The organism is Bradyrhizobium sp. Ghvi (assembly GCF_900115265.1).
Classification (GTDB): Bacteria; Pseudomonadota; Alphaproteobacteria; order Rhizobiales; family Xanthobacteraceae; genus Bradyrhizobium.
In genome coordinates this window covers 407,254-462,048 of sequence record NZ_FOVU01000004.1, presented here as the reverse complement: position 1 = coordinate 462,048, position 54,795 = coordinate 407,254, and the positions used below count along the sequence as shown (strand labels likewise).

The following is a 54,795-nucleotide window of genomic DNA, read 5'->3' as shown; positions in this document are numbered from 1 at the left end:
CATGCGGATGTTGTCGGCCGCATGGGTGTCGGTGAATATCTTGGTGAACGCCGCGAGGCCGGCACGGAACACTGCCGAGGTCGGAAACATCGCGCTTGGCTCGAACGCCCAGGCGGTCGAGATGTTGATGATGGCGCCGCCCCTCTGCGCGGCCATCACCGGCGTCACCAGCCGGGTCGGACGAATCACGTTGAGCAAATACGTGTCTAGGCCGGTGTGCCATTGCTCGTCGGTGATCTCGGTGATCGCCGCGCGCGGACCGTGGCCAGCGCTGTTGACGAGCACGTCGATCCGTCCCCATTTTGAAAGCGCGCCGTCGACGAGGCGCTTCAGATCGTCACTGGACTTGTTCGAGCCGGTCACGCCGAACCCGCCGAGTTCGGCCGCAAGCGCCTCGCCCTTGCCGGAAGACGACAGGATCGCGACGTGAAAGCCATCGGCCGCAAGCCGCCGCGCAGCCCCCGCCCCCATGCCGCTACCGCCTGCAGTGACGAGTGCGACCTTCTCTGCTGCCATGACCAGATATCCCTGTGATAGCGTTGCGGCGAGCCGAGGCTCAGTCTGCTATGGCCCAGCTCGCCATCAGGGCTTCTACCGCCAGACTTGCCTGCAGGTCCATTGCCACGAGGCACCGCGACATGAGCGATTTGCAGATCCGCAATTTGCGTCCCGACGAGATCTCCATCGCGATCGACTGGGCCGCGGCCGAGGGCTGGAATCCCGGCCTTGCCGATGCCGCCTGCTTCGCGATTCCGGATACGCTAGGCTTCTTCGTCGGCGAGATCGACGGCGAGCCGGTCGCGACGGTCTCCTGCGTCAATTACGATGACCGTTTCGCCTTTCTCGGCTTCTACATCGTGCGCGCAGGCTTTCGCGGCAGAGGCCACGGCCTGCGCATCTGGAATGCCGCGATCGCGCATGCAGGTGCCCGAGTGATCGGGCTCGACGGCGTCGTCGCACAGCAAGACAATTACAAGAAGTCCGGCTTTCAGCTCGCCTACGCCAATGTCCGCTACGGCGGCATCGTCGAAGCGCCGCCGAGGCCGCTCGCTGAAGTTGTTGCGCTCGACACGATCCCATTGGCGCTTGTGCAAGCCTACGATGCCACCGTCTTCCCCGCGCCGCGCGCGGCCTTCCTGCGCGCCTGGATCAATACACCCGGACACGTTGGCCGCGCATTGCTGCGCGAGGGCAATCTTGCCGCGTGGGGGGTGATCCGTCCCTGCAGAACGGGCCGCAAAATCGGCCCGCTTGTAGCCGATGACCGCGCCGCGGCAGAGGCCGTGCTGCAGGCTTTGCTGGCAGTCCCCGGAAGCCACGAGATCATGCTCGACATTCCCGCGGTGAACCCCGATGCTGTTGCGGTTGCGGAATCCCTTGGCCTGAAGCCGACGTTCGAAACGGCGCGAATGTACACCGGACCGGTCCCGTCACTGCGGCTCGACCACGTGTTTGGCGTAACCAGCTTTGAACTCGGCTAGGACTATTTTGAATTAGGCCCGTGTCGGCCTGGAATATGTAACCTGCTTCATATCGCCGCTGTGGCACAGCGTGTATTCGTATTGGATCCGCCGATTTTGCCGGCGGCCTGAACATCGTTTTTTGACCGTCAATTTCATTCGAGAGGATTTCATGACCGAAGCCAGAACCAGGGCCCGCGCCTCTCAGCACACGGCCGATGATACGCAGCGTCTCGGGATCGCGGCTGCGTTGGTGCTCGCCGTTGCGACGGCGCTGGGGGTGCACGCGCTGGTGTCCGCGCCGGCGCTACGCGAGGCCGCCGAGGCGGAGCTCGCGCGCACCATCGCCAATGAGGATCGGGATGTCTGCGGCCAGTTCGGGGTGCGCCCGGGGACGAACGCATTTGTCGCTTGCAGCCGCGAGCTCGCGAATGTCAGGCGGAAACAGTCGGACCGCGACCAGGCAGCCGCGGCAGGCGTTTTGTAGCGAGCTGTGAGATACCGTGCGCTGCTCAGTAGCAGCGCATGATGTTGACGGTGTGCTCGCCACCACCACGGCCGGGCACAGTCACCTGCTCCGTCGGGCAGCTCGACACGTAGGGCCGGTCGGAAGGCACGACGTTCGGCGGGAAGCGATGCGCCCAGTCCCAGGGGACATCGTAGGTGTAGGTATAGCGAACGTCGCTGGTGACGGGCTGGCTGGCATCTACGAAGGGCTCGCTATGGTTCGCGCCGTCGTAAAAGAACCCGCCGCCACCGGGCCAGTAGACCCAGGGATTGTGGAAGCGATTGCTGCGGGCGCGGAATCGCGCGCCCGGCGCCATCGGCGGGCGTGCTGCAGCCGGCGGCGCGGTTGCGGTCACCACGCCTTGCGGCGCGACGCCGCCCGGACGTGCAAAACTGTCGCTGGAGCTAAGGAGCAGCGCGGCTGCGCTGAGCGAGGCGAGCAACGCCCCATATGATCTGGACATCATGATACGGACCAACTCGTTTGGCTTCGCAGAAAACGGCTCCCCACTGCACGCTAGGCCGCCCTGTCACCCGCCCGCAAACGTATAATTAATTATTGGTTAAGGCACGCAATTAACGGGGAACCGGGTGCGGCGGAACGCCCTGAATTTCAGGCGTTTCATGGGCTGGGACGCCGCTGCCGCCCCCCGCGTCATTGCGCGAGCGCAGCGAAACAATCCAGAGTCTCTCCGCCGCGGGATTCTGGATTGCTCCGCTGCGCTCGCAATGACGATGTGGAAACAGTTGTGGCTGGAAATTCCGCTCTCGTGCTCCGCTCGCTGCGCAGCACGAAGTGATGCGCTGCAGAGCCGGGGCCAATCTATCAACGAACGCCGCGGCCTCCTGGATCCCGGCTCTGCGCAGCAACGCTCCGCGTTGCAGCGCGTCCGGGACACGAGAGCCTCTCCACCCGCTGTAATGACGAATCCGTGGTTGGCGTCCCACCTCCCCGTCACTTCTGCATGCCGATCTCCTCTTGTAACAAAACCGTCATGCAGCAAAACTAAACGATTGCCGGGCCGCGGTCGGCGGCCGAGCCGCCTTACCGCTAGGAGATTTTGATGCGACGTTCACTGGTGTTGCTGTCAGCCGGGCTGACAATGCTGACCACCGGGCTTTTCAGCGATCTTGCCTCCGCTGAGAACAACACGCCCCGCAACTTGATCCTGTTCATTCCCGACGGGCTGCGCGCGCTGAAAATCACGCCCGAAACCGCACCGGCCATGGCCGAGGTCCGCGACAAGGGCGTCAACTTCAAGAACTCGCATTCGCTGTTCCCGACCTTCACCATGGCCAACGGCTCGGCGATGTCGACCGGTCACTACCTCGGCGACACCGGCGTGTTCTCCAACACGATCTGGACCAACTACACCTCGGTGCCCGCCGGCGACACCGTGGTCCCCTTCATCGAGAACGATGCCGTGCTCGGCGACATCGACGAGCATTTCAAGGGCAACTATCTCAACGAAGACACCGTCTTGAAGATGGCCCGCGACAAGGGCCTGAGCACGGCGACGATCGGCAAGGTCGGCCCGGTCTACCAGTTCGACCATACTGATCATCCCGACAAGCCCGGTCAGCACTCGATCGTGATCGACGACTCCACCGGGGGCAAGAACGGCGTCGCGCTCTCGGACGAGATGAAGGACGCGCTGACCAAGGCGGGCCTCCCCCTCGCCACGCCATCGCGCGGCGACAATGCCAAGGCCGGCGACGCCAAGACGCCCGGCACGACGGTCGCCAACGTGGCGCAGCAGGCCTATTTCGCCGACGTCGCCACCAAGGTGGTGCTGCCGATGTTCAAGGCGCGCAACAAGCCGTTCGTGCTGGTGTTCTGGTCGCGCGATCCCGACGGCACCCAGCATAACCAGGGCGACAGCCTCAACCAGATCCTGCCGGGCATCAACGGCCCGAGCACCATGGCGAGCATCAAGAACGTCGACAACAACCTCGCCCAGATCCGCAAGGCGCTGGACGAGCTCGGACTCGCCGCCAACACCAACATCATGATTCAGGCCGACCACGGCTTCTCGACCATCTCCAAGGAAAGCAAGACAAGCCCGTCGGCCAAGGTCAGCTATGACGACACGCCGAAGGACTTCCTGCCGATGGGCTTCGTCGCCCTCGATCTGGCCAAGGCGCTCGACCTGCCGCTGTTCGACCCCAACGACAAGAACGCGAAGGTCGAGGGTAACAAGCATCCGAAGGCCGGCAACGGCGTGCTCGGCAAGGATCCGCAGAAGCCCGACCTCGTCGTGGCCACCAACGGCGGCTCGGACCTGATCTACCTGCCGAACAAGGACAAGAAGCTGGCGGCGAAGACCGTCAAGGCGCTGCTCGAGCAGGACTACGTCTCCGGCCTGTTCGTCGACGACTCCCTCGGCCGTATTCCCGGCACCCTGCCGCTGTCGAGCGTCAACCTGCGCGGCAAGGCGGCGACGCCGACCCCGGCGATCGTCGTCAATTTCCGCTCCTATGCCAGCGAATGCGGCGAGGCGCCGACCAACTGCTCGGTGCAGGTGGCCGACACCGTGCTGCGCCAGGGCCAGGGCATGCATGGCAGCTTCAGCCGCGGCGACACCTACAACTTCATGGCCGCGATCGGTCCGGACTTCAAAACCGGCTATGTCGACGAACTGCCCGTGAGCAATGCCGACGTCGGCATGACGGCGGCCCAGCTCCTGGGCCTGCGCGGCTCCCACAATGGCGGCCTGGTCGGCCGGGTGATGTCGGAGGCCCTTCCCAACGGCATCGTGCCGAAGGCGTTCAAGGCGGTCGAGAAGTCGAAGCCCTCCGAGAACGGGCTACAGACCGTGCTGAACCTCCAGCGCGTCGGCAGTCAGCGCTATTTCGACGCCGCCGGTTTTCCCGGGCGCACGCTGGGCCTGGAGCCGGACGCCGGCAAACAAAAAACGGCGGGGAAATAACCCCGCCGCTTCGTCGCGTCCTCGAAGAGGCGCGATGAATCACATGCCGATGTCGAAGACATTGGGCAATTGGCCCGCCAGAGGCAGCGCGGTGGCGCCGAGGAAAGTCGCCACCATCGCCATCAGACGACGGTTGTTCTGGCGCTTGCCGCGCATCTGGCCGGCGATCCACTCCAGCATCTCGCTGTTGACCTTGGAGGCATAGGACGGCGCCCAGCTCTCGATGTCGGTGTCCTGCGCCAGCGCGACATTGCGGGGCGGCACTTTCAAGCCCGAGGCGCTCGCGGCATAATGGGCGACGGCCTTGGTCAGCAAATCATCGAACCGGCCGCCATCGGCGCGCTCGGTCGCGGCTTCGTTGATCTCGAACAGCGCCTCGGCCTCGGCGCGGCTGACCGGCTGGTCGTTGACAGCCGTGGCGGTCAGGATGCGGGCACACCAGGCGGCATCATCGGCGTCGATGGTGCGGGAAAAGTGCACCCTGCCCTTGGTGGTCGGGCCCTCGCCCGTGATCACGCCGTCGCGCACGATGGAGAGCGCATGGGCCGCGGTATCGCGGCAGGACGGTTCGAGGGACGGCGATTGGACGGACTTCGGCACTGCGGCAGACATAGTTCACTTCCAGATTTCTTCTGATCGCCAGCATTTTCATGCCGGCGTAAAGGGGTGGTTAATGATTCGATATGGGGATCGCGACTTTTCTCAATGGTTGCCGATTAGTCGCTGCGAGGACCGTTTCGGTTCCGGAGAGCGTCGGGCGGGCGTGATGCGGGTCATAAAAGGCATAATCGGGGCAATCGATACCGTGAAGCCCCGGGGGGAGATGTTTCGCCGCCGGCGCCGCCGTAACAAAAACGTGCTCGGAAATCAGCCCTTCAGAGGAGGAATTCACATTTTACTTCAAGCAGTTCAGTTGCCGTTCACTTGAGGCGGCCAAGTGCCTATACTGGGCCTCACGGCCAGACAACAATTCCCAAGCGAATTCAATGTGATGAGGTCAAACCATGACACTTCCGATCGGCGCCACCGCCCCCGACTTCGAAGCCGAGACCACCGAAGGGAAAATCAAGTTCCATGACTGGATCGGCAACAGCTGGGCCCTCTTGTTTTCGCACCCGAAAGACTTCACGCCTGTTTGCACGACGGAGCTCGGCGCTCTCGCCAAGTTGAAACCGGAATTCGACAAGCGCGGCGTCAAGCTGATGGGCCTCTCCGTCGATCCGGTCGACCGCCATGCCAAATGGTCCGAAGACATCAAGGAGACTCAAGGCGCGGCCCCGAACTACCCAATGATCGGCGATACCGATTACAACGTCTCGAAGCTGTATGGCATGCTGCCCGCCGCGATCTCAGGTGATCCTCTCGTTCGCACGGCCGCCGACAACCAGACCGTCCGCAACGTCTTCATCATCGGGCCGGACAAGAAGATCAAGCTGGTGCTGGTCTATCCGATGACCACGGGACGGAACTTCCAGGAAATCCTGCGCGTCATCGACTCGCTCCAGCTCACTGCCAAGCATCGCGTCGCGACGCCTTCCGACTGGAAGCAGGGCGAGGACGTCATCATCGCGGGCTCGGTCTCCAACGACGAGGCCAAGACGATCTACCCGCAGGGTTGGAAGGAGCCGAAGCCCTATATCCGGATCGTGCCGCAGCCGAAATAGCCAACCGTCATTCCCGGGACGGTCCACAGGACCGAACCCGGAATCTCGAGATCCCCCGGTGCGCAATTGCGCACCTGAGGTCTGGTCCTTCGAACCATCCCGGGATGACCTCGCTTGGATCAGGCCGCCTGCACCCGATCACCAGCCCTGGCATGCGACGCCGGATCGAGTTGGCGAATGCGGGCAACGCTCTCGGCAGGACCTATCCGCACCCGATCGTCATCACGCCGGGGGACGCGAGCGCGCGCTCGCTGCTTATGCAAGGATCCGCAAAGGTTGAGCGTTGCTTTGACACAATTATGAAACCCGCTATCGTCGTCACTCCATGCAAACCGTGGGGGACACGATATGGACGACGATAAGCCGATCACCGAGCAGCCGATGGAGACGATCACCACTGCCGTCGAAGCGACCAAGGACGCCGCCGTCACGGCCGTGAAGAAGGTGAAGAAGGCCGCCAAGAAGGTCGCGAAGAAAGCTGCGCCCAAGAAGGCAAAGAAGGCTTCCAAGAAGCAGGCCAAGAAGTCGTCAAAGAAGGCTGCAAAGAAGTCGTCGAAGAAAGCCGCCAAGAAATCCGTGAAGAAGGCCGCCAACAAAACCGCGAAAAAGACAACCAAGAAGAAAAAGAAAGCCAAACGCTGATCGCAGCTCGAGAACCTGTCCGGGGCGGGCGCGCCCCGGAGATTTCTCCTACTCTCTACGCTTTGACGCACGCCGGCCCGGGTGGTGCTTTCCCTTCGGGTCGCGGAACTCGCTGCGATGGCCGCGCCGGTCTTCGGCGTTGAAGCGGCGCCGCTTCGCAGGTGAGCCGAACGCCTTGATCACCTTCCTGCCATTGACTTTCTTGATGACGTAGCCGCCCTCGGTCATCGAGAACGGGGCCTTCAGCGTTCCCTTGTGGTCGAACTTGGTGCCGCGGGGATGTTTGAAGGGTTCGAACCAGGACGGATAAACGAAATTCGACATCGGAAAACCGCCGACGACGAAGGCGTCCTCCTCCACCGCGTCGCAGACTTCATAGGCGTATTGGGTGTTGCGGTTCTTGTCGGCCCAGAGATTCGCCATGGGATCGAGCACCATCTCGAACAGTTCGTGCGAGGCCGCCATGCTGACCGGCTCGTCGCCCAGCGACTTGACGAAGATCTTCGAGATCGGCTGGCCACGATGGGTCAGCTCGTGGCGCCCGAGCATGTTCTCGTGGGAGGCGTCGTCGAAATAGACGAGCTGCCAGTCGGTCGCCTTCGGCTTGCGCGCGACATAGAGATCGACAGGATAGCCCCACACCGGCAGGAAATGCTCATCGTAGCACTTCTGCAGTGCCGCGGTGAGCTGGTCCATCACGCGGTCGTCGAGCGTCGCCATGGCGTAGTTGATGCAGGCAATCCGGACCGGCTTCATGGACCTGCCGAGCAGTGCGCGTCTCGCCTTCTTCATGGAAATCACCGTGTGAAAGGGCCGCTGAAATGCGATCAGCCTAACACGATGCACCCTGCACGTCAGGGATGTATTCCTGCAAGCCCGCCTACGCGCCGAAACGGCGGTTGACCACAAACACCGCAGCCGCGCACAGCGCCATGCCCGCGATTGCGACGGCATCGAGCTTTTCCCCAAACAGCAGATAGGCCATCAGCGCCGTCACCGCAGGCACCAGATAGAACAGGCTCGCGACCGACGTTGCCGCGGCATGGCGGATCAACCAGTACAACAGGCCGATCGAACCGATCGAGAGCGCGACCGCAAGCCAGGCCAACGCAAGCACGAACTCCCGCGTCCAATGCACGACCCGGTCCTCGAACAGGAAGGCGCCGATGGTGAAGAAGATCGTGACGGCGACATATTGCACGAGATTGCCGGCGCGCCAGTCGATGTGGTTGCAGAAGCGGCGCTGATAGAGCGTGCCGAGGGTGATGCTGATCAGCGCGACCACCGAAGCGAGCCAGCCGAGCCCGGCCTCCCCGGTCATGGGGCGATTGTGCAGGATCAACGCTACGCCCCCGAGCCCAAGCAGCAGGCCGCCCCATTGCACCGGCGTCACTTTCTCGCCGAGCCGCCGGTTGGCAATGGTCGATGTCAGGATCGGCTGAAGGCCTGGAATGAGCGCGGAGAGTCCTGCCGGGATTGAGTGCGAGATCGCGATCGCGGTGCCGCCGAGATAGAAGCCGTGGACGAGAATGCCGGCGACGGCGCTATGGGCGATACCGCTGCGATCCGGCCATTTCGGGCGGGCGACGACTGCGATGATCGCCATCAGACCGACCACCAGCGCCATGCGGATGGCGAGATAGGTCAAGGGATCGGCGCTGTTCACGACGTATTTGGTGCCGATGAAGCCGGTGCTCCAGAGCAGGACGAACAGCACCGGCGCCGCCCTCGCGGCCAGATGATCTTGATTATGATTCATTGCCGTCCTCATTGCCCGAGCGGAGGGCGGTGCGGCAATGCGAATTTCCGATGTTGCGCTGCGACGGAGGCAGCGACTCAGATCAGCCGATTACCATTCTTCCGGACAGGGATTGATGATCTTCCAGAGCTCGACCCCGTTCTTGATCTTCTTCATGTCGGTGGTGAGCCCGCCGTTGCGGCGGATCCAGTCCTTCACCGTATCAGGGTAGTAGGACATCAGGTCGGACGTCCCTTCGGCGCTGGTGACCTTGATTCCGAAGGTGAAGGCCTTGTCGTAATAGGCCTGGTGGAAGCCAAGGCTCGCGCGCGGAGTCACACAGATCTTGTTCATCGGCACAATGCCGAGCACCAGTGTGCAGGCCGAGTTGCAGATGCCATCGATGATCACGCGCTCGCCGGTGTCGCGGACGCGCTTGTACTTGGCTTTGTACTCCTCGACATAGCCGCCATGGTCGCGGGTGATGTGCAGCTCCGCCCGCGCAGGCGCGGCGGCGACGAAGAGCAACAGCAGGCTGAGGAGCGTGATGCGCATGACGGCGTAACGGCGAAACCCTTGCAGGAACGAACCGGCCTCGAAGACACCCAACGAAACCCAAAGTGGCCGACAGCAGGACTCTTTGACCGGATTCTCTTTGGCCATACTTGTGTGGGGAATTCGTTAAGCATCTCGAAAAGGCCAAAAATGGGCAGCCTTACACCTCACTTTCCGGCATTTCTGTCACACCCACCCGGGAATCTGCGGGATTAGTCCTGATTTCCGCATTCCGGACGGGTGCCCCGGCGTCCCGAAATCGCTATAGATGACTGACCAATTCGCGGGTTTCCGGAGAATCGAGATGAGCAAGTTGACGCTTTTGGCCGCGGTTGCCGCCCTGTCGGCGGCAATCCTAGCCCCCGGCTTCGCGGAGGCGCGGGTGTATCACCGCTACTACGCCAATCCGCTGCCTTACCCGATCAGCTATCTGCACAATTACGGCCCGGGCATCACCCCCGGCACCTTCGCTTTTTACGACGGCCCCTCGACCAACCACTGCTATCAGAGCGCGGCTGCCTATGTCGGCCAGGACCGACGGCGGCACCCCTGCTACTGAGGGGCGCCGCGGCGTCCTTTTGCGGGCAGGAGCCCTAGCCGGCGGCACCCGACAACAGCACCTGCTTCTCGATCTCGTAGACGGGCAGCTTGACGAGGTCCTTGCCGACCTCGCCGCGGAGCGCCCTGCGCACCGCGTCCGAATAATCGCTGCGGATCATGCCCAGCGCGCGCGGTGAGGCCACCATGGTCAGCGCCGAGGTCTCTCCGGCGCTGAGCGCGGTATCGAGACGTTCGGCGAGACTTCGCAGGAAGGTGCGTTCGGCCTCATCGTGCCAGTCGGTCTGCTCCGCCGAGCTGCGGGCGCCGCCCACCGCCGCATGCAGCCTGCCGGGCGCGTCGGTCCCTTGCGCTGACGTCGACGGGTTGGCCTGCTCGCGAACCTCCCTGGTATGAAGGTTCGGAAACATCTCATCGCCGAGATTTTCCAGGATGAGCGCCTTGCGTCCGTCGCACACGACCAGCCAGTCGCCCTTGTCGATCCTCATCTTGTTCATTGCACAGCTCCCAAACAACCGCCGTCTTGCTTCCAACCGGCGCGGACGCGCCGATCCGAATGCGCTTCGAATTCCTCGAAAGACGAGCCACCCGACCAGACTAGGGAGGAAGCCGGGCGTGCGAATTGCGCAGGATCAAGTCCAAGGGCGATGCCAACACCCTTGGCGATCGGCGCCAACCAGGGACAGGCTGACCATGCTTTCGGGACCACGGCGGACTGGCTGAAGGTTTGTTCATCAGCCTTACATTTCGATCCCGCCACAATTTGATCCGAACAACTTCGATATTCTGTAATGCGTAAGCGGAGGAAGACATCATGAAGCTTAAGATCGACCTTGTCGCCGCGTCTGTATTCGGTGCTTTTGTGGCATCGTCGACGAGCGCATCGGCCATGCCCGTCGCGCCCGCCCCTGCAGCACCGCAGGTTTCCAAGGTCGAGCAGGTCCGTATGGTCTGCAACGCCTGGGGACGTTGCTGGTGGCGGCCGAACTATTACGGTTACGGTTACGGTTATGGTCCGGGCTACTACGGACCGCCCCGCTATTACGGCCCACGTTATTATGGCCCGCGCTACTATGGCTATTACGGCTATCGCCGCTGGTAAGATTTGAAGGGCCCTCGGGCCCCTTCGCTCTTGCGAGATGATACAGGCGTCGAAGTCCACGGATTTGGAGCAATTCCCAAACTGATCTAGGTCAAGAGGCTCATTTCATTGATCTCAGGACCGTCAGCCGATGAGCCGCGACCGTTGAACGGTGGCATCGGTTCGGCAGCTTCGTGACGTGAGAGGTCCGCAATCCTACGGCCCAGAATCCGGGTTTACTGAATCGTCGTGTTTCGCCATTGATAGCCACGTATCGACGTTCATTTCATTGTCACATTGCAACATCCGGCCAGGCGCATGTTCTTCGACGCTCTCGCCCCTTCATCCGCCCTCCAACTGATCAGGTTTACCGATGTCGACGCGTTTCGACCGGCTGAGTCGTTGGAAGACGCCCGGAGTATTCCCCTAGACGTCGCCAATTTCGCCGCTGCGCGAGCGATCGTGAACCTGCCGGCATGCCGGATCATCGTCGCGAGGTCGTTTGCGCGCATCCTGGAGACCAGCTATCGCGCACCAGGCGGCATGGTGATCCTGCCGATGAGCGACGATCTGCGCGCCAGTTCGAGCGGGATGGAGATCGACTCGCGCTTCTTCATCGCCCTGCGCGGCAATCATCATTGCCATTTCGTCGAACCGCAGATCAATCATCATGCCCTGATCATGTTCGCGCCGACACTCAGGGATCGCGGCTGGTTCGATCGCGCTGACTCATTGTGGGTCCGCATCGCGGACTCCGCCGCTCATCTCTACGCGCGGCAGCTCGTGCAAGACATTCTCAGGACCGCATCGGTCGAACCGCACATGTTCGAGACCAGCGAAGCCGCAGCGCATCTCCAGGAAGGCCTGCTGCTTGCCCTCGACGATCTGTTTCAGATTGACCCATTGTCGGAGCCCAGCGCGCCGAGCGCAGGCGCGCGATCTGCGCGACTTGTGCAGCAGGTCGACGACTACGTCACGGCCTATCCGACCGCGCCGATCTATACCGCCGATCTCGCCGGTGAATTCGGCGTCTCGGTCCGTACGCTCAGTGGCGCGGTGAGCAAAGTGCGCGGCATGAGCCTGCACCAATACATCCGCCTAAAGCGGCTGTGGGCCACCCGCATGCAGCTCCTCAGGAGTGGTGGCGCCTCGGTCGCCACGTGTGCGCGCGCCCATGGTTTCCACCATCTCGGCGAGTTTGCCGCGGCCTACCGTGCAACCTTCCACGAAACGCCTTCGGAAACACTCGCGCGTGCGCGAAGACCTGGTCTTTCGGCGAACTGACAACAGTAACCGCACTGCGAATCGCCTGCCCTGGCCTCGTGAGGCCGTACGGATTGCGGCCGCCAGCCCGCAACGGCTTTGCCTTAAATGGCGCGCTCGGAAGGATTCGAACCTCCGACCCTCGGAATCGAAATCCGCTCAGTCCCTAAGCAAAATCAAAGGGCATTCTGAACTTTCCCGATCCGTTCGCCCATTGACGGCATTGGAGAATTTTGTGGGTTCAGAACGCTGATAGGCCACCCCAGCAAAGTCGCCGGAGAAGACGACGCGCGTTCCAGGAGGCCGAAAGTGGTAGCCGAGCGACCAAAGTACTTCAGCGACATGGAAGACCCGCCCGAGTTCTTGAAGTCCCTCGAACAGGCGCGACGGCTATCCACCAGCGGAAGAACGACCTTTGCGTTGCGCCCTCCGCCCCCGAAAGCAACAAATAAAATGCGGACGCGACCAGCGCTGCCGCGGCAGACCATTTCTTGATGAGAAATGTCAAGCAGACCGCAGTAGGATGCCGCCTTGACAGCCCATAAGGCTGAGGAAAAGTCTCTCCCAAAGAGTAACCGTTGTTATGCCCTCCTATGCGAGAGCTTGTAGTCAGGCGCCGGCAATCCCATTGGTGTGTATAGATAGCTGACCACCAGCGACGGCACTCCTCGGCTTGCAATCTCGATTAGGCGCCCATGCTCGGGATTGTCCAGCAAGTCTTCTGTCACATGGGCTATTCCCTTGTTCGTTACTTGGAAGACGGTCAGGAGCGCTCGCTCGGCTTCCTCTTTGCCTCCCTCGTAACGGGCAAGTGCAGCTTCAGGACTGACCATTGAGAGTCCACCACTCGTATTTGAGAAACTTTCTATTCCAACATCGGTAGGCCGGCGCCCGCTGACGTTGACTATGCGGCCTTGTCGACTCGCGTTCAGGCCCAAAAATTCCAGCAATGCGCGGCAATGAACTAACCCCGCTTCAATCGCTGGATTGGTAAAGGCAAAAAGATTGCCTTCAATGCGCAATTTGCCATCGATATAGATCTGAATTGCTTTCGGCTTGTCCGCATCCGCTGCAAGGCGAGTTGCCAAATTGAGTGCGCTGACTGCGGACATTCGATAGGGGATGATCTCTTTCAATAATCTGTCGAGATTCATCGCTGTTTCTCCTGAGATGTCGCGGAATGGCTTGCCGCACTATAAGCTGGGGAAAAGCGGAGATGGTTCCAAGGCCACCCCGAAGTATTTTTCGATGAGCTTTGCGTTTGCCTCCCGCGATTGCGTGTAGACGTATCGCCGGGCCTGAGCGGCGATCCGTTTATTCACCTCAGAGACGACCCTCGTTGGATTGACGTCCAGTAAGTCACTCAGGATTCGAGGACTGTTGGCGGCAACAAACAATTTTCGTGGGGCAATCGGGAGCGAGATGAACCCACGCTCCTCTTTCAGGCGGTGGTAGTGAGCAGGTCGGTCGGAGGTTATCAAGTCGTGCTTTGAGCCCTTAACCTCAAAAACGCGCCAATGCATTCCGTTGATGTGTGTTCCAATCTCGACGTTTTCGATCGCCCGCATGATCATGTTAACGCTTACCTTGTCCAAGACGTTAGGATCCCGACGGACAATAAATTCTTCGAAGGTCTCGGGATCATCGGGTTTGCGCAGCTGCTCGTATTTGGTCTGAGAAGCTGCGCTCCCCCGGTTCCACGCGACGGGGATGGCCGCTCTCAGCTCATCCACTGCGTCTGGATGGCGAAGCCTGACGCTTAATAGAAACCGTGACCAGGCGCTGCGATGCTCGGGCGTCCAGGGCTTCGGATCGCGTAGCAAGAGGCGATGCAGAGCCTTCGCGCCCTCGTCGTCAACAAGTTTGAAAAAACGATTTTCAAGATACTGGTCGTAGCCAACCGGACCCAGTGCGGGGAATGCGTACAGATCGCGCTGAAAACCTGTCGAAGTCGCGCCCACTTCTTTTTGTGCGATCCGGCCCCCATGGACACGCTTGTGCTCAAATAGCTTCTGATTACCGTTATGCCATTGGCGCAGATAAAAGACGGGTACAAAATGGTGATCCCGCGGCTTTCCATCTGACATAACCACCTAGCCTCGCTCGGCGTGAGGCTTCTCGTCGTCAGGAGCCATCAATCTGTTGGTTCCAATCAATTTGCAGGCCAGCGTCTCGCACAGACCCAAAGAGATCCCACACCTCTCGTTCGATGACGTCGTGTACGATAGGAAAGTTAGATCGAGAAGTGAGTGAGTAGGGTCCGATCACGGCTGAGTCCCATGGAATGCTCACCCAGGTATCAAAAAGGCCGTTGTTTTGTGGTATGGCTGGATTGCCCGACTTCTCAAATTTACCTTGAACCACGAACTCGACATCTGGTCGACCGAGCCAACGGCGCACCCATTCCGTCAAGAAGAAACCTTGAGCCATGATGGCCGAGTACCAGGATGGGTGGAATTTATTGTCGGCACGCACAAGTAAAAGTGTAATGAGCCCATCAGCCCGGATCGTGACCTTCGACAGGTTCGATGTATATCCGAACGAGTACAACGCGGAACGGTAACCGCGCTTCCAATCGCTGGTCCAGTTCGGAAGCTCGACAAGGCTTCTTAGGTTCGGCTTTGCGGATCTGATCGGCTTCTGATGAAAGCGGTCGGGCAGATTGTCGATCGCCAAGTCCTCCGAGCTGATGAGAGAGAGCTGGAACAGTAGGCCGTTTGAAGCGTCCACCGGTTGGTTTGTATCCGGCTGCATCAAGTGACCAGACCGCCATTGCTTGGCGATCACCTCTGCTTGCGAAAATTGTTCGTCAGCAACCCGTGCGACGCGCTCAAGCCGAGTTCGGCGCTCGTAGAAGATGGCTTGAATGTCCCTCATCACTAGCGGCTCTGAGTTGCTACCACGCCTGACGTAAGCATTTGATGGGCGTCCAAACCCGTGGGGCGCGGATGGCGAGGAGCCAACCTGCACAACTATGACGCCGGCACCATCGGAGACTTCAATGCCCCGGGCTTCGAGCATCGGGAGTGGGGGATCGATAATGCTCCGAAGAGACTGCACCAGGCGATCAGCACAATCATGGACTGCTGGGATAAGCGGCTCGAAGACTGACCTGGCCCGCTTCGGGTTGTCGTCTGTTTCTTCGATGCCGATTATGACTACGCCACCGTAGGCGTTGGCGAACGCTACGACCTCTTTGGCTATGTCGTCGCGGGCAACGCTCCCGATCAAGCTCTGGTCGCGCATCCATCGATCGGCTCGGCCGTCGTTCGTCGCCAGCGCCCTCTTCAATTCAAAACGCGGCCCTTCCTCCATTTGGGAAGCTATGAGGCTATCGATGTGGGCCGCTGTAATCGATTCAATCGCCAACTCGAATATCTCAGAAGTCATATGCACACCCCCTAGTCCGTCCCATGCTTATCGAGAATGGTTTTCCATGTTCGGCTGGCGATGTGCACCAAGTAAAGATCTGCCATGTGCTTTGCCGTGCGCAAATTGGCCAACGGGGTATCATTTGGGTCACCCCGCGTCTTGAGAGATTGAAACACCTTCTCGCGGTGCTGCCGCTCGGGCATGAATGGAGAGAAGCCGAGATGGAGTTGCGCTTCAAATTCATCTGGCGCCCCGTTCCATCCGCCGTAATGACGCAATGCTCCGGCCAAGCTCCTCACAAATTCATGCCGGGCCAAATCATCGAAGCGGTAGAACGTGTCTGACTTCGCAATCATTGCGAGTCCGTTGAAGTACGGAGAAAAGATTGGCTCAGCTTCGGCCTCCGGCAGCGGCGCATACGCCATCATGCAGCCTAGGGCATTATCAATATGCGCATCCGTTAGTGCGACAGCTCGACCGTCATCCCAAAAAGTTTCGGGCGTAACGAGATCCATGGGGCGGTTATGCTCAAGGTCGCGAACCTCTTTAAACATCTTTTGCTGGAAGCCCGGCCGTTGGAACCAGAAATAGCCAAGGCTTCCGATGCTGATGCAGGCGACAGCTAACTTACCTAGGCTGATGAGCCTGCCAGCAAGATCCTGAAGAGGTCGATTGTCGCTCAAAGATATCTGAAGGGTGAGGGCATCCTTCTTTCCCGTCCAGAGAAACTGGACCGGTTCAATGCGGTCGTTCCATCTCGCTAAAACTTTGGCGCGGAGCGAATGCGACGGTGTGTAAACTGAGGCGTTCGCCCTCCATTTCGGTTTTGCCGTTCCAGATTTCGCGGCGGGCCTCGCGAGCTCCGCTTTCAGAAACTCTTCGGCTTCTGCGTCAAGTCGCGCCATCTCGGCTCGAGCCCATGCGACCCACTCTCTTGGTTTAGATCCCAAAACCTCAAATTGCAGAAGGAAGCCCGGACTCAATAGAGTGCGCGACCGGTCCTGGTCGGTCATTGTGTCTAGAAACCACGTCGTGAGTTCGTCTACCTCGACGGCGGCACCTCTCGCTTGCAATTCATGTTCAAGGCGGGATCGGGCAAGCACGAGAATCTGATCGGCGTCATCCTGCAGAACGTTTTCATGGGGCGGCGGATCTGCCAGATCCGCGTTCGTATCGACATAAAGCGAGTCCAGCCGCACTCTATGAGCGCGTTCCGCAAACTGACGCGCTTGTTCAAAATCCGCCGGATCAAGCCTGGTTAGTGGAGACCAGACCGCCCACTGCAGCTTTCGGCGGTGACTATCAAACCACCGATCGAACCAATCGCCATCCGAATGCGCGTTAGCCACGGATTTGGCCGCCACCATGCTTGCTTTCCCGACCTCTTCGAGGGCAAGCAAGCTAAGGTGATAGACAATATGTGGCCATCTCTGCGTTTCGTTCAGGCGATGAGCGGCTTCGATCATCCCGCTGGCCTGATCCAAACAAAGCCGCCAAATGTGCGAAGCAGGATCGTTCATCCCTTACGCCGAACTTTTTGGTTGATGCTCCTCGTGAACTCAACCTATGATTCGGTAGATTGTAAACTGCCACGTCAAAGAGGATCCCCCTGGGGGGCTCATCGCGACGGATCCTAATGCAGAGTGTCTAAACCGGCTGGCAACTGCGCATTCTTCGGCGTCCAGGGTGGACTGTCGAAGGGGCATGTCTGGCTTGACCGGATTAGGTTCGAGAATCGACAGCGTGCCGCGCGATCTCTGAACCGTCCCCGTCGACAACAACAATCGTGCCACTAACGGTACAGTACTCAGGATCGCTGCCGATGTCCCGAGCGACGCGGCTGCCGTAGTCATCCGCTAGATCAGCCGAGCTAAATTGCTCGCCCACATCGTCAGCCTGTAATTGCCCATTGTGAATGATCGGAAAATAGTAGCGCTGCACCGCGATAGCCCTCCTCTTTCGAGGCGATCATGTGCCCTTCTTGGGAGTGGGCCGCACTTGTCAAAAATGACAGGTCCAAGCGGCAAGGCGAAGACCAGGAAGGGACAGAGAAGGGCCACCTCAGTTGGCGGCCTCATTCTTGTGTCCTAATCTGCCGTAGCGTTTAAAGCCGTGCACACACGGCGGAACATCCGCTGCGTTCATCGTAACGGTCGCTAACGCGACGGCAACGCTCCAACCTTCGTCATCACAGCTCGCAAAACATCATCGACGGTAGCGCAGCGATAAGCCGCAAATCGGGACCGTGATGTGGTCGTGAGCGCAATCACCTGGGACGCCATCTCGCTCAGGGGAACAAGGAAGTAGTCCCTCACCTCTCGGTTTCTTTCCTCGTCCAGCCGCAAAGCCAGAAGATGCTCAGCAGGCTCCGCGGTCCTTCGGTGCACCAACCAGACAGGCGCGTGCCGGGGCGCAGTGTAGTAGCGTGCCATTCGCAGCGAAATGCCGAGCTTGCCGTCCACCATCAGGACCTTCGTACTCTCGTTGAAGATGGCCGCAGCGCCAAGTGCACGTATGCGAGTAGCTATCAGCGACGCCTGCCTCGACAACTCGGCGTCAGACTCCAGGCGCGCATCGAGGTAATCGAAGTCGCGCTCCGAGTTCACGTAGCCGACACGACGGAACGCTGCCCTGAGACTGCCAAATCGGTAAGCATACAGAGCTGGGCTCGGCATTCCGTCCATTGCCGCCATGATCGAGACGCTCAGCTTGCCATTGATGGAAAGTGCCTCCCTTAGCTTTTTGAGCAACGCTTCGTCAGACAGCCTAACGTATTGCTCGCTGAGCAATACTTGAGCTTTGCGGAAGATGCTCGTGTCGACAATCGGCTCATACAGACCTGTGGCCCTTACCCAAAGCTCCGGTGGGTTTTTCTTCATCACCTGCTTGAGCTTGAAGGACTTGCGGTTGTAAACGCTGTTGCCGATATAGGCCTCGTTTTTCAGAATGTTGCGGATCATATCGTCCGACCATGGCGTCCCTCGATGGTTCGGTACCTTCTCCTTGTTGAGCAGACGTGCGATCGATGATTGGGATCTGCGGTGAACGACGTATTCGCGGAATATCTGAGCAACAATTCTTTGCTCTTGCTCCGGGCCAGGGCGAACCAGCACCCGGTCTGTCTGCAGATGCTTTCGCTGGCCTTTGCTCAGGATGATCCCCCTCGGAAGCCGATCTTCGTCGACCAATTCGCGTTGCAGTGCGTAGCCGGCAGCTCCGCCCTGCTTGAAACCAAGGCTGGCCACGCGACACGCGCCGGCATGGACCTTAACCGACAGCTCTCTTGAGTATTCGGCCGCCATCACACGCTTAAGGTTCTTTACGATGCTCGCGATGACGCTGCCGTCGTTGTCGAACTCTTCCGCGCAATAGCAGACCTTGATCCCCGCTAGTTGGCAGGTGAACTCGTGATAGGCACTCTCATCGACATTTTGGAAGCGCCCCCATCGGCTCACGTCGTAGACCAGGATATGGTCGAAGTCCGCCCGCCCGCTTCGCACGTCATCGATCAGCTCGGCCAAGCCGGTTCGCTGTTGAATGCGAAGCCCGCTACGCCCCTCATCCTTATAAGTGCGAACGATCGCAAGGCTATGCTGTGCGGCATAGACTGCGATTGCAGCGGCTTGATTTTCGGTCGAATACCGCTGATGTTCCGTAGACATCCGCACATACTGAGCGGCGCGCCCCTCACTAGTGGGCGAGAGCAAATTGGTCCCAGGGCGCACTATTAGCGCGTTGACCATGTGATGCCTCCATGACGGGCAGTCACCAGAACGAAGGAAGACCATGCCTTCCCAGCCAACCTAGCACGGCCGAGGAGACTAAGGAAAATATGCCGCCCCAAAGCCAAGAGCGGCCGCGCGCGGCACTCATAGATCTCAGGAACAGAAACGCCCCGAGCAGCAGCCCGTAGTTTCTTCGGAAGTCGCCATTGAGTTTGGCGATCTTCGACAGCTCAGACGAGGCTTGGCATTCTTCGGCCATCGGGCACGCTCCTCATTCATCAGGAGCACCCTATGAACCACTGTTTTGCCCGACGGAGCAAGTGGTATTTCTGAATATCGGAAGCTACTGTCGGACCCAATTTATCCACATCGCCTATCCCTGGGTCTTGGTAGCGTCCAGCGATCCTAGGAATTGATAAATTGACTTGCGCAGATGCAGCGCTTCCATAGTGGCATGACTGTCCGCCTCATCAAGCACGAAACTGTGCCCGGTACTGGTAGCTTCGAGGTGCGCTTCTCTGATGGGCGCCGGAGTCAATATTTCTATTTCGACGACCTGCCATCGCGACGGCTGCGTCCAGGGCAAGTGCCCCGCGAGGAAGCTCTCAGTTGGGCGAAGATGTTCGCTCGGATCATGCGGGGCATTATCGAGAGCTGGCGTGAAAATGCAGGCCCGCCAGCATATCGGTAGTTGTCCGGGCTGTCGGATTTCGTCGGCTTTAATAATTAGGCTAACGATAGCGCCTATGATTCGACATTTTCGCCAGCGCTTGATACCGCCGCGGAGATAGTAATGGTAAGATTCGTCCCATCGGAGGCGAAAGATGGACACCCGAGTCAATGAGGCGTTTGTTCACCCCACTGCAGTCATCGAACCTGGAGCAATCGTTGGGGCGTTCACCAACGTCTGGCTATTCTCTCACGTCGATAATGGCGCTGTCGTAGGCGAGAATTGTAGCCTGGGACAAAATACCTACGTTGCTCCAGATGCCATCGTGGGCAACGCATGCAGGATCGGCAACTCGGTCTCAGTGTTTGGCCACGTAGAGCTGGGAGACTTCGTGTTCTGCGCTCCCTATATGGTCTTCACCCACATTTCGTTTCCCCGCGCGGCCATCAATCGGCACGCTGTTTTCAAGAAAACTATTGTGAAAACAGGGACGACATTCGGAGCCAACTCGACGGTCGTTCCAAATATCACCGTTGGCAAAGGGACGTTTCTCGCTGCCGGCTCTACGCTCACGAAGAGCACAAAAGATTGGTCTTTTATGATGGGATCACCAGCCCGACATATTGGCTGGGTTTCCGCCTTTGGCGAGAAGATCGACCTTCCACTAGAGGGAAGCGGCGAGTGGAAGTGTCAACATACCGGTGACGTTTACAGTCTGCGAGGCCAAGACTTGGAGCGAGCGCCGGGAAAAGTGGATATTCTCGATTATAAGCCAGGTGCAAAGCTGGTTCGAATGGCCATCATCGCTGATTGATCCGGATGCGGTCCTGATATTCGGCGACCATCTTCGGTCGCCGCTCCCGGGCGCAAGCCGAGCGGTCGGAACCACGGGTTCGTTGCGTGGAGTTCGTCAGTGGCGTTGCGTCGCAAGAAGCGGGAGGCGACTGCACATCGCCAACCACGAGGTCAAGATCTTCACCCGACGCGGGCTCGACTGGACCAGGCGCTTCCGGAAAGTCGCCCATGATGCCGATCTGATCAACCCAACTCCGCGATCATTGACGTCGAGTCGTGGTGCCCGGCACTTCGACATGGACGGCGCCGATCTGTTTGGCCGCGTCTGCGCCGCTGAGCTCTAGGGCGTGGTGTCCAAGATCGCGGATTCAACCTATGGCGGATTGCGCCGCAATTACTGGGTCAAGACCCCGTTGTCGGCGCTCTCATTCCTCTGGGCCATGCTGCTTACTGTCCTGACGCACTAGCCGTGCAACCCTGCGGGGGCCGTCCCACAGCTCAATAGCTGGATGGGCTTGTAAGAGTTTTTCGGCTCGAACTTGGGCGTCTTCTTCCGTTTGGCAATCGATCTCGTAAACTGCACGAGCAACGCCGGATAAATCGACAGCGTAAGCAACGTATCGCATTGTATTGCCCCTCGTCGAGAAAAGCTGCGAATAAGATTCTTGATCGCGCTTACGGTTCCGGTGGCCGAAGCGGCATATCGACGCTCTCGCGCGTCTCAATCCATCTTGCGACGGAGCATCCTGATGAGCTCGCGCAGTTCGCCGGCGTACTCCTCGACGATGCGGTGAGCCTCGTCCCGCCGGGACGGCTTGGCTTGCTTAGGACTTGTCTGTCAGCTTGGGACCAACAACGCACCATCCTGCGCGTGGACAACGATGAGAGCGTTGGACGGCCCCGGCCCCGGTAGAGAGGAATGGGGAGGCCGGGGCCGCTGGAGGTTACCTGGTCCTCTCGCTAGCAAGGACCAAGCGAGAATGAGCCTATCAAGCTTGCAGCATTCCTCTGTTCGCTTCAGCACTGTTCCGTTTAGGAACTCGCCCTTGTCGGCTCGGATTCGTAAATTCGCGCGTGGGTGCCTACGCGTGCCTGCTAGCAGGAAGGCAACAGACCACATCGGCCCCAGCCTGGAGGTTTTTCCGGATCGAAAAACGAGCTGGGACCGAGAGGCCTGCCGCCATGTAGTCGGCAAACACTGCAGTATTTCCAAGAATCTTTGTTCTTGCACCAACATTTGTGAATCCAGCACCTCGTCGAATTTACCGGTCCCGGATTCGCCAGCTCCTCACCTTTCCAGAGCTGAGGTCGCCTTTGCTTCGCGCCCCCTCCGGCTTACCAGGCAGACCATCACGTTAGGGCCGGACGATCGCTTCTCGCTCAGGACCAAAGACCGACGCTGATCCTTTCGATCAATGGCGTATCGCTGTCGTGGAATGCTGGAGCGTCGAGGGAGACCGGGCCATACTTGGTTGGGAACATGCGGTAAGCGGCCCGACTAAATTCCCGCCATCGCTGCGGCGCATCCTCTATCGCAAGCGTCCCCTCAAGGATCGCGAGCATCATCTCGCTCATAACTTCTTTTCTAGTCTCGAAGTCGAGGTGGCGAGGCACGGCGCGATTGACAGCCGTGAATATCTCATTCGATGGCCCGGCGATAATTCCGGTCAGTGCGGGGCCGCTATCGATCCGCCTGGGCACAATCAGCTTGCGAGGATGGGCTAATCGAAGAGCGACCGAGCGGTTCTTGGCGAAGATCGGCTCCAGCGTTGCGGCCAGTTGCGGATCGGCTCTCATTGCGGTGTTGTATTGGTTTACGCGCATCACCCGCGTGCCAGGGTAGCGGTAATTTGTAAGCTGACTGATCGTCAGGCCAGCCTTCGCGCCTTTTACGAGAGCGTTAATTTGCTCCGCCGTGAACTTGGAGGTCTTGTTGAACTCCCGTCGGCAGATCTGACACTCGCGGTGCTGCCAGGTCCCATGTGTCTGAACGTGGTGTTTGACCGTAATGATGCGACAGGTCTGGGCGGTGAGTTCGTGCCCCCTTTTGCAATGGGTGCGCAGCATCATATTCCTATGCGCAGCCCTAATCTTTGCTTGTCGAGCATTTTCAGCAGAGCGCAACAGCGCGTCAGCCCAAAAGTCGGGACGCTCCTCCTTTAGCAGTTTGCGGAAATGCCAACTCACACCACAATTGAACAGAGTGCCGCCAGCATCGAGATGTGCAGTGATCTTGGCGGCGTTGCCATTGTGGTTCGGTATGGATGCGATCGGTCCACGGTTTCGCAGCCCTAACGCCTTCACCACATTCGTTACGCTTGTTTGCTGTTCGCCATTCATAGCTAAGCCTTTCTCATGGTTGGATATCGGTAGATCACCGACGTCTCGATGGAGAGCCCGAGTCGCGGCTTGTCGGTGGCGCTTTAGCCATCGCAATTTCACAGTCGAAGAGAATAGGTTGCTGATTCTCTGGGATGCGGCCCTGGCCACGCGTTGGTCGCCAGGGCGCGGAGGGCCTAATGCGAGCCGCAGGATCAGCAGCCGGATCAGGCGCACTCGTTGCCCCCGACTAGCACCACGACGGGCGCCGGCTTGGCCGGCTGCTCAGGTTCGGCGAGGAAGTCCGTAACAATCTGCGTCATCAAGCGCAGAATGATCATGGCGTCCTCGGTCCCGTCTGGGAGTTGGCTGGCAAGCTGGATGGCGTGTCGGCGGTGCCAAGAATTTTCCTTCATGCCATCACCGTGTTTGTCCAGTCCCGATACCCGATCTGCTCCAAGAGCCCTTCAAAGTCGGCAATGCCGCACTCTGCGGGATCGTCCTCGCGGTTCTCCGGCTCCCGGCCATCGTGCTCATGCTCGGGTCGTCGCAGCTCCCGGCCGACCAACGGCCTTGATCTATCGCGCGATCCACTGAGCCAAGAGAAGGCTCAAGCTCTTCCGGCTCCCGCTCATCATCCTCCCGCTCGTCATCGTCCTCCAACTCGGTCATAACGTAGGAGTCCGACTGATCCAGAAACCTGATCAGCCGATCGATCTCCTGCCGGGCTTCCGCGCGCATTTGCTGAAGCTTCTTGATGGATTGCACTCGCCTTGCTTCTTGCTCAGCGAGGCCGATCGTTCTCTCTAAGGGGGTCATAGGTCGGTGCCCCCTAGTTCGGAAGGATGCTATTGTGGGTGAACGTGGCAAGAGGTGCAGCCGTCAGCTCACCGGATTGCATCATCCGACCAATTTCGATCATCGCTTCTGTGCTCAGAACGAGCTTGGCCGTGACGGCCCGCATGCCTTCACCAGCCGATGGGTCGCGCACAGCGAACACGAGGCGGCGGCACGGACCCAAGCTATCGATACGAACCAGCGTTTCGGCGAACTGATCCGGAAGCGCGAGGGGCTCATAAGTTTTATCGTCTGTCATTATGGTGTCTCCGCGTTGGCGGCGGCTCCCCAGGCGCAACAGCGGACAAATCTTCCCCGTTGCTCCGCGATGGATAACCGCGTCGCCATGTCGTCTCTGGATTTGAGGTGATGAGTTAGAAGGAGGTCGGCATGCGATCGAACGGTATGGTTCCGCCCTCGTTCGGTCGCCTGCGGTCGTCAGGTTAGGATTGCTTCACCTCCTTTCGAACCTGCCAGCCGAACAGCTGGGGCCAAAGGGGATCGAAGTGCTCGCACAGGGCTTCGAATGCCGCCTGTGCTGCGCTCTCGATCAATTGGATGTGCAGCCGTGGCCAAACGGCCGTTTCCTGCACCTGGGGCGTCCAGTGGCTTGAGGAGAAGCCCTTGCGGACGGCGTCAATGGTCTCGTGGAAAAAACCCTCGCACTGCCCTACCGTGCCAAACCTGAGCGCCAGCATACCGATCGTGCGCTGCTGCTCAGGTGAAAGCCCGTCCCATGCCCTGCCCGCGTCAAAGCTGGCGAGTTCGTGGAAGGTCGGAAGGCGATCGGACAAAGGAATGTCGGCTTCGGCCGGTTTCTGCGGCGGCTCCCGTCGCACGCCAATGATGGTGTGAGCGTTCCAGAGTGCCGTCCTTTGACGACCCCCCTGCTCCAGGCTCACCTCGACCTTACCGCGTGGTGTGCGTGCTCCAGCGCTGACGCTGAGGACGGTTTCGCCTGATCCGGTAACGTCGCCACGGAACAAGTGCCGGGCTGGGACGCGGATCAGCGCGGGTGTGGTGGAGTTGGTTAGCATGGTGGGCTCCTCAGAAGGCCGAGCGGCGGACGCCATCGCGGGCGGTGCCGTAAGCGGTTATGGTGGACATCGCGACGGGCAGCCCGTGGCGCTGGCGCCAAGCGCACTGCATCTCGGGGATCATGTCGGCCACCAAGCGCACGGAGGCCCGCAGGGACCGCGGGGTGATCTCGCCCCAAGTCAGCATCGCCTCGCGGCGGGCCAGGCCCTTCAAGACCCAGAGCTTCACTTCGCCGGTTTCCTCGTCGATAAGATTGCGGATGGTGAGAGTAGGCATGGCTCCGCCGTTCACCGGGAAGGTGTTCTTGCTCATCTCGATCGCCTCTGGGGCTTGAAAGATTACATAAAAAATGTAATCTAGCTTGCGCGTATAGTCAACATCAAAAATGTAAGGTTACATCAAAAATGTCTATCACTGCGGAGCAGTGCAGAGCGGCACGAGGCCTGCTTGGTTGGTCCCAAGCCGAATTATCAAAGGCAAGTGAGACGGCACAGAAGACGATTGCCGATTTCGAGCGAGGTGCTCGCGAGCCTTATGAGCGTACCCTAGATGATATTCAGGTAGCCTTGGAGAAAGCTGGCGTCGAGTTCATCCCAGAGAACGGCGGCGGAGCCGGGGTGAGGATGAAGAAGCGGAAGCGGTAGGCTGCGGCACGACGGCGCTTGATTTCAAGACCGTTTGTTAGGGGTAAACAACGATGGCGTTCATCCTCGGCACGGAAGCCATCAATTCAATACTCACCGCAATCTTCGGATTTGTGCTTGGTAATCTCACGAAGGACAAAGCGGCTTAGCGGTGGGGAAGGCGTAGGCCCAAAGTCAACGGCCACTCCTTGCGCTCGCCGTCCGCCGCCTTGCTCTAAAAAATCTATCCCGCCCAGGCGAAATCCGCTTGCGCGCCCGTTGAGGTTGCGAGAGAATTTCGGAATTGTGGTGCCTTGGGGGTGCTCACATGTGCAGAACGATAGCATTCCTCACTGGTCTGTCCCTAATTCCTATTTGGACATACGGACTTTTGCCTCTCGTCTACCTCAACGGCGGCCCCGACAAGATGATCGAGAACATACCGACCTGGGCACCAGTCGTGACTGCGATAGCCGCAGTCACCGCAGCTACGATTGCGTATCGGGCGTTCAAAATTGCTCGCGACAATTTGGCTACGGTCGTAAAAAATCAAAAGGAGACGACGGCAAAATCCACGTTCAGGGAATTTTTGAAGCTTTGCGTCGAAAAACCGTCGTTGGCTTATGGCCGACCCGCAGCGGGGGAAGAAGAAAAATACGAATGGTTTGTCGCTCAGTTCCTTTGGGCCGCCGAGGAGATTTTGGAGTACGCTCCAGATGATTGGGACCGCAATCTGAAGCTACATATTTCATACCACCGGGACTTCTTGCAAAACAATCGTGACTTCCGAAATGACGACCTGCCTACTTACAGCACAAAGCTGCGCACCTTTTTAGATGCCACTCTCCGTGCGCTGCCGCCACCAGATCCAACACCAGCGCCAGCTCCGACAACGCCAGCTCCAACAACGCCGCCGACCCCGGCACGAACTGATTGATCGGGTGCCACGCACAGGCGGCTTAACGGCCAGCGCGCAGTGTCTAGTGCGCGCGGCTCTGCCGAGGGCTGCTCAAAGGTTTCTGGCCAGTTGCATTGCCCCAGCCTGTTCGAATGACTAGGGCCATTTCTTTGCCGTAACCCTGTGGCTCGTCTGCGGGACAATGAAGGTTGATGCCGCCGACCCAATAACGCTAGGCTGCCCGAGCAAGTACAAAAACATAAGGGAGGGCGCGATGTCCATCGACGACCGCCACCGTGACAAGAACGGTGAGATCAGCAAGAAGCACAGCAACACTCTCATTCGTACACTGCGCAAGATTTACGGCAACACCTTTGCCGCCGGCCACCCGGAGACAGCAAAGTTGGCTGAAGTGCTCCAGCATCTCAATGAGACGTCGCTAAGCCAGCTGGTTCATGACCAAAAAAACGGGCACCTCGAAAAGAAAATCAGAAAAGTAGAATAGCTCGCCGTCCGCTTGGCTTCGCTTATGACGCGGGCCCTGAGAGCGCGAGCGCCACGATGTGAAGGCGGCGAAGAATTTGTCGTTGACCCATCGAAGAGACCTCAGAGACCCTGCTTATCGTGATTCTATGCGTTCACCAGTGAGCACGCGTCATGGCCATAGTTCGCGCCCCCGTTGTCACGGCCTCCTATGGAGCCACCAGCGCTTCGGATCGACTGAATCCCTCTAAGCCAAAAGTTGAATGGTGCTACCCTACCTTGCTGCATTGCGTTTCTATTGCACACGCGCGCTGGTTGCGCTTGGATCATTCCCGGCTGGGGGATCAAAATATGCGCAATCTGGGAATACTCGCGTTCGGAGCCGCGCTGGCGGGCTGCGCGTCATCATCATCCGATATAACCGCGGCCTATGTTTCGCCGGTGATGTATCAGAACTACAACTGCCAGCAGCTCGCAATGGAAGCTCAAGGGGTTTCTGCTCGCGCAGCAGCACTGTCCGGCGCCCAGGACAGCCAGCGTACAAAGGACGTCGTCGCTACGACAGCTGCCGTCGTGATTTTCTGGCCAGCAGCGTTTCTCGTCGGAGGCGACAAGCAGACGGCCGCTGAGCTTGCGCAGATGAAAGGACAGCTGGCGGCCATCGAGCAGGCGTCCATTGTCAAAAAATGCAACATTCAATTCCAAGGCAAGCCTGGTAACGAGACAGCCGCGGCTGTCGAGCCGGAGCCGCCTACTCCCCCTGCACCACCACCTGCACCCCGAGCGAAGGCAAAGCCTCGACCCCAGACGCCCGTAGCTGCCGCTCCGCTACAACAACCAGCAGAGGCGGCAAAGCAGTGAAGTACTTCGCATGAAGGCGAAACTGGGATTGAGGCGAGTACGGAGCTTTTGGACATGCGCAAGGCCGCAGACAACCTGACGTCCTTGCATGGCCATGAAGAGGATATCCGAACAAAAAGCGTCTCCGCGATTCATTCAGACAGTGGGTTATGTGATCACTGGAGTATGCTGGCGGAGGCGATGGATGTTACTTATGCATTCAGCCATGATCATATGCACGGAAGCGAAAACGAGCTGACGCTCCAGTATCTCGGGATCCGCCTATTCAACGCGGCCGGCGGGTCAATAAAGCTTGCGTTGAGCGGATACTATCAGCACGCCTTTCACCTGGTTCGGGACGTGATCGAGACGTACTTCCTCGTGGACTACCTTTCGACCTATCCATCCAAAATCGATGAGTGGAAACGTGCGGACAAGAAAAAACGCATCTCTCATTTTGGACCCGGCGTAATCCGTAATGCGCTTGACCTTCGGGACGGTTCTACGATCGGAGAGCGAAAAAGAGTGTATGATCTGATTTCTGAGGCGGCGTCACATGCCTCGTACCCAGGTATTTTGCTGACAACAACGGGACCGTCTAACCTAGCTATCGTCGGTCCGTTCTATGACGATCGAAAGCTGACGGCGTGGTTATATGAAATAGCCCTGCGGTTTAGCCATGCTGCGCTTATTCTAGTATCGCAGCCAGAGGGCAAAGATCTGAAGCTATTGGCGGCTCGCGCTCACTATCTGAGTGCCGTGCACGAGTGGTGGTCCAAATACCGTGGTCTGAAGCCGTCATTCACGCCGTGAGAGCTAGCTTAACGGCCCCTGATTACTTGCAACCGGTCCCTCGCAGAATCGAGCCAGGCAAAAAATGGATCACCGGCCCTTTCGGACCACTGCCGTCAGCAAAGAAGAGCGGGAAATACCAAGGGCATTGCCTTTGCGCGCCCGTTTCGGCTGAAATCGTGGGTCAGCGGGGAATCGCGGCATGCCAGCTTTCCGTGAGCTAGAGCGCTTGTTTGCGCAAATTCAGAGGCAGCTCGCCCCGAGATCGCCGAACACGTCGAGCTGGATTGAACAACCAGAGTTATCTTGGTGCCTTCTGAGCATCAAGCGCGCGGCGTGTTGCGCCGCGTTCGGCGCGGCTGTCTCCGCGGTTGAAATCGCTCCGGCTCTCGCACAAGCGAGTAACAAGTCTAACGGCGATCAGTACATCACCGTCGGTGGTCAATTGCTGTTGCTGCTGGGGGCCCTTTTGGGAGCCGGCGGAGGGCTTCGGTATTTTCTCGAGCCATGGCTGCAGCGAAGACGATACCGGAAAGTCATGGCGACTGGCCTTTGGCTTTCCTGCTACGAACTCAGACGGCATCTTGAGGCGATAAGAACCACCCTCGCAGAGGGAGGCGAACCCGCCTATGAGATGCGAAAGTCACTCACCAAGATACCCAGCTACGACTTCCAGAGAAAGCCGGAGTGGTTCGTCAAGACCGGGTATTTCTGCATGATCACCGCTTACAAGATCGCCGCCTTCTCCGCCTGGATGAAAATCTATCAGACGGCAGTGCTGCGCGCCCAGGTGGTGGCAAGGGGAAGCAAATTCATCTCAGGCTTGTTCGAGAGATTTGACGCCTACAAGGTGGCTGCAAGCGAGAGCACCGCGCTTTGGTACAACTATATCGAGGCCATCGGAGAATGGATGATTGAAACCGAGGGGGATCTCGCGAGTCCGATCGGCTTTGGAAAGTTTTGCAGCAAGTACAATAAGGATGAAGAGTTTCTCATCTTTTTCGATCAGCTTCACATGTTCATTCATTTCATGGGAAGGCCGGAAGAAATGTATGCGCCAGTCTACGAAGAGGTGCTAACGAAAATGATCGCTGCCCTAAGCAGCATCGAGAAGTTCCTTGGTGATACGCACGAAAATCTTCTGACCGAGTACCGCCCCAAAGAGCGCACGCTCATCGTAGGCGGGGACAGGCACGCCGAGGTTAAGCACACCGACGGATAAACTGGTTCAATGAAAACGGAGCTACATTCTCCGCATCGTCGGTGAAATCGATGCTGGCGTGAGGACCGGCCGGGACTTCGCTGTCACCCGCTCTTGTCCCCGCCCCACCCGCCCGGCGACCTCCGAGAAGCTTCAGGTTCTCCCGCCATTCCAGTTTCGGGGAAACCGGATTTGGCCGGTGGAGTCCCCCCGTCAGAATGTGCGCGAAATATTCAGGATCACGAGGGGAGACACCAGCCGGTGCCAATGCGGCAGTTCGACCGCGACGATCGTCCAGACACCCTGCCATTCGGCGAAAACGAGTATTTCGCGAGGAACGTGCTCAATGGAGTGGGCCGGCAATTTCTAGACGGCAGTCACGACATTGTACTTGGAAAGCCGAGCATTGCTGAACTGAGCGGTGATGAGGCATGTAAGGCCGCCTCAAATTTGATTGAAGCCGCCACAAAAACCACGCTCCTCATCAAACCGCCCAGTGGCATTGGGGGCGGTATCGACTGTGCTTTGGTTGGTCGAGAAACTAGGTTTCTCGCGCGCTGAGCGATTATAGAAGCCCCGGTCCTTCACATTTTAGCCAAGGCGCTTAAGGCATTTCGGGTATGCCTTTTGCACGACAATGGTGTGCCAGCGGGTTTGAAGATAGTCGATCAAATAGCTACAGAGCATAGTCGCGCCAACTATTTCGAGCGTTTCTTCGACGCACGCGCTCGTTCGATAGCCTAAGGAGGCTACTCCCTCATGTACGGCGATATATTGAGATATCGCTTCGACGACAATACAGCCACCCACGAAAACGAGAGCGCTCAAAGCAAATCGACGCGCAAATTTGACGGGTAAGTGCTTTAGCAAAGGAGCGAAGTATACTGCCGCCGCGAGAACCCCAACGAAGGCTGGCGACATCCAAACAAGAACAGGCTCGGCGCCAACAGCTGACCGGAGCGGCTTCAGGATCAGTTCGTGCAGATTACTGGCTTCGTCCAGAGACAACAAAGTAAAAAGGATGGAGAGACCGGCCCAGTAGCGAGCGTCGCTACCTCCTCCGATGCTCGCTGCACGGGACGCTATAAGAAAGAGACCGGCAGCAAGCGCTAGCAAAATTGGCTCGATCCAATTTGCCAAGCTGGCCTGTATATCTGCTAACGCCAGCAAAGGGACGTGTAGATAAGCCTCATTCAGCCATCCCAACGCGATCACTAAAGCGGAAGTGGTCCAAATACTTCGCTTCGCTGATGAAGCAACGCCCTTACTAGTTGTGTCAACAGTCAAAATCTCATGTCGCATCGAACTCTCCAATAACAGGACGGTCGCTTTCGATCAGGTCGTACCAGCGCTAATCCCATATAGCGGGACCAACCGCGGCGACGGTCCTTGTACCAACTCGTAAGCGAACGTGCCTAAATGTGCCTTCGGAGTTCCATCATCCTCCCTTTCCTGCCCCCAATACGCGATAGCGATCATTATCCACCCATCGCGTGCTTGACCGTCAGCGCGAAGCGGAGCGCACATTCTGAGCGGCCTGTCAAACGTCGCGCCGTGAGGCAATATCATATCCCCTTCCATCAGGGATCTCCTGAAAGAAGGAGTCTCATTGATAAAGTCGTCATCTATCGCGATTGCGGCTTCCTTACCACTCGTCGGTAGACCGCCGATGACGAGCTTTGGGTAGACCTTGAGACCACGGGCCGGGAACGTCCCAACATTCTTAAAGGAGACCCTTATCTCGACGGAAATACTGTTGTTTGACTGGGATATCGAACTTACTGTCGTTCGATCGACCCCAACAAATGGTCTATAAGCAAGCTGGATTTGTTTTTGCGCTGCGGAGGCTGCGGAGGCTGCAGATGATGCAGCAATCTGTGCGTCCTGGAGGCTCTTGCGCATCAAGATCAGTTGCCACAGGAAGAGCAGCGCTTGACCGAAGCCAATTAGCACCAGGAATATTGTTAGAAATCCGGTTGCGTCCTTCAGCCACCACGCCAATGCAAAAGCTTGCGACTCTTCACCTCTGATGCCCGGGACACGATATTCCGTGATGGAAACCACTCCCACGCAAAAGACTGCAATCGTAAGCAGAGCACCGAAAACGACATCCGGCACCCTCGGGCTTATCTTTTCTGACGACACCTCATCCCCCATCTTCGCTAGCCGTTAGTATCGGCTAGCTCCACCCATCGGTCATGTCCTCGGTGTGCTTCGCCGGACAAGCAGATAGCTGCTGAGCAAGAAGATCGCGCCAAACATAGATGGCATCCAAACGTCAACGTCGCTGTGGAAGTAGCCGGGATGTACCAGGGCATTGATTGCACCCATCGCGAATGCAATGCCGACTCCAAAACAGAGCACGCCAACGATTATTCTTACAACCCGCATGACACGTCTCATCGCTCTAGAACGTCACTGACACACAGTCTGAACCGTCCCAAAGCCGGTGGGCGCTGATCGACAACGCACCGGCGGCGGCGGGAGCCCGCACCATCGGTCAGTAGCAAAAGCGCACCTATGGTGATCAACAGCTCGCATTCAGCCCCGTGAACGACGCATGAAAGCGCAACCGGGGATGGAGTGCAAGGGGAGCGTGGCCTGTCTGTTCCGCCACTGCTCTCAGTGATCGCGGGGCAATTTCCAGACGACGACAATGGGCCTATCGAGAGACCACATCGCCCCCGCAGCCAGTGCCAGCCGGATATCGGCGTTCAATTCCAGCTCTGTTTTAAACCGCAGATCTGAGCCGGAGTCCTCACCTGCCATGCCCCAAAGCGGGAATGGCCGCCCCTCTGTCGCCAACGTCGCCTCCAGGTTCTCCAGCCGCCTACGGTGTGATGCCAATTTGCTCTCCCGTGTCATATCGGCGCGCAAGTTCAGCTTGGATTGCAGTGAGCAGAGCTTCTTGCTCATCGGCTGAGAGAGCCTCAAAGCCGCCCTTCCGAACGACCTCCGCTCTTTCACAACCGAGAACCACTTCGGCTACTAAGCACTCATCTTCCGAAGCCTTGGGTGGGATGTTCAAGGCACCCTCCAGCTTGGCTAAACGCCTGTCGTGACCGCCCATTACCGCAACCGCTCCGATTGGAGTCCTTCTAGTTTCTTGAGCCGCTCCTCGTGGTCTGCGACTTCGAGGATCCGTGCGTAGCCCTCGACGATCTTCGTCAACTCCCCGGCCTCGGAAGGCGTCAGCTCACCGGCCCCTACGGCCTGCACGATCGCCGCAACCGCCTTCACGGCATCAGCTGCGGTGCTGATCGCAGGCGACGCAAATGGCACGGGCCGGTCTTTGCGCGGCGGACAGATGCGCTCTAGACAAAGCCGGAGGGCGGTTAGATCACCATCTTTGGCCAGCTCAATGGCCTTCCGGGTCAGTGTCTGCGCCTCACCATCAAGCAATGCCTCGACCGCGAGCGTCGTCGCGTTCCTGGCTCCCTTAGGTCGGCCACTCGGATTGCCGGATTGGCCGGGAAGGAAACGCCTGCCCCGTTGTTTTGGGGCTGTTTTTTCAGGCGATTTGACCAATAGTCTCTCTCGCGTAGGAAGAAATCAGGTTTGCTTTGATCCGTTGCCGCCCGGGGGGCCAGATGAACCGAATTGGCCGCCGTACCCTTATTGCGATGGCGGCTATTCTTGTATTAGCCTGCGCCCTTAAGTTGCTTGGAGGTGGCTGGTGGCTGAACGCAAGGTGATCAACTTACCGATGGCTGTGAATGTCGTGGCCACGTTCCCAGATAATCCGGCGCGGCCATACGACTCCATTCGTCCCATTGTGACTGTCCAGTTGGAAGGTCAAGACGGATCTGTGATCCTACTACCGTTAGCCGATAGCGTTCCGGAAAAGCTCGTCCGTATACTTTTGCAATATGAGAAAGTTCGGGATTCCCTGTTGCCGCCAGGATCAGCCGGCCCAAAAATAATCCAATGACCTTCAGCATATGACTCGTCCTTGGCTCATCGCTTGTGGTGTCATTTTCTTTTTGGTGATGGCGTTCGTCATGAAGCCCTTCACTGGCTTCGTTGTCGATAGAGGCGGCTTTGGGGATGGCTTGCCCTCATGGTCGTCACATTTGCCATCGGCTTTGCTATTGACCGTTCTGACCGGCGAAAGCGGGAGCAAGACCTGGAGCGATAACGGCTCCCGCCCGACCAGCATTCGAGATGGCTTGAGCGCGCCGCGCCTCGATCGCGCCCCGCAATGCGTTGGCCATCGCACTCTCTGGCGCTCTCGCCCGGATCATTTGATCGAGCTTCTCAAGCTGAGCCATAGTCATCTTATTGCCGAGCTTCTTGATTGCCCCGCCAGCAATTGGAGCCGCGACGCCGGCCGGACCCGCAGCCATTGCTCCTGCCCCAGCTGTCACAAGCGATCCCAGCCCACCCCCGCCACCTAGGAGATTGCCGACGGCCCGGATGACGTTCGCCGGAGCTGTACCGCGAACAACCCGCTGCATCTGCAGGATCTCATCCTGAGAGAACCCCTGCCGTAACTTCTGGCTCTTCAGTATGTCCTTCACGCGCTGGCGAAGAGCGTTCTCGAGGTTGGCCCCGCTATTGGCCGAGCTAGCCTGCAACTCTGCATCGGCGATCTTGCCCTGCAACAGGTCGGACCTTTTGGACGCCGCGTAGTTCGCTTGTGCCTTCTTGAATACCTGACTCGCTACGTTTGCGTTCCCGCTTAGGACATCTGAGGACGGAACGGACTCTAGATAGCTATCAAGTGCGTTGATGACAGAAGTTGCCGCGCCTTTTTCAGTCGGGTCGATTGATTGCGCGGCTTTGCCGAGAACGCGACGGATTCCATGGACATCTGCAAACGAGACATGTGCGCTGGCTGGTTGTCGCTGCGCGAGCTCGTCTAGAACTGCGAACGTCTTGGGGGCGAGATAGTCCCGCAACCCATCGTCCATCAGATTTTGCTTCGCCGCTGTGGCTAAATTGTTTATAGCCGCGGGCTTCAGCTTCACGTTCATGCGTCGCAGTGCGTCATAGCCCGCAGTTGCCGCATCTTTCAAATCTTCGGCGGACGGGATAGCAGGCGGTGGCGAAACAGCCGATTTCACTCCTTGCACAACTTTACCAATCGTGCGGCCAACGGCGGGGCCAGCTGCGCCGAGCGCGCTTCCTTTCATTGCTCCAGAAGTAATATCTTCGCCTCTCGTCGCTGCATCCGCGGCGCCGATGGCTGCCCCACTGGCGCCACCGGCAAGCATCTGCGCGGGCAGAGAACTACCGACCAAGCCTAGCACTCGCGCACCCGTCGCTGTCGCCGCGATGGGAGCCATGGAAGCGGCGCCACCAGCGATCTTTGCTCCTGTATCGATTACCGGATGCTCGGTCTCGAACTTCCGGTCCATGCCCTCCTGCTGCGCGAGCGAGTCAGCATACCGTTGCGACCAATCGCCTTTCAGCTGGTCCTTCTCGGCAAACAACGGATTGAGGACCGGAGCCAAGGTGGCATTCGTCGCCGCGTCGAGCTTGTTCAACACACCGCCCACGATCGGGACGCCGGTTGCGGCGGATCGGACAACATTGTTTGCAGAAACGACTTCGGGCTTCTTATCAGCGCGCGGGAATTGCTCCCAATCCCATGAATTGTCTCGTTTCGACGCGTCGCCATCCCCGGAGTTCTTCAGATGTTGTTGCAACACTTCGAACGCCTGAGGTACTGTTCCTCCTTCCGGCCCCTCAACCGAGTATCGCCGCCCGGACGGAGACGTAAAATCGAAGGGCTTCTTTTGAGGCCTAGCGCGCGGAAACGCCTCCCAATCATCAGCAGAAGTATAAGGCTTTGTCGGATCGAAAGGCTTGCCGACCACCTGGTACGGCTTAGACGGATCAAACGGCGGCTTGTCTATTAGACCGATCTGTGACGCGGCTGCCATTGCCGCATGCTCATCAGGGGCATCAACTCGATATCTGCCGATCGTTGGACTCGATAATTCAAAAGTCGGCATTGGCTCACAAGACCCTCAGGAAATATGTGACGGCAACAGTAGGCTGCACCACTGGCAAAGGAGTGCTCGTGCCGCCCTGCGCACCTGGCGTAACGGCGGAGTTCATAGATAGGCCAGAGATATCGAGCGCAGTTCCGCCACTTGATCCACCACCATAGCCAACGCAGCATCCGCCAGGGGTAAAGATGTTATTCGGCGAATGGCCGGTCACTGTCGTCGGGAAAGTGACCGAAACGGAAATGCTGGGAGTATAGGGTGGAAGATTTGCCGTGACTAACGTTTTGCTCTCGCTACCGTTCGAGCAAGTAGCCCCCACAGACGTCATCGCCGTTCCGCATCCGGTCGACGATGAGGTTAGGCGATTAGCCGCCGAACCGTTCAGATTATCGAGGGCTGCTAGAACGCGCCCGCGCAAATCGATGACTGCGAATTGACCACCAGGACAGCTACCAGATGCCGGACTTCCCAGCGCCGCCCAGTAGGCCGCATAGGTTACAGTCGAGATGCACTGACCGGCCGGAAGAATAAAGTTGGAGTTCGGTGGCGTCGCGATGGTGGAAGGCAGAAGTCCGCCCAGCGGAACGTTGAACGCCGAGCTGTAGAAATCGCGCAAGACCCAGGCGCCAGCCGCACTCGAAAACTTAGCACTGTAAGGGGTTCCTGCAATCAACGTCGCCGCCCCGACAGCGGAACCAGGCGCAGTCTGAATTGGATAGGTATTTCCACCATCAGTCGTAATCGTCGGCGCAATACCGTTCGTTGTATGCGGAGTGAAGGCGATCATTTGCCCATCGTTGGGCGTCGAAGAAAGACCCTGATTGGTCGTCAGCACGTACGCAGTTGACGTACCGCTTGTGGTCAGCGCTCCTGAAATATCGTCTCGATATCTCGCGATCCCTGCCATCATCGAGCGCGCAGATGGGGAGACCGCGCTCGGCGCCATTCCGACAGTCCAGTTGATTGCCGGATCGGAGACAGAGTTGCTTCCGGAAGTTTGGCTCCATCTCCACACTTGCTGGGCCGATGAGCCACTAGCTGAAAAGGCGAGTAGCAGAGCCGCAACGAGAACTTGACTCGCCTTCATCATGCCCGGTCCTCGCTCTTTAGGATCACCGGGTAGACGCGAACGACACGATCGCCATCGACGCGAGCCACGGGATCGAGCCGGTAGTGGAGGTCCGGATCAAACGGCATCGAGTCGGCATACTCGACCGGCAACACTCTGCGTCCCGGACTGGGATCGCCCGGTGCAGTGCTGCGATATTCGCTGATCGAAAGGATCTGGTCGCCCTCGACAAGCGCATATTGGCGCTCGCCAGGTTGGCCGTCGCCGAAGCGCGAGATTGGAGATTGAGGCATAATCAACCTCCAAGCTCAGTCTCGGGCTCGAAGCCGTCGGCCTTCAGACGATCAAGGATTGCTGAGCGAATATATGCAGCCGGCTTGACCCACCGCTTCGCCGCGGCCTTGTCCACCGCCTCGGTGAAGGCGGTTGGACAGCGGACATTGAAGTTACGATCGAAGACGGCAACCGTCTTTGATGCAGACATGACGAGGCTTCCCTCGAAAAGATTGAGTTCGGGATGGGTTGAGGCTCAGCCTCAGAGCCGGCTGACGGGGGGCCGGTACGACTTTGTCGGTACGGCAATATTCCTGGCGCGACAGGGCGGCTTCGATCAGAGAGCCGCGAATCGGGAGCTGATAGGGTGCTCCAATTCCCAGCCGAAAGTAACGCTTGGCCAGTACGTAGGTGACTTCGTAACGGAGGGTCACTAACCGGGAAGCTAAGATGGACGCTCACCCTATCCCGCGCTGTTAACGTAAGCGCTGCGCCACTCGTCTGGCGCACGAAGCCTCTTCTAATCCCGAAGAGGATGGCAAACCCAACGTAGAATGTGACTGACGTGAATACAAGGCTGGCAACATGTCATCCGGTACACGTCGCAAACTCTCTGCGCGAACGCCAGCGAATACAGGCGTCTCTCAACGCATCTCGGCGGCCAATGAGAAAAAACGCATCTCACGCAATCTTGAACTATACCGAGCCTGAACCGGCGCACCAATTCACGAAGGGCATGTAACCGTGAAGCTGGTCCATCCGCACTGGCCGCCCGCTATGCTGAAGTTGTGACGGACATTCACCTTTGGATCACCTCTTCCTTGGCAAAAGCGTTTGTTGAAGGCGTCGTAAGTGGAATCTGCGCCGCCTCCAATTGAACTGTAGTCCGCACAGCTATATGCGACTACTCCGGGTCCGAGACACGAGGCTCCTCCGCCGCTTCCAACGCAGATGTTTATTGGCCCAAAATACGGGCGCCCCAGGGTCAGAGGTATTTGGGCATCGGAACTCGTCGGTGCTTTCAAATCGGCTGACGCCATTTGCTCGAGTTCAGATCGATTTAAGCTGCTGAGGACCCCCGCCCGCACTAGGAATAGGAGGATCGCTGCGCGGCCCTTGATATCTTCGCTCTTTGCAAGCTCGTCCTGGATGATCTTATACGCGAAGTCCCGCTCTTCCTTGGAGGCCTTACGAGTGGCTTCGGCCCGGGCGGTGCTCTCCTGAAGATCTGTTTTGAGTTTCTCAAACTGGCGAGCCCTTTCGCTCTCAGAGGCCCCCTGCGCCTCAGAGATAGTAGCTTCAAGTTGCTTAATCGCTATGGAGTTGGCTGCTGCCTGCCTCGTCTGGAAGTAACCTACCACCGCGTTCGCACCTATCGTGACGAGCCCGACCAAGGCCACAACGAGCGGCGTATTGTGCCAGAACTTCAACTTCTCTAGGCGCAGCGTAGCTCGCCTTTCAGCTAGTTCTTCGTTGAGCAGCGGCTTCTGAGCTTTTTCCTTGAGCAGATTTTCAAGGAGGATCTTTTTGATTTCAGGCTCAAGGTCCCGGTCCTTGAGGAATGAAAATTCGCTCTCCCAGTCGGCCATGCTCCAGCCCTCGTTCCCGCCAGATTCTCCTGCAACCTCTGGGCGCGCGCAAGAGGGATTCCCGTACTTGCTCGCCCGCGGCATGGCTCCAATCTATTGCGTGGCACAATCAGCGTCCGGTAGTGCGGCGAGGGTCCGCCTTACTTGAATCGGGCTCCATTGACCCCGCCCGCGCGGTGTCTGAATGCCGGCGTTGTTCAGAGCATCTGCGATTGCTTGTAGGGTCAGCGCGCCGCGGCCGCGGATCTCCGCAATTGTGGGGGCTAGATCGAGAGCACGATCAAGGGCCCTCCTCCGGTTTGCTGCGGCACCACACCTCTGGGCTGCCCGATCGATCCTGACCGGCTGGCCGTCGCTTTTACGGATGCGCTGCCCACCGAGCTTCTTGCCCCGTGCTTTCGCAGCGGCGAGCGCCGCCCGCGTACGAGCGGCAATCATTCCGGCCTCCAACTCGGCAACGGACGCCATCTGCTGAAGTAGAAACCGCCCTGTCGCTCCTTCGATTTGCGGAAGATCAGCGAACCTCATGTCAACGTTTGCTTCGAGCAATCGGCTCAGGAAGGCAACGCTGCGGGTCAAGCGATCAACCTTGCTGACGATAAGGGGGCACCGATGCAGGCGTGCGGCAGCGAGCGCCTTATCGAGCTCCGGTCGATTGGATTTGCGACCGCTCTCGACCTCCGTGAACTCAGCCACGATGGTCCAGTTACCGCCATTCAAATAGCTGGCGACCGCCGCCCGCTGTGCCTCAAGGCCTAACCCGCTGCGTCCCTGGCGAGCGGTAGACACTCGATAGTAGGCAATGAACTTGCCGTTGGAGACCACGGAATACGCTCCACCTGTCAGTGGGGTCCATAGAAACGCACTTTTACAACTCTGTCAACACCCGTTGAAAGAGATGTAAAAACCCTCGCAAATAAGAACCCAACCAGAACACACGACCGTGAACGGGCGAGTGTCAGCCGAGCTTGGCAATTCGGGAGGCGACTTCTACCTGTGCTCTAGACGTGGCTAGGTTTGGCCGCCGAAAGCCGGTTTCCGCACCGGCCGCCACGTCGCCCTTCCCTGCGGATGCACCTGCGGAGGTGTCATGCCAAATAGTCTCGACGGCCTCCCCGACGAACCAACCGGTACGGTGGAAGAGCGAATAGCGAAGCTTGCGCGGGAGGCCGAGGCAAACCGGCCTACTGGTCTGTTCGTTGCGCCCTACATGATCGAGCCTATGACCCGGGCCGACCGTGCGGGATACGTGCCCTTGTCCACCGCACTCATGTGGATCATGACCAATGGTGGCGCTCAAGATAGAGACCTGAACGACGTCGCCGCCTGGCAGAATGCCGTTTCTCGCTTGTTGCCGCTCATCGCGACCGGCGAGATCGAAATCAATGCACGACGCCAGGCACCAGACCGGACGTTGTTCGATGGCATATCCATCTCGACGCCTTTTGGAGACAGCGTTCCTCCGGGACGTGAGCGCTGGATTTTGGCTTATCCCTATGTTGACCTTCAGCACTGGGACGAAGGCGACATGAACGATCAACTTTACCTGCACGGGTTACGACAAGGCGCGACATTTACTCACCTGACCGTTAGAAAAAGCGACGTGCTGAGCGAGTTTCCATATTCGGAAGTTGCGTCCGCCGGTAACGAAGCCGCCCTCACCGTGCCTGCCGGAGCGCGAGCAATCCCCTCAAAGCCGCACGACACGGCCACGCTGGAGTGCATCCGTCTTGCACTACTCGAAACTCCGCCCTTCAACGTGGGATACGTGACGCGCGATTGGAGTTGGCCAAAGATCGCCGATCATATTGGCGGAGCTTACCAACGAAAGATGGGCGCCAAAGGCTACTCAGAAACCGCGCATAAAATCCCATCAGTAGCGAGCGTCAGGCGCGTCTTGGGCGCAGGTTAGCCTGCCAACGCCTGCCATTTTCTGCCAAAACCAGCCATTCGATTCTACTGCTCCTATAGCGCCTGTACATTCCCGGTTGTGTCTCACCAACGCTTTGCGCATTCGCGCAACCAACCGAGGAATTACTATGCTTGAAGGTGCCGTATCTCTTGACCGCTTCTGCGCGGAAAACTCTGTGTCTCGCGCGACGTGCTACCGCGAAATTTCTGCTGGTCGGCTCGAGGCCCGCAAGGTCGGTCGAAAAACCGTCATTACCAAAGCCGCAGCTAAGGCTTGGCTGGAGGCGCTGCCGAAGTTCGGCGCCGACTGCGACTCTGACGTCGCCGCGTAATCAAACCTCCTCCTCAAATAGAAGCCCGGCTGAGCGCTCGTAACGCCGCCGGGCCGAAGAGAAAGTTAGCAAATGCTCGATAGCATATCTGCGCGAAAATTCAACTTCGATCCCGATCAACTCGAACAGAAATCCGGCAAAGCGCTTGAGGAGCCGCTTCTCGCCGCGGCAGAGGAAGCCGCGCGCGATGCTCGGGACAAAGAACGAGATTACGATGACTTCGATTGGTCATCAGATCAATCCGTCGTTCTCCGAGAGCAGCGAGCCACTGCGGTCTATCGAAATCGATGGAATGGGCTCGTTATTCGACAGGAGAAGTCGTGGGACGAAGAAAGCGATCCCTTTCTCGTAATCACCCAAGAAAATTGTGACGTCTTTGTTGATCGTCTCTGCGACCTCCTAGGCGTTCCGTCTGCCGGAGGCCCAACACGATGAAAAGAGTCGATCCAGAGCAGCTAGTGCGAGACATTTGGAATCTCGCGTGTGGTCCCTATCCGGACAGGCCAGGAGCGAAAGAACGCGGCGGCACTTCGGAGGAGTCGGCGAACGCTATCGCGCCTCTAGCCGCAGATCTGCGTGGTAAATTCGCAAAACACTTCTTTGAAACTCATCCCCTCACGTGGACGGCGGACGAATGCGCGGACAGATTCCAGGTCAGTCCGTTCTCAGCTCGCCCTAGGATTTCGGAGCTGCGAAACGCGGGCCTGATCAAACCAAGTGGCGAACGGCGGCGCAACCGGACATCCACGCATTTCGCCACCGCCTGGATCGCCACGGATTTGCTGGTGGGAACGGATACGGATGGGGTTACCCCCCCGCTTATCCCGGACGCTGCGATTGACGGGGGCGCCTCTTGAGCACGTTCGCAGAATGGCAGCCCGTTTATGCTGCGCACGGCCTGGCCACCTTCCCGGTTCGCATCGAAGGCAGCCAGAAAAGGCCGATGGCAAAGAACTATCTGCGGACCGGACGTCCCTACAGCGATCGTCTCGCGAGACAGTTTCCCGAGGCAGAGGCGTTTGGATTTGCGCTCGGGGCTAGAACTAAAATCACCGTCCTGGACTGCGATTCCAAAGATGAGCGCATTCTCGCGTACGCAATGACGCGCCACGGCAAAACCCCGCTCGTCGTTCGCTCTGGATCGGGCAACTATCAAGCTTGGTACCGCCACAACGGCGAGCGAAGGCATATTCGCCCGGATCCGCGCCTTCCGGTGGATTTTTTGGGCGGCGGTTTTGTAGTCGCTCCGCCCAGCCGTGGCACAAAATCGAACTACCAGATCATCGCCGGCAGCCTTGATGATCTCGATCGTTTACCTCCGTTGCAGAACTTCGTCGCAGAAGCGAATGCGGAAGTGATCTCAATGGGGCGCCGCAACGATGCCCTGTGGAAGCATTGCATGCGGCAATGCCGTTCATGCGACGATTTCGCCGCTCTATTAGACGTCGCCGAAACCTTCAATTGCCAGTCGCTGAATCCTCCTCTCGCTGCCGACGAGGTCGTCAAGGCTGCTCGCTCAGCGTGGTCAGCGACAGAGCGCGGCCGAAACAGGTTCGGGCAGATCGGGGCCTTTTTGACGATCGAGGAGACCTTGGAGATGGCAAGCGATCCGCATTTGCTGACCTTGCTCGCCTGGCTCAGGGCACAGAACTCCCCGACGTCCAAATTCCTGATTGCCGACGGCTTGGCGGAGAAGCTTGGGTGGTCGCTTCCTCAGCTGCGTCGCTGCCGTAAGGCGTTGCAGGTGATAGGCAGGATCGAAATGATCCGGCCACCCGCCCGAGGATGTGCCGCCCTTTATCGGTGGAACACCTCACAATCTGGCAATGGCCTATCGAAATCAGTAGGCCATGCCACGGGTCTTGAGGCCCCTGGCCCTAAGAGGTGTAGGGGAAGTGTTATTGAGGATAGCCTATCGAAATCGATAGGCCATTGCCAAACCGGTTCGGCAGAGCACAGGAGGGCAGCATGAGGCCGGCAGCGATACCTGCTGGCTCATGGCCCCGGCGCATGCCCGTTGAATTGGCCGCAGGGTATTGTGGGGAAGCCTCAGCAGAGGCCTTCCTGAGGCGCGTGGGCAAAGAGTATCCTTTGCCACGGGTTGCGGAAGGACGCAGGCGGCTATGGCTGAGGGACGATCTGGACATGGCAATAGCGCCGGACGGCGGACACCGCGACCTCGCCGAGGAGCTGTGACCGTGGCTCTCCCTCGGCACGTCATCCCTAAGCGGCTCGCGAGAGGCACCCTCGCCTTCTACTACAACGTTCCGACAAAATATCGGAAGCTTGAATGCCCGATCTTGAACGAGCCGCTTGGCAGCGACTTCGCGAAAATGACGGAGCGGGCCAAGACGCTGAATGAGCAGTTCGACGAATGGGACTTGGCACGCAAAGGCCAGCCTGTCTCGCCCGGTCCGAACGTTCCCAAATACGGTACGGTCGATTGGCTTTTCCGAGAATACAAGATCAGCAAGGCTTATTTGGAGAAGGTCGCCCAGCGCTCACGCAGCGACTACGAGTGGGCCATGGAGCAGATATGCGACATCAAGACCAAGAATGGTGATCGCGTTGGCAGCCGTCCGGCCCGGATGATTACGCCGCGGGCAGCGGACAAGCTGTATGACAAGTTCCTGGAAGGCACAGGCAAGAAGGACCTGAAGGGCACGTTACGCCTGCGCACCGGCGAGAAGCTAATCGGATTGTGCCGCAAGGCGTGGCGTGTGGTGCACCGTCTCTTCCCCGACGAGTTCGATAGAGACGTGCCAAATCCATGGACGGGAGTTACCCTAAAGGTCCGCCCAAAGGGTAAGAAGCTCGCTGTGACCAGGGACGAGGTTTATGCATTCGCCTGGGGCGCAATTGATGCGGGCTATCCGGAAGTGGCGGCAACAGCGGTCATTTGTTTCGAATGGCTCCAGCGCCCGGAGAACGTCGTTGCTGGCTGCATCAAATGGTCGGACTACCGCTCGCCAACTGCACCCACAATCATCAACGTGGAGCACCACAAGACAGGTACTGTTGCGCCCCACCCGCTCGAGGAGCGTACCGCTGAAGGTCTAGTGCTGTTCTATGCCGACGCTGAGGAGGTGCTGGCAAAGCTGCCGAAGCTCGGCGTGCCGATGATCCTGCGGGAGATCGGCAAGAAAGCAAAAAAAGAGAAGCCCAACGCGGGGACGGCCAAGCCGTGGATATATAGCTCGCTTAACCATGTCGTCGCGCGGCTTCGCAAGAAGATCGACGGCGTGCCGCCGCACTTCACGCTGGACGCCTGCCGGCATGGCGGGATGACCGAGCTTGAGGAGGCGGAACTAACGGACGGTCAGGGGCGCGCCCTCTCCACCCACAAGACCCAAAAGGCCTATGAGGGCTACGCGAAGCGCACCGCCAAGCGCATGCTCTCGGCGACGCGCAAGCGGCATGCACATGTGCTCGCTGAGGCGCTGGCGAACGAAGCGGCGACAAACGTTCAGAATGAGGCGTTGGACGGCGTTCAGAATGGAAAACAGCCGATTTCGAAAAGCGCCTAATGTTCAATGGATTAGATGGCGCGCTCGGAAGGATTCGAACCTCCGACCCTCGGAATCGAAATCCGATGCTCTATCCAGCTGAGCTACGAGCGCCCTGGCCCCGGGAGTTGGGCCGTAACCGAAGCGTCATGGTCATCCACGGGCAGGCCAGCACGTCGGCGACGTTCGGATCGGTTCGAATTAGCAGAGCGGACGGACAATAAAAAGCCCTCTCCGCCTGAATCGAGGCGGCAAAGGCGCAGCTACCAAGTCGTGTTGAAAAGGCCGAAATGCGGCTGCTGTGCGACCAGCATCATCGGCTGGCCGCGCTGCGGTGCCGGATGCGTCCGTGCCACCCTGCGCCTGGGCTGAGCCGGGGCCTGAACCTGCGGCTTGGCACCGGCCTTCGGCGTGAGTTGGGCGAATGTCTCGCGCACCCGCGCCTTCGCAGACATGTCGGCCAGCACATCTGCCTGCGCCGGCGGCTGGGCCGGTGCGACGGCCGCCGTCTCGACCACGGGCGCGGCAATGGTCGGCTGGCTGGTGTCGAGCACCACACGATCGGGCAGATGACGGTCGGATCGAATCCGGATCAGTGGCTGGTCATAGCCTGTACTTGCAACAGCCTGCGGCGCCGGCAACGCAGGCCAGACGAAATTAGCTGCGAACAACAGTGCGAGCAGCGCTCCACCAACGAAGATGAAATACCGAAAGATGGGCATTGGCCACGCTCCGCCCCCCGCATCCCCGCGTGGGCTTTTCGCCTTAACCGGCGATCCTTTAATTGGTTCCTGCGCCCAGCCTTTGGTTCAAATGGCAACGCCAAGATTTTGGCCAAGAGGCAAGGACGGTAACTTTTCCGCTAGCGGAAAGGCAGCCCTTAGACGCGTCGCGCCGTGACCAGCGAACACTTCGCCTGATCGGCGTTCACGTTGACGAATCCGACGGGGACGCGTGCAAAGGTCTTGCGGCTCTTCATGCCGACGGTGTCGGTCAGCACACGACTGCGGTCGGTCAGATGGCTGCCGTCGCGTCGCGTGAAAGCGCAGACGATCTCGACATCCTTTATGGCATAATCGTTGTCATTTCGGAGGGTGAAGGTCACCAGCGCTTTCGAGCCGAGCCCGCCGCGGCGCCAAGTCTGCGACGAGATCCTCATCCGGTCGAGACTGGCGACCTCCGCAGCGGAGGTATTCGAGACAGTTGTGGGGGAAGGCGGTTCGACACTTGCCAACGCCAATTTCACCGGCCTGGTTGGCGCGACGTTGGCCTCGGACGGCGGCATCAGCAACCAAACGGCACCGCCAACTAAGATTGCCGCCAGCAGCCACAAAACCCCTCGCTGGAACCAAATGCTTCCGCGCCCGGGCCGCAGGCAATCCTCGCTCTTCCTTGCGAAGCTTCCCAGTCCGATCTGACCAAGCCCTGCGCGCATCAGTGCGTCACCCGCCTCCTTCTTCAATCCACCACACGGACCAAGGTTCCCGCAAGCGCGCGAATCTCGGATAGGAGCACTGGTGGCGATTGTCGATCAGGATCGCTAACATGCGGTGCAACATCGCCAAGCTCCTGTCGGGAAGGAATTGAAATGCCAGTCGTCGTCACCTGGGATCACGTCCATCTGCGCAGCCCCGATCCGGAAGCGACTGCGATCTGGCTGCGGGATATCCTCGGCGGCGAGATTGTGCACGCGCCGGGGCGCATCGACGTCAATCTCGGCGGTGCAAGGATATTCATCGCGCCGCTGGACGGCGACAGCGAAGTCAGCCCGCCACCCCCGCACCCCCATCAGGGCCTCGACCATTTCGGGCTCACGGTGAAAGACATCGATGCCGTCGCCGCCGAGATCAAGGCCAAGGGCGTGATCTTCACGCGGGAGCCGACCACGATCCGGCCCGGCGTCCGCGTCTGCTTTATCCGCGGTCCCGAGGGCATCTCCATTGAGCTGCTCGAGCGCGACAAGAAATACAGCTGACGCGGACCCTAAACGCGCCGGACCGGCGTGTTGCCGCGCTAAGTCATACTACCCGGCATAAAGCAGCGGATGGTCACGCCCATATAGCCGTAGATCGGCCATACCATGGTACGACCGACCCGATTGGGCTCCGAGATCACCGCCTCCTCGGGCACGTCGACCCAGACCAGCTCCTGCTGTTTGCCTTCGATCGCGTAGCCGAGGCGCGGGATGCGGACACGATAGTGCCCGTCCTTGCTCTCCCAATCGGAGTCCGAGATCGCCGAACCGTCGGCATCCGAGCAGCACGGCCCCTTGCCGCTGCGCAAGCCGTCGAACCAGGCCTTCAGCTCGGCGTTGGTGTTGACGAACTGGCCGCGGTCGCGTGCGTGCCCACGAGGGGCAAGCAGCGCGATCAGCGTCAACGCCCAAGCAAGACCTGCCGCGCTTCGCCACCGTTTGGGACGGCCAATACTCCGTCGTTGTGTTTCGCAATTCGTGGGACGCGCACTGTACAGACGCGGCTCATTGCCGCCGGAATCGATCCAGTTGCTCACGTTCGTCTTGCTCCAGCACCCCGCGGCCAGTGCAACAATGGTTATGCATTTCGCGGGCCAACTCTGATTCGCAACGACTGGCCTCGCTGCATGATCAGATCGTCATGTCAGCGTCACAGACAAGACGGGACAATTACGGTCGGCCCAAAGGGCGCACGACCTCCCTGCCAGTAACGCGTTGCGCGAGGGATCACGCTTTGGCATAAAAGCTTCACCGGTTACGCCAATGGGCGACCGCGGCCGGCGGACGGGACGTTATGAAGAACGGCCTCTATTCGATTCACGTGAGCCTGCTCGATGGTCGAGTCGGCAAGGGTAGCGGCGTGATTGTTTTTCGCGACGGCAAGATCGTTGGCGGCGATGCCTACCTCTATTACACCGGCAGCTACGTCGTGAAGGACGAGCACACCTTCAAAGGCGAGGTGCTGGTGCAACGGCACACCTCGCCGCGGGGCGATGATAATCCGCTGTTCGGCGGCCCTGCCCCGGTCGGCATCGGCGTGAGCGGGACCTACACGGACACCCGCGCAGAGATGACCGGCACCGCGCTGGTCGGCAAGGCCAGCCTGATTTTCGGCGCCACCCTGCACAAGCTCGCAGAGGTCGACTAGAGTTTAGGCAAACGCTATTCGGCGGCCTGCTCCAGCGGCGCAGTGCGCGGCAGGATCATCTGGATACGCGTACCACCGCCTGGCTCGGAATCGAGGTCGAGCCGCCCGCCAAGCCGGTTGGTGACGATACTGTAGACGATATGCAACCCGAGGCCGGTGCCACCCTGGTCCCGCCGCGTCGTGAAGAACGGATCGAAGGCGCGGCGGCGCACGTCGAGGCTCATGCCGCAACCATTGTCGGAGACGATGACCTCGACATTGTCCTTGCCGCTCTCGCGCACCTTGATGTCGATGGTCCCCGGACGCCCGTCCGGGAAGGCGTGCGCCACCGAGTTCAGGAACAGATTGGTCAGCACCTGGCCGTACGGGCCGGGATAGCTATTCATGGTCAAATTGGGCTGGCATTCGACGTTGAGCGTCAGGTTCTGCTTGCGCAAACCCGGACGCAGGCTCATCACCACCTGCTCGGTGAGATCGGCGAGATCGAAGCTGCGCTGGTCCGAATAGTTGCGGTCGGCCGCGACCTGCTTGAACGACTGGATCAGCTCGGCCGCGCGATTGAGGTTGGAGACGAGCTGCGAGGACGCATCTCGGCTGGTGTTGAGGTAGTCGTTGAGCGTCGAGCGGCGAAGCTCGCCGCGCTCGACCTCGGCGCTGAACATCGCGGTCTTGCGCTCGAGCGCAGAGGCAACCGTCAAGCTGATGCCGACGGGATTATTGACCTCGTGGGCGACGCCGGCGACCAGGCGTCCGAGCGCAGCGAGCTTCTCCGCTTCGATCAGCGAGGCCTGGGTCTCGCGCAGATTGCGCAGCGCAGTCTCGGCAGCATCCTTGGCTTTCCGCATCTCCTGCTCGCCCCGCTTGCGCTCGCCGATGTCGAGCGCCACGGTGACGATCCGCTCGATCTCGCCGGCGGCATCGAGCAGCGGCAGCTTGTTGACGAGCCATTGCCGCATGTTGCCGGAGGCGTCCTGGTACTCCTCCTCATAGAAGCCGAGACCTTTGCGCAAGCTGAGTACGCGCTTGTCGTTCTCGTCAGTCTTCGCCGCGCCATAGCGCGACATCAGATCCGCGGTGGTGCGGCCGAGGGCGTCGCCGGGCTCGATACCGAAGATGCCGGCCATGTAGCGGTTCATCAGCACGTAGCGAAGATTGCGGTCCTTGACGTTGATGACGGCAGGCACGGTGTCGATGACCTGCTGGAGCAGGCGCCGGCCTTCGGCGATGGCGTCTTCCGCCCGCTTCTGATCGGTGATGTCGCGCAACGTGCCCTCGTAGCGGACGATCCTGCCCTGCTCGTCCCGCACGCCGGTCGCGCTATCGGAGAGCCAGAGGATGTTGCCGCCGCGCTGGCGAACCTGATACTCGAACTCGCGCACCATGCCGTCGCGGTGCATCAGCCGCTGGTACTCCTCGCGCGCCGCGGGATCGACGTAGATGGTGTGAGCGATGTCGCTGATGCTGTCGATCAGGTGCTGCGGGCTATCATAGCCCATCATCCGCGCCAGCGCCGGATTGGCGTTGAGGAGATCGCCTGATGGCGTCGTCACGTAGATGCCGTCGATCGAGCCCTCGAACAGCTTGCGATAGCTCTCTTCGGCCAGCCGCTGCTCGGTGAGCGCGCGCACCGCCGCCTCACGAGCCGTGTCGGCCTCCTCCAGCGCGCGTCGAAACACCTCTGCGGCGCGCGCGATGTCGCCGATCTCGTTGCCGAGGTCGGCCGAGGGGATCGAGGCGTTCTTCTCGCCTGCCGCAAGCGCGCGGATGGAGCGCGCGATCTTGGCCAACGGACGCACCGTCCGCCGCACCACGAACCCGGCCGCGAGGATGCCGATCAGCACGCCCATGCTGCCGAGCACGATGCTCTGCCAGCGCGCCTCCGCAAGCGTTCGGGCGAAGTCGCGCGAGAGCACATGGCCACGGCGGTCGCTGACGTCACGAAGCAATTCGGTGACGCGGCCGATCAGCCTCCCCTCCGTTCCCAGCACCTCGCGGTCGATATCGGCGATCTGCCGTTCGCGGACGGCGACTGCAATGATGGCCTCGGCGTAATTGTTCACGGCCGATTTCAACTTGCCATCAGCAATATCCATCGTCCGCATACCCTGCGCGGCCTGCTCGGCAGCAGATGGATTGCGCGCGAGCAGCCCGAGCGCAATCCGGCTCTGCGCCTCCGACAGCCGAGCGGCGAGATCACGATCCCCGCTTTCGGAGACCGCCGCATCGAACTGGTCGCGCAGCGGCGGCAACCCGGCGAGCAACTGCGCACGGCGATCGATCAGGGTCGAAATCCGCTCCAGCCCGCTGCGGTAAGTCGCCAAGCGCTCGGAAACCCCGTCGATCATGTCCTGCTGTTCGGGGGCGAGCTCGATGCGGGTCTTCTTGAGGATCTCGCTCAGGGTCGAGGCGGCCTCGCCGACCTGCTTGAACTGGATGCCCGCGCCGGGATCGGTGACGAAGTCACGCGCGGCGAGCCGCAAATCGTTCATGCGGCGGTCGATGTCTTCGGCAAGATCGCCGACGCTTTGCAGCCGCTGAAGCTCGGCGAAGGTGGCATCGATATGCCGGATCGCGATCACGCTGGCGGTCGAGGTGACGATGATCACCGCCAGCACCAGGATGAAGCTGCCGAACGTCATCTGGCCGATCGACAGCGAAAATGATCGCTTCGGCGGCGGATTCGGTGGCGTTTCGACGGGCATTGGGGCGGAACCGGACTCCATATGTCCCCAATATACGCTGTATCGCCCCTCCGGGGGAACATGCCTCCGCCGGCTGGAAGGGGCTGTCTTTCATGATGGTTTAGCGACCGCTGGGCCCCTCGCCGGGATCGTCATGGCCGCAACGCCAAGGACGACGCAGGCGTGGCGAGCGCGACCAGCAGCGCCAGCTCCTAGCGCGTCTGCGTCCATTAATACTTCGCCGGATATCGAAGTGTCCTAGACTAGCCCACAGCGCCAACGTCGAACACCTCGCCGTCGTAGCCGGCCTCGCGGGGAATACGCAGCTGCCGGCCGCTCTCGGTCTTGGTCATGACCGGCATCACCGTGACGATCGACAGGCCCCTTGCATGGTCGAGCGCGGCGCTCACGCTCGGCTGCTTGGCAAGCCGGATCAGGTTGCGCGTGGTTGGGAACGGCAGCTTGAAGCGGCCGCTCTCGCCGCCCTCCACCGCCTCGCGCGCGGACACCCAGATCGAATCGGTCGACTCGCGTCCGTCATGCGCGCCGAGTTGGTCTGGCGGCGCGGCCGCCAGGAAAAACCAGGTATCGAACCGCTTGGGCATGCCCTCAGGCGTGATCCAGTGCGCGTAGGGCACGAGCGTGTCGAGTGCGAGCTGAAGGCCGTTGTCGTCGAGGATTTTCAGGAAGCTGATCTTGTGCTCGTTCAGCGCGACGCGATGCGCGTCGGCGATCTCGCCGGCGCGTTTGGCATCAACAGGCGCGTTCGATCCCTTTGCGCGCGCCAGCAGGATGCCGCTCTCTTCAAACGTTTCGCGGATCGCGGCGATGCGAAACCCGCGGTCGGCTTCGCTTAAGCCTTCGCCGCCCGAATAGAGATCGGCGCGAGCGACGATCTCCTGGTCGCCGGCATCGACGCTGCCACCGGGAAACACCAGCGCGCCCGAGTTGAACTCGATCTGATGATGGCGAACCATCATAAAGATCTCGACTTCGCCGCGGCCGTTGCCGTCGGCCTTCGCGCCATCGCGCAGCAGGAGGACCGTCGAGGCCGGGCGTGATGCTGATGTCTCGGCCATGCAGCTAACCTGCCGCGCTCGACTGCGGGCTGAGATTGGCGCGCTTGTCGAAACGGGCGACGCGCGACAAGAGGTAATCGACCTCGGCCTTCGCGGTTGCCGTGATCGTCGCGCCCGGCTTGCGCTGCGCGCTGGAGGCGATGATGCCGCGCTTCTGCAGCACGTATTTGCGGATGGTCAGGCCGACACCGGGCTGCTGCTCGTAGCGGATCAGCGGCAAATGGGCGTCGAACAGATCATGCGCGGCATCGCGCTTGCCGGCCTTGGAAAGGTTGACGACGTCGATCAGAAGCTCGGGGAAGGCGTAGCCGGTCATGGCGCCGTCGGCACCGCGCTCCATCTCGAAATCCAGGAACGTGCCGCCGTTACCGCAAAGGATCGAGAGCGGCCGCAGCGAGCCGTCCTTCTGGAAGCCGCGCAAGGTCGTGATCTTCTCCAGGCCCGGCCAGTCCTCATGCTTGAGCATCACGCAGTTCGGATTGTCCGTGACGATCTTGCGGATCACGGATGGTGTGAACACCACCTGCAATGTCAGCGGATAGTCCTGAAGCACCCAGGGCACATCGGGGCCGATCGCCTCGGCCGCCTGCTTGAAATAGCCAACGATCTGGTCGTCGGTGCGCAGGCTTGGCGGCGGCGCGATCATGACGCCCGCCGCGCCCGCGTCCATCGAGGCCTTCGCCAGCGAGCGCATGGTGGCAAAGCCCGGCGCCGAGACGCCGACGATCACCTGCATCTTCTTCGCACGCTTGATGAAGCGCACCGCAACCTGCTCGGCTTCCGTGGCGTCGAGCTTTGGCGCTTCACCGAGGATGCCGAGCACCGTGACGCCGTCGCAGCCGACCTCCTCGTAGAAATCGGTCAGACGGTCGATCGAGCGTTCATCGATCCGGCCGTCGTCATGGAACGGCGTCGGCGCGATTGCGAAGGTGCCCTTGGCGTCTGCGGTGAGCTTCATCAGTCTCTCTTTCTAAGTCATTCCGGGGCGTGCGAAGCACCAGCCCGGAATCCATTTATCTGCTACGCGTGCTGTACCATGGATCCTCAGATGCGCAGTTGCGCATCATAGTTCACGCTTCGCGTGCCCCGGGATGACGGCGGCCTAAAACCGCCGCGCCCCCATCTTGATCTGCTCCTCGGAGAAGAATATCTCCTTGGCATGGTCGACGATGTCCTGGGCGTTCCAGCCCGTGTGCGGCGGTTTCCAGCCTTCCATCTCCATCATCCGCATTTCGCGCACGCCGCGGGGCCCGGACACGCCCAGCACCTTGCCGGTCTGGTCGCCCGACAAATCGCTGACCATGTATAGCACGGCGGGCGCGATCCCGTCCGGCCCCAGCGCCGCACCGGGGTTCTCCTTATAGCGGGGCAGGTCTGCGGTCATGCGGGTCAGCGCGCCCGGGGCGAGCGTCCAGATCCGGATGTTGTACTTGCGGCCCTCGATGGCCAGCACGTTGGATAGGCCCCAGATGCCGCCCTTGGCCGCGCCGTAATTGGTCTGGCCGAAATTGCCGATCAGGCCCGAGGTCGAGGAGGTGTTGACGATGACGCCGCCACCGTTTTCCCGCATCCAGCGAAACACCGGCATGGTGCAACAAAAGGTGCCCTTCAGATGCACCTTGATCACCTTGTCCCAGTCGGCCTCGCTGGCCTTATGAAAGGTCTGATCGCGCAATATGCCGGCATTGTTGACCAGGATATCGGCGCGGCCGAAATGCTTGATAGCGTCGTCGAACACCGATTGGCCGCCCTCCATGGTCGAGATGTCGGCGCCGTTGGCGACCGCCTTGCCGCCCTCGGCCTTGATCGCGTCGACCACCTGCTGTGCCATCGACTTGTCAGCGCCGGATCCGTCGCGAGGTCCGCCGAGGTCGTTGACGACGACCGAAGCCCCTTCCCGCGCGAACAGTTTGGCGTAGGCCTCACCGAGCCCCCCGCCCGCGCCGGTGATCAGCGCAACCTTGCCGTCGAGTAGTCCCATGGTGGCTTCTCCCTGTTTTATTGTTGTCATTCCGGGACAGCGCGCAGCGTTGAACCCGGAATCCAGAGGTCGTAGCGCGAGATTCCGGGTTCGCGCTTCGCGCGCCCCGGAATGACAGCGAGGCCTAACCCAGCACCGTCTTCCCGTTCTTGATCACCGTAACCCCGCGCGACTTCACCTTGGCTTCGAACGAGACCACGTTGCCGTCCTTCCAAAGGTCCATCGTCACGGTCTCGCCGGGATAGACCGGTGAAGAGAACCGCGCGACGTGCTGGCGGAATGCGGACGCGTCATAGTCGGCATAGGTCTGGAGCACGCCCCGACAGGTGATGCCGTAGGTGCACATGCCGTGCAGGATCGGCCGCGGGAAGCCGGCTTTCTTCGCGAACTCGGGATCGGAGTGCAGCGGGTTGCGGTCGCCGCACAGGCGATAAACCAGCGCCTGATCGGGGCGCGTCGTGATGTCGATGGTCTTGTCGGGCGCGCGCGACGGAATCTTGTGCGGATCGGGCTGGGTCAGGTTCGGCCCGCCAAAGCCGCCATCGCCGCGGGCAAAGCGCGAGGCGACGAGGGTCGCGAGCTTCTCACCCTTCTCGTTCTTCAGCACGGTCTGGTGGCTGATGACCACGCCCTTGTCTTTGCCCTTGTCGTAGACTTCGAGCACGGAGGAGTCAGCGGTGATGTTGGCGGCGACCGGCAGCGGCTGGTGGAAGGTGATGTCGCGCTCGCCGTCGACCACCATGACGCGGTTGAGGTTCATTTCGCCAGGACCCGAACCCCAGGCCGCAACGGAAGCAAAGGTCGGCACCACCTTCAGCGGCCGCGGGGTCAGCGTGCCCTCGTTGACGAAGGCGAGCTCGTTCTCGTCCATGGGATCGGCGCCGAGGCCGATGCCATAGGCGTAGAGCATCACTTCGCGATCGCCGTAGGCATATTTCTGGCCGAGGTTTTTCAGGCTTTTCAGTTCTTCGTATCTGGCGGACATTTTGTTTGTTTCCTCCCGAATGTCTTCGGCACCGCCAGTTGAAGAGCCCTCTCCGCTTGTGGGAGAGGGCAGCGAGGACGGTGCAGCAAACTCATTTGGTGAGGGGTTGCTTCCGCAGTGAAAGTCCTTCCATGGAGAAAGACCCCTCATCCGGCGCTTCGCGCCACCTTCTCCCAAAAGGGGAGAAGGGAAGTAAGAACTACACCGGCGTGAAAAATGGCAATGGCGCGCCGTCGGTCGGCTTGAACACCACCTTCACCTTCTGGCCGATCTTGAGCTTCTCCAGATCGCAATCGACGAAATTGGTCTGCACCGACGG

General features: G+C 59.6%; 61 protein-coding genes, 1 tRNA gene and 1 pseudogene (2 of these 63 cut by a window edge). 24 read left to right on the top strand and 39 right to left on the bottom strand.

Annotation, left to right across the window (positions count from 1 at the left end):
• Positions 1-516: the 5' portion of an SDR family oxidoreductase gene (locus tag BM374_RS17725; RefSeq protein ID WP_092294338.1), read on the bottom strand. 189 nt of this gene lie to the left of the window's left edge; the window shows 516 of its 705 coding nt (coding positions 1-516); the start codon lies at positions 514-516; the stop codon falls past the left edge of the window.
• Between the two features lie 122 nt (positions 517-638).
• On the opposite strand from BM374_RS17725, the gene BM374_RS17720 reads away from it, so the two are divergent.
• Together BM374_RS17720 and BM374_RS17715 are read left to right on the top strand one after the other, a co-directional pair.
• Positions 639-1,481: a GNAT family N-acetyltransferase gene (locus tag BM374_RS17720; RefSeq protein WP_092294336.1), complete on the top strand. Its 843-nt coding sequence runs from the start codon at positions 639-641 to the stop codon at positions 1,479-1,481.
• 151 nt (positions 1,482-1,632) lie between these two features.
• Positions 1,633-1,947: a hypothetical protein gene (locus BM374_RS17715; RefSeq protein WP_143270212.1), complete on the top strand. Its 315-nt coding sequence runs from the start codon at positions 1,633-1,635 to the stop codon at positions 1,945-1,947.
• A 25-nt stretch (positions 1,948-1,972) separates the two neighbouring features.
• Here BM374_RS17715 and BM374_RS17710 read toward each other — a convergent pair whose 3' ends face one another.
• Entirely contained in the window at positions 1,973-2,434 is a 462-nt protein-coding gene (locus tag BM374_RS17710; RefSeq protein ID WP_092294332.1) for a hypothetical protein, read from the bottom strand.
• A gap of 597 nt (positions 2,435-3,031) precedes the next feature.
• Here BM374_RS17710 and BM374_RS17705 point away from each other — a divergent pair.
• Positions 3,032-4,897 (top strand): alkaline phosphatase family protein, encoded by a 1,866-nt coding sequence (locus tag BM374_RS17705; RefSeq protein ID WP_092294330.1) that lies wholly within the window; start codon positions 3,032-3,034, stop codon positions 4,895-4,897.
• Positions 4,898-4,936: 39 nt separating this feature from the next.
• Here the strand turns inward: BM374_RS17705 and BM374_RS17700 are convergent, their stop codons facing one another.
• On the bottom strand, positions 4,937-5,509 hold the full coding sequence (locus BM374_RS17700; protein ID WP_092294328.1) for a hypothetical protein: 573 nt from the start codon (positions 5,507-5,509) through the stop codon (positions 4,937-4,939).
• Between the two features lie 392 nt (positions 5,510-5,901).
• On the opposite strand from BM374_RS17700, the gene BM374_RS17695 reads away from it, so the two are divergent.
• The 3 genes and pseudogenes from BM374_RS17695 to BM374_RS17690 all read left to right on the top strand — a co-directional run bounded on the left by BM374_RS17695 (position 5,902) and on the right by BM374_RS17690 (position 7,203).
• Positions 5,902-6,561 (top strand): peroxiredoxin, encoded by a 660-nt coding sequence (locus BM374_RS17695; protein WP_092294326.1) that lies wholly within the window; start codon positions 5,902-5,904, stop codon positions 6,559-6,561.
• Between the two features lie 139 nt (positions 6,562-6,700).
• Positions 6,701-6,841 (top strand): annotated as a pseudogene (locus tag BM374_RS39415) (FAD-binding domain-containing protein); the annotation flags it as partial.
• Between the two features lie 68 nt (positions 6,842-6,909).
• Positions 6,910-7,203 (top strand): histone, encoded by a 294-nt coding sequence (locus BM374_RS17690; RefSeq protein ID WP_092294324.1) that lies wholly within the window; start codon positions 6,910-6,912, stop codon positions 7,201-7,203.
• 48 nt (positions 7,204-7,251) lie between these two features.
• Here the strand turns inward: BM374_RS17690 and BM374_RS17685 are convergent, their stop codons facing one another.
• The 3 genes from BM374_RS17685 to BM374_RS17675 all read right to left on the bottom strand — a co-directional run bounded on the left by BM374_RS17685 (position 7,252) and on the right by BM374_RS17675 (position 9,496).
• The gene (locus BM374_RS17685; protein ID WP_177248374.1) at positions 7,252-7,995 is read right to left on the bottom strand and encodes a hypothetical protein; all 744 of its coding nucleotides are present in this window, start codon (positions 7,993-7,995) and stop codon (positions 7,252-7,254) included.
• An 88-nt stretch (positions 7,996-8,083) separates the two neighbouring features.
• Positions 8,084-8,962: a DMT family transporter gene (locus tag BM374_RS17680; RefSeq protein WP_092294320.1), complete on the bottom strand. Its 879-nt coding sequence runs from the start codon at positions 8,960-8,962 to the stop codon at positions 8,084-8,086.
• Between the two features lie 90 nt (positions 8,963-9,052).
• Positions 9,053-9,496, bottom strand: coding sequence for a hypothetical protein (locus BM374_RS17675; protein WP_092294986.1), 444 nt, complete (start codon positions 9,494-9,496; stop codon positions 9,053-9,055).
• A gap of 304 nt (positions 9,497-9,800) precedes the next feature.
• Here BM374_RS17675 and BM374_RS17670 point away from each other — a divergent pair, with 304 nt between their 5' ends.
• On the top strand, positions 9,801-10,055 hold the full coding sequence (locus BM374_RS17670) for a hypothetical protein (protein WP_092294984.1): 255 nt from the start codon (positions 9,801-9,803) through the stop codon (positions 10,053-10,055).
• Positions 10,056-10,089: 34 nt separating this feature from the next.
• Here BM374_RS17670 and BM374_RS17665 read toward each other — a convergent pair whose 3' ends face one another.
• The gene (locus BM374_RS17665; RefSeq protein WP_092294318.1) at positions 10,090-10,551 is read right to left on the bottom strand and encodes a host attachment protein; all 462 of its coding nucleotides are present in this window, start codon (positions 10,549-10,551) and stop codon (positions 10,090-10,092) included.
• A 317-nt stretch (positions 10,552-10,868) separates the two neighbouring features.
• Between BM374_RS17665 and BM374_RS17660 the strand changes: the two genes are divergently transcribed.
• Complete coding sequence (locus BM374_RS17660; RefSeq protein ID WP_092294316.1) at positions 10,869-11,156, top strand: hypothetical protein; 288 nt, start codon at positions 10,869-10,871, stop codon at positions 11,154-11,156.
• A gap of 297 nt (positions 11,157-11,453) precedes the next feature.
• On the top strand, positions 11,454-12,419 hold the full coding sequence (locus tag BM374_RS17655) for an AraC family transcriptional regulator (protein WP_092294314.1): 966 nt from the start codon (positions 11,454-11,456) through the stop codon (positions 12,417-12,419).
• A 560-nt stretch (positions 12,420-12,979) separates the two neighbouring features.
• Here BM374_RS17655 and BM374_RS17645 read toward each other — a convergent pair.
• From BM374_RS17645 to BM374_RS17615, 7 genes are all read right to left on the bottom strand, one after another.
• A complete protein-coding gene (locus tag BM374_RS17645; protein ID WP_092294310.1) occupies positions 12,980-13,552 on the bottom strand; it encodes a hypothetical protein in 573 nt (190 codons plus the stop codon).
• 39 nt (positions 13,553-13,591) lie between these two features.
• Entirely contained in the window at positions 13,592-14,485 is an 894-nt protein-coding gene (locus BM374_RS17640; RefSeq protein WP_092294308.1) for a DUF4238 domain-containing protein, read from the bottom strand.
• A gap of 37 nt (positions 14,486-14,522) precedes the next feature.
• Entirely contained in the window at positions 14,523-15,788 is a 1,266-nt protein-coding gene (locus BM374_RS17635; protein ID WP_092294306.1) for an AlbA family DNA-binding domain-containing protein, read from the bottom strand.
• An 11-nt stretch (positions 15,789-15,799) separates the two neighbouring features.
• Positions 15,800-17,290, bottom strand: coding sequence for an AbiV family abortive infection protein (locus BM374_RS17630; RefSeq protein ID WP_092294304.1), 1,491 nt, complete (start codon positions 17,288-17,290; stop codon positions 15,800-15,802).
• A 202-nt stretch (positions 17,291-17,492) separates the two neighbouring features.
• Complete coding sequence (locus BM374_RS17625; protein ID WP_092294302.1) at positions 17,493-17,711, bottom strand: DUF6894 family protein; 219 nt, start codon at positions 17,709-17,711, stop codon at positions 17,493-17,495.
• A gap of 215 nt (positions 17,712-17,926) precedes the next feature.
• A complete protein-coding gene (locus tag BM374_RS17620; RefSeq protein ID WP_177248373.1) occupies positions 17,927-19,513 on the bottom strand; it encodes a recombinase family protein in 1,587 nt (528 codons plus the stop codon).
• Between the two features lie 22 nt (positions 19,514-19,535).
• The gene (locus tag BM374_RS17615; RefSeq protein WP_092294298.1) at positions 19,536-19,754 is read right to left on the bottom strand and encodes a hypothetical protein; all 219 of its coding nucleotides are present in this window, start codon (positions 19,752-19,754) and stop codon (positions 19,536-19,538) included.
• A 565-nt stretch (positions 19,755-20,319) separates the two neighbouring features.
• On the opposite strand from BM374_RS17615, the gene BM374_RS17605 reads away from it, so the two are divergent.
• Positions 20,320-20,979 carry an acyltransferase gene (locus tag BM374_RS17605; protein ID WP_092294294.1) on the top strand — a complete coding sequence of 220 codons (660 nt, stop codon included), beginning with the start codon at positions 20,320-20,322 and terminating at the stop codon, positions 20,977-20,979.
• 1,361 nt (positions 20,980-22,340) lie between these two features.
• Here the strand turns inward: BM374_RS17605 and BM374_RS17600 are convergent.
• The 5 genes from BM374_RS17600 to BM374_RS17575 all read right to left on the bottom strand — a co-directional run bounded on the left by BM374_RS17600 (position 22,341) and on the right by BM374_RS17575 (position 25,466).
• On the bottom strand, positions 22,341-23,300 hold the full coding sequence (locus BM374_RS17600; RefSeq protein WP_092294292.1) for a hypothetical protein: 960 nt from the start codon (positions 23,298-23,300) through the stop codon (positions 22,341-22,343).
• A gap of 206 nt (positions 23,301-23,506) precedes the next feature.
• Positions 23,507-23,695 (bottom strand): hypothetical protein, encoded by a 189-nt coding sequence (locus BM374_RS17595; protein WP_092294290.1) that lies wholly within the window; start codon positions 23,693-23,695, stop codon positions 23,507-23,509.
• Between the two features lie 416 nt (positions 23,696-24,111).
• Complete coding sequence (locus BM374_RS17585) at positions 24,112-24,375, bottom strand: hypothetical protein (RefSeq protein ID WP_143270210.1); 264 nt, start codon at positions 24,373-24,375, stop codon at positions 24,112-24,114.
• Positions 24,376-24,559: 184 nt separating this feature from the next.
• Positions 24,560-25,153, bottom strand: a complete 594-nt coding sequence (locus BM374_RS17580) for a hypothetical protein (RefSeq protein WP_143270209.1) — start codon at positions 25,151-25,153, stop codon at positions 24,560-24,562.
• Positions 25,154-25,163: 10 nt separating this feature from the next.
• The gene (locus BM374_RS17575) at positions 25,164-25,466 is read right to left on the bottom strand and encodes a hypothetical protein (protein ID WP_092294282.1); all 303 of its coding nucleotides are present in this window, start codon (positions 25,464-25,466) and stop codon (positions 25,164-25,166) included.
• Between the two features lie 92 nt (positions 25,467-25,558).
• Here BM374_RS17575 and BM374_RS17570 point away from each other — a divergent pair, with 92 nt between their 5' ends.
• From BM374_RS17570 to BM374_RS17545, 7 genes are all read left to right on the top strand, one after another.
• Positions 25,559-25,798, top strand: a complete 240-nt coding sequence (locus tag BM374_RS17570; protein ID WP_092294280.1) for a helix-turn-helix domain-containing protein — start codon at positions 25,559-25,561, stop codon at positions 25,796-25,798.
• Positions 25,799-26,168: 370 nt separating this feature from the next.
• Positions 26,169-26,714: a hypothetical protein gene (locus BM374_RS37935; protein WP_143270208.1), complete on the top strand. Its 546-nt coding sequence runs from the start codon at positions 26,169-26,171 to the stop codon at positions 26,712-26,714.
• Between the two features lie 235 nt (positions 26,715-26,949).
• Positions 26,950-27,180: a hypothetical protein gene (locus tag BM374_RS17565; RefSeq protein ID WP_092294982.1), complete on the top strand. Its 231-nt coding sequence runs from the start codon at positions 26,950-26,952 to the stop codon at positions 27,178-27,180.
• 152 nt (positions 27,181-27,332) lie between these two features.
• The gene (locus BM374_RS39410) at positions 27,333-28,019 is read left to right on the top strand and encodes a hypothetical protein (protein WP_244552618.1); all 687 of its coding nucleotides are present in this window, start codon (positions 27,333-27,335) and stop codon (positions 28,017-28,019) included.
• Positions 28,020-28,073: 54 nt separating this feature from the next.
• Positions 28,074-28,811, top strand: coding sequence for a hypothetical protein (locus BM374_RS17555; protein ID WP_092294278.1), 738 nt, complete (start codon positions 28,074-28,076; stop codon positions 28,809-28,811).
• A 181-nt stretch (positions 28,812-28,992) separates the two neighbouring features.
• Entirely contained in the window at positions 28,993-30,012 is a 1,020-nt protein-coding gene (locus BM374_RS17550) for a hypothetical protein (RefSeq protein ID WP_092294276.1), read from the top strand.
• A 246-nt stretch (positions 30,013-30,258) separates the two neighbouring features.
• The gene (locus BM374_RS17545) at positions 30,259-30,552 is read left to right on the top strand and encodes a hypothetical protein (RefSeq protein ID WP_092294274.1); all 294 of its coding nucleotides are present in this window, start codon (positions 30,259-30,261) and stop codon (positions 30,550-30,552) included.
• Between the two features lie 30 nt (positions 30,553-30,582).
• On the opposite strand, the gene BM374_RS17540 is transcribed toward BM374_RS17545, so the two are convergent.
• From BM374_RS17540 to BM374_RS17495, 10 genes are all read right to left on the bottom strand, one after another.
• On the bottom strand, positions 30,583-31,293 hold the full coding sequence (locus BM374_RS17540) for a DUF8692 domain-containing protein (RefSeq protein WP_143270207.1): 711 nt from the start codon (positions 31,291-31,293) through the stop codon (positions 30,583-30,585).
• 33 nt (positions 31,294-31,326) lie between these two features.
• Positions 31,327-32,136, bottom strand: coding sequence for a hypothetical protein (locus BM374_RS17535; RefSeq protein WP_143270206.1), 810 nt, complete (start codon positions 32,134-32,136; stop codon positions 31,327-31,329).
• A 477-nt stretch (positions 32,137-32,613) separates the two neighbouring features.
• Complete coding sequence (locus BM374_RS17530; protein WP_092294268.1) at positions 32,614-32,907, bottom strand: hypothetical protein; 294 nt, start codon at positions 32,905-32,907, stop codon at positions 32,614-32,616.
• A gap of 153 nt (positions 32,908-33,060) precedes the next feature.
• The gene (locus BM374_RS17525; protein ID WP_092294265.1) at positions 33,061-33,519 is read right to left on the bottom strand and encodes a DUF5681 domain-containing protein; all 459 of its coding nucleotides are present in this window, start codon (positions 33,517-33,519) and stop codon (positions 33,061-33,063) included.
• A 560-nt stretch (positions 33,520-34,079) separates the two neighbouring features.
• Positions 34,080-35,951 carry a hypothetical protein gene (locus BM374_RS17520; protein WP_143270205.1) on the bottom strand — a complete coding sequence of 624 codons (1,872 nt, stop codon included), beginning with the start codon at positions 35,949-35,951 and terminating at the stop codon, positions 34,080-34,082.
• Between the two features lie 4 nt (positions 35,952-35,955).
• A complete protein-coding gene (locus BM374_RS37930) occupies positions 35,956-37,038 on the bottom strand; it encodes a phage tail protein (protein ID WP_143270204.1) in 1,083 nt (360 codons plus the stop codon).
• Complete coding sequence (locus BM374_RS17515) at positions 37,035-37,310, bottom strand: hypothetical protein (protein WP_092294260.1); 276 nt, start codon at positions 37,308-37,310, stop codon at positions 37,035-37,037. The genes BM374_RS37930 and BM374_RS17515 overlap by 4 nt, the downstream gene beginning before the upstream one ends.
• A 2-nt stretch (positions 37,311-37,312) precedes the next feature.
• Positions 37,313-37,501, bottom strand: a complete 189-nt coding sequence (locus tag BM374_RS17510; RefSeq protein WP_092294257.1) for a hypothetical protein — start codon at positions 37,499-37,501, stop codon at positions 37,313-37,315.
• A gap of 514 nt (positions 37,502-38,015) precedes the next feature.
• Positions 38,016-38,879 (bottom strand): hypothetical protein, encoded by an 864-nt coding sequence (locus BM374_RS17500; protein ID WP_143270203.1) that lies wholly within the window; start codon positions 38,877-38,879, stop codon positions 38,016-38,018.
• A gap of 93 nt (positions 38,880-38,972) precedes the next feature.
• A complete protein-coding gene (locus BM374_RS17495; protein ID WP_092294251.1) occupies positions 38,973-39,704 on the bottom strand; it encodes a recombinase family protein in 732 nt (243 codons plus the stop codon).
• A 265-nt stretch (positions 39,705-39,969) separates the two neighbouring features.
• Between BM374_RS17495 and BM374_RS17490 the strand changes: the two genes are divergently transcribed.
• From BM374_RS17490 to BM374_RS17470, 5 genes are all read left to right on the top strand, one after another.
• The gene (locus BM374_RS17490; RefSeq protein WP_092294249.1) at positions 39,970-40,791 is read left to right on the top strand and encodes a hypothetical protein; all 822 of its coding nucleotides are present in this window, start codon (positions 39,970-39,972) and stop codon (positions 40,789-40,791) included.
• Positions 40,792-40,918: 127 nt separating this feature from the next.
• Positions 40,919-41,122 carry a helix-turn-helix domain-containing protein gene (locus BM374_RS17485; RefSeq protein WP_092294247.1) on the top strand — a complete coding sequence of 68 codons (204 nt, stop codon included), beginning with the start codon at positions 40,919-40,921 and terminating at the stop codon, positions 41,120-41,122.
• Between the two features lie 72 nt (positions 41,123-41,194).
• Complete coding sequence (locus BM374_RS37925) at positions 41,195-41,557, top strand: hypothetical protein (protein WP_143270202.1); 363 nt, start codon at positions 41,195-41,197, stop codon at positions 41,555-41,557.
• Between the two features lie 418 nt (positions 41,558-41,975).
• Positions 41,976-43,094 carry a bifunctional DNA primase/polymerase gene (locus BM374_RS17480; protein ID WP_092294245.1) on the top strand — a complete coding sequence of 373 codons (1,119 nt, stop codon included), beginning with the start codon at positions 41,976-41,978 and terminating at the stop codon, positions 43,092-43,094.
• Positions 43,095-43,422: 328 nt separating this feature from the next.
• Entirely contained in the window at positions 43,423-44,649 is a 1,227-nt protein-coding gene (locus tag BM374_RS17470; protein ID WP_092294241.1) for a site-specific integrase, read from the top strand.
• Positions 44,650-44,665: 16 nt separating this feature from the next.
• Here the strand turns inward: BM374_RS17470 and BM374_RS17465 are convergent.
• From BM374_RS17465 to BM374_RS17455, 3 genes are all read right to left on the bottom strand, one after another.
• Positions 44,666-44,742 (bottom strand) — tRNA-Arg (locus tag BM374_RS17465).
• A gap of 149 nt (positions 44,743-44,891) precedes the next feature.
• A complete protein-coding gene (locus tag BM374_RS17460; RefSeq protein ID WP_092294239.1) occupies positions 44,892-45,350 on the bottom strand; it encodes a hypothetical protein in 459 nt (152 codons plus the stop codon).
• A gap of 158 nt (positions 45,351-45,508) precedes the next feature.
• On the bottom strand, positions 45,509-46,063 hold the full coding sequence (locus BM374_RS17455) for a hypothetical protein (protein WP_092294980.1): 555 nt from the start codon (positions 46,061-46,063) through the stop codon (positions 45,509-45,511).
• Positions 46,064-46,216: 153 nt separating this feature from the next.
• On the opposite strand from BM374_RS17455, the gene BM374_RS17450 reads away from it, so the two are divergent.
• Complete coding sequence (locus BM374_RS17450) at positions 46,217-46,603, top strand: VOC family protein (RefSeq protein ID WP_092294237.1); 387 nt, start codon at positions 46,217-46,219, stop codon at positions 46,601-46,603.
• 38 nt (positions 46,604-46,641) lie between these two features.
• On the opposite strand, the gene BM374_RS17445 is transcribed toward BM374_RS17450, so the two are convergent.
• A complete protein-coding gene (locus BM374_RS17445) occupies positions 46,642-47,139 on the bottom strand; it encodes a hypothetical protein (protein ID WP_092294235.1) in 498 nt (165 codons plus the stop codon).
• 257 nt (positions 47,140-47,396) lie between these two features.
• Between BM374_RS17445 and BM374_RS17440 the strand changes: the two genes are divergently transcribed.
• The gene (locus BM374_RS17440; protein ID WP_092294233.1) at positions 47,397-47,750 is read left to right on the top strand and encodes a GrlR family regulatory protein; all 354 of its coding nucleotides are present in this window, start codon (positions 47,397-47,399) and stop codon (positions 47,748-47,750) included.
• Between the two features lie 14 nt (positions 47,751-47,764).
• Here the strand turns inward: BM374_RS17440 and BM374_RS17435 are convergent, their stop codons facing one another.
• The 6 genes from BM374_RS17435 to BM374_RS17410 all read right to left on the bottom strand — a co-directional run.
• The gene (locus BM374_RS17435) at positions 47,765-50,452 is read right to left on the bottom strand and encodes a PAS domain S-box protein (protein ID WP_092294231.1); all 2,688 of its coding nucleotides are present in this window, start codon (positions 50,450-50,452) and stop codon (positions 47,765-47,767) included.
• A 242-nt stretch (positions 50,453-50,694) separates the two neighbouring features.
• Positions 50,695-51,510, bottom strand: coding sequence for an NUDIX hydrolase (locus tag BM374_RS17430; RefSeq protein WP_092294229.1), 816 nt, complete (start codon positions 51,508-51,510; stop codon positions 50,695-50,697).
• A 4-nt stretch (positions 51,511-51,514) separates the two neighbouring features.
• Positions 51,515-52,468 (bottom strand): dihydrodipicolinate synthase family protein, encoded by a 954-nt coding sequence (locus BM374_RS17425; protein WP_092294227.1) that lies wholly within the window; start codon positions 52,466-52,468, stop codon positions 51,515-51,517.
• A gap of 144 nt (positions 52,469-52,612) precedes the next feature.
• Positions 52,613-53,491 carry an SDR family oxidoreductase gene (locus BM374_RS17420; RefSeq protein ID WP_177248372.1) on the bottom strand — a complete coding sequence of 293 codons (879 nt, stop codon included), beginning with the start codon at positions 53,489-53,491 and terminating at the stop codon, positions 52,613-52,615.
• Between the two features lie 124 nt (positions 53,492-53,615).
• The gene (locus BM374_RS17415; RefSeq protein ID WP_092294223.1) at positions 53,616-54,476 is read right to left on the bottom strand and encodes a MaoC family dehydratase; all 861 of its coding nucleotides are present in this window, start codon (positions 54,474-54,476) and stop codon (positions 53,616-53,618) included.
• Between the two features lie 199 nt (positions 54,477-54,675).
• A protein-coding gene (locus BM374_RS17410; RefSeq protein WP_092294221.1) for a Zn-ribbon domain-containing OB-fold protein crosses the window boundary here: on the bottom strand, positions 54,676-54,795 show its final stretch. 270 nt of this gene lie beyond the right edge of the window; only the last 120 of its 390 coding nucleotides appear in the window; its start codon lies beyond the right edge, outside the window; it ends in the stop codon at positions 54,676-54,678.

What these genes read in the sequence shown, in the direction of transcription:
- BM374_RS17550 (WP_092294276.1), top strand. Translation starts at nt 28,993, where the DNA reads ATGCCAGCTTTCCGTGAGCTAGAGCGCTTGTTTGCGCAAATTCAGAGG.
- BM374_RS17540 (WP_143270207.1), bottom strand. Translation starts at nt 31,293, where the DNA reads ATGCGACATGAGATTTTGACTGTTGACACAACTAGTAAGGGCGTTGCT.
- BM374_RS17580 (WP_143270209.1), bottom strand. Translation starts at nt 25,153, where the DNA reads ATGCTAACCAACTCCACCACACCCGCGCTGATCCGCGTCCCAGCCCGG.
- BM374_RS17565 (WP_092294982.1), top strand. Translation starts at nt 26,950, where the DNA reads ATGTCCATCGACGACCGCCACCGTGACAAGAACGGTGAGATCAGCAAG.
- BM374_RS17645 (WP_092294310.1), bottom strand. Translation starts at nt 13,552, where the DNA reads ATGAATCTCGACAGATTATTGAAAGAGATCATCCCCTATCGAATGTCC.
- BM374_RS17435 (WP_092294231.1), bottom strand. Translation starts at nt 50,452, where the DNA reads ATGCCCGTCGAAACGCCACCGAATCCGCCGCCGAAGCGATCATTTTCG.
- BM374_RS37930 (WP_143270204.1), bottom strand. Translation starts at nt 37,038, where the DNA reads ATGATGAAGGCGAGTCAAGTTCTCGTTGCGGCTCTGCTACTCGCCTTT.
- BM374_RS17655 (WP_092294314.1), top strand. Translation starts at nt 11,454, where the DNA reads ATGTTCTTCGACGCTCTCGCCCCTTCATCCGCCCTCCAACTGATCAGG.
- BM374_RS17665 (WP_092294318.1), bottom strand. Translation starts at nt 10,551, where the DNA reads ATGAACAAGATGAGGATCGACAAGGGCGACTGGCTGGTCGTGTGCGAC.
- BM374_RS17430 (WP_092294229.1), bottom strand. Translation starts at nt 51,510, where the DNA reads ATGGCCGAGACATCAGCATCACGCCCGGCCTCGACGGTCCTCCTGCTG.
- BM374_RS17520 (WP_143270205.1), bottom strand. Translation starts at nt 35,951, where the DNA reads ATGCCGACTTTTGAATTATCGAGTCCAACGATCGGCAGATATCGAGTT.
- BM374_RS37925 (WP_143270202.1), top strand. Translation starts at nt 41,195, where the DNA reads ATGCTCGATAGCATATCTGCGCGAAAATTCAACTTCGATCCCGATCAA.
- BM374_RS17635 (WP_092294306.1), bottom strand. Translation starts at nt 15,788, where the DNA reads ATGACTTCTGAGATATTCGAGTTGGCGATTGAATCGATTACAGCGGCC.
- BM374_RS17670 (WP_092294984.1), top strand. Translation starts at nt 9,801, where the DNA reads ATGAGCAAGTTGACGCTTTTGGCCGCGGTTGCCGCCCTGTCGGCGGCA.
- BM374_RS17640 (WP_092294308.1), bottom strand. Translation starts at nt 14,485, where the DNA reads ATGTCAGATGGAAAGCCGCGGGATCACCATTTTGTACCCGTCTTTTAT.
- BM374_RS17595 (WP_092294290.1), bottom strand. Translation starts at nt 23,695, where the DNA reads ATGAAGGAAAATTCTTGGCACCGCCGACACGCCATCCAGCTTGCCAGC.
- BM374_RS17440 (WP_092294233.1), top strand. Translation starts at nt 47,397, where the DNA reads ATGAAGAACGGCCTCTATTCGATTCACGTGAGCCTGCTCGATGGTCGA.
- BM374_RS17705 (WP_092294330.1), top strand. Translation starts at nt 3,032, where the DNA reads ATGCGACGTTCACTGGTGTTGCTGTCAGCCGGGCTGACAATGCTGACC.
- BM374_RS17720 (WP_092294336.1), top strand. Translation starts at nt 639, where the DNA reads ATGAGCGATTTGCAGATCCGCAATTTGCGTCCCGACGAGATCTCCATC.
- BM374_RS39410 (WP_244552618.1), top strand. Translation starts at nt 27,333, where the DNA reads ATGGCCATAGTTCGCGCCCCCGTTGTCACGGCCTCCTATGGAGCCACC.
- BM374_RS17675 (WP_092294986.1), bottom strand. Translation starts at nt 9,496, where the DNA reads ATGCGCATCACGCTCCTCAGCCTGCTGTTGCTCTTCGTCGCCGCCGCG.
- BM374_RS17420 (WP_177248372.1), bottom strand. Translation starts at nt 53,491, where the DNA reads ATGGGACTACTCGACGGCAAGGTTGCGCTGATCACCGGCGCGGGCGGG.
- BM374_RS17685 (WP_177248374.1), bottom strand. Translation starts at nt 7,995, where the DNA reads ATGAAGAAGGCGAGACGCGCACTGCTCGGCAGGTCCATGAAGCCGGTC.
- BM374_RS17600 (WP_092294292.1), bottom strand. Translation starts at nt 23,300, where the DNA reads ATGAATGGCGAACAGCAAACAAGCGTAACGAATGTGGTGAAGGCGTTA.
- BM374_RS17545 (WP_092294274.1), top strand. Translation starts at nt 30,259, where the DNA reads ATGCGGCAGTTCGACCGCGACGATCGTCCAGACACCCTGCCATTCGGC.
- BM374_RS17460 (WP_092294239.1), bottom strand. Translation starts at nt 45,350, where the DNA reads ATGCCCATCTTTCGGTATTTCATCTTCGTTGGTGGAGCGCTGCTCGCA.
- BM374_RS17660 (WP_092294316.1), top strand. Translation starts at nt 10,869, where the DNA reads ATGAAGCTTAAGATCGACCTTGTCGCCGCGTCTGTATTCGGTGCTTTT.
- BM374_RS17585 (WP_143270210.1), bottom strand. Translation starts at nt 24,375, where the DNA reads ATGACAGACGATAAAACTTATGAGCCCCTCGCGCTTCCGGATCAGTTC.
- BM374_RS17455 (WP_092294980.1), bottom strand. Translation starts at nt 46,063, where the DNA reads ATGCGCGCAGGGCTTGGTCAGATCGGACTGGGAAGCTTCGCAAGGAAG.
- BM374_RS17450 (WP_092294237.1), top strand. Translation starts at nt 46,217, where the DNA reads ATGCCAGTCGTCGTCACCTGGGATCACGTCCATCTGCGCAGCCCCGAT.
- BM374_RS17510 (WP_092294257.1), bottom strand. Translation starts at nt 37,501, where the DNA reads ATGTCTGCATCAAAGACGGTTGCCGTCTTCGATCGTAACTTCAATGTC.
- BM374_RS17500 (WP_143270203.1), bottom strand. Translation starts at nt 38,879, where the DNA reads ATGGCCGACTGGGAGAGCGAATTTTCATTCCTCAAGGACCGGGACCTT.
- BM374_RS17710 (WP_092294332.1), bottom strand. Translation starts at nt 2,434, where the DNA reads ATGATGTCCAGATCATATGGGGCGTTGCTCGCCTCGCTCAGCGCAGCC.
- BM374_RS17715 (WP_143270212.1), top strand. Translation starts at nt 1,633, where the DNA reads ATGACCGAAGCCAGAACCAGGGCCCGCGCCTCTCAGCACACGGCCGAT.
- BM374_RS17490 (WP_092294249.1), top strand. Translation starts at nt 39,970, where the DNA reads ATGCCAAATAGTCTCGACGGCCTCCCCGACGAACCAACCGGTACGGTG.
- BM374_RS17555 (WP_092294278.1), top strand. Translation starts at nt 28,074, where the DNA reads ATGCGCAAGGCCGCAGACAACCTGACGTCCTTGCATGGCCATGAAGAG.
- BM374_RS17485 (WP_092294247.1), top strand. Translation starts at nt 40,919, where the DNA reads ATGCTTGAAGGTGCCGTATCTCTTGACCGCTTCTGCGCGGAAAACTCT.
- BM374_RS17690 (WP_092294324.1), top strand. Translation starts at nt 6,910, where the DNA reads ATGGACGACGATAAGCCGATCACCGAGCAGCCGATGGAGACGATCACC.
- BM374_RS17425 (WP_092294227.1), bottom strand. Translation starts at nt 52,468, where the DNA reads ATGAAGCTCACCGCAGACGCCAAGGGCACCTTCGCAATCGCGCCGACG.
- BM374_RS17415 (WP_092294223.1), bottom strand. Translation starts at nt 54,476, where the DNA reads ATGTCCGCCAGATACGAAGAACTGAAAAGCCTGAAAAACCTCGGCCAG.
- BM374_RS17630 (WP_092294304.1), bottom strand. Translation starts at nt 17,290, where the DNA reads ATGAACGATCCTGCTTCGCACATTTGGCGGCTTTGTTTGGATCAGGCC.
- BM374_RS17700 (WP_092294328.1), bottom strand. Translation starts at nt 5,509, where the DNA reads ATGTCTGCCGCAGTGCCGAAGTCCGTCCAATCGCCGTCCCTCGAACCG.
- BM374_RS17620 (WP_177248373.1), bottom strand. Translation starts at nt 19,513, where the DNA reads ATGGTCAACGCGCTAATAGTGCGCCCTGGGACCAATTTGCTCTCGCCC.
- BM374_RS17515 (WP_092294260.1), bottom strand. Translation starts at nt 37,310, where the DNA reads ATGCCTCAATCTCCAATCTCGCGCTTCGGCGACGGCCAACCTGGCGAG.
- BM374_RS17695 (WP_092294326.1), top strand. Translation starts at nt 5,902, where the DNA reads ATGACACTTCCGATCGGCGCCACCGCCCCCGACTTCGAAGCCGAGACC.
- BM374_RS17615 (WP_092294298.1), bottom strand. Translation starts at nt 19,754, where the DNA reads ATGGCCGAAGAATGCCAAGCCTCGTCTGAGCTGTCGAAGATCGCCAAA.
- BM374_RS17570 (WP_092294280.1), top strand. Translation starts at nt 25,559, where the DNA reads ATGTCTATCACTGCGGAGCAGTGCAGAGCGGCACGAGGCCTGCTTGGT.
- BM374_RS17575 (WP_092294282.1), bottom strand. Translation starts at nt 25,466, where the DNA reads ATGAGCAAGAACACCTTCCCGGTGAACGGCGGAGCCATGCCTACTCTC.
- BM374_RS17605 (WP_092294294.1), top strand. Translation starts at nt 20,320, where the DNA reads ATGGACACCCGAGTCAATGAGGCGTTTGTTCACCCCACTGCAGTCATC.
- BM374_RS17680 (WP_092294320.1), bottom strand. Translation starts at nt 8,962, where the DNA reads ATGAATCATAATCAAGATCATCTGGCCGCGAGGGCGGCGCCGGTGCTG.
- BM374_RS17530 (WP_092294268.1), bottom strand. Translation starts at nt 32,907, where the DNA reads ATGAGCAAGAAGCTCTGCTCACTGCAATCCAAGCTGAACTTGCGCGCC.